General features: G+C 70.2%; 54 protein-coding genes and 1 riboswitch (1 of these 55 only partly in view). Of the genes, 39 read left to right on the top strand and 15 right to left on the bottom strand.

The annotated features are described in order from the left end of the window. Positions 1-544, bottom strand: the start of a protein-coding gene (locus V6V89_RS10605; protein ID WP_334618859.1) for an ABC transporter substrate-binding protein. It extends 731 nt beyond the left edge of the window; the window shows 544 of its 1,275 coding nt (coding positions 1-544); the start codon lies at positions 542-544; its stop codon lies beyond the left edge, outside the window. 259 nt (positions 545-803) lie between these two features. Here V6V89_RS10605 and V6V89_RS10610 point away from each other — a divergent pair, with 259 nt between their 5' ends. Together V6V89_RS10610 and V6V89_RS10615 are read left to right on the top strand one after the other, a co-directional pair. Further along, positions 804-1,619 carry a DeoR/GlpR family DNA-binding transcription regulator gene (locus V6V89_RS10610; RefSeq protein WP_334618860.1) on the top strand — a complete coding sequence of 272 codons (816 nt, stop codon included), beginning with the start codon at positions 804-806 and terminating at the stop codon, positions 1,617-1,619. 212 nt (positions 1,620-1,831) lie between these two features. Next, on the top strand, positions 1,832-2,560 hold the full coding sequence (locus tag V6V89_RS10615; RefSeq protein ID WP_334618861.1) for a YcnI family copper-binding membrane protein: 729 nt from the start codon (positions 1,832-1,834) through the stop codon (positions 2,558-2,560). Between the two features lie 292 nt (positions 2,561-2,852). On the opposite strand, the gene V6V89_RS10620 is transcribed toward V6V89_RS10615, so the two are convergent. After that, a complete protein-coding gene (locus V6V89_RS10620; RefSeq protein WP_334618862.1) occupies positions 2,853-2,975 on the bottom strand; it encodes a hypothetical protein in 123 nt (40 codons plus the stop codon). Between the two features lie 209 nt (positions 2,976-3,184). Here V6V89_RS10620 and V6V89_RS10625 point away from each other — a divergent pair, with 209 nt between their 5' ends. The 4 genes from V6V89_RS10625 (at position 3,185) to V6V89_RS10640 (ending at position 8,549) form a co-directional block, all read left to right on the top strand. After that, a complete protein-coding gene (locus V6V89_RS10625; protein WP_442935114.1) occupies positions 3,185-3,379 on the top strand; it encodes a response regulator transcription factor in 195 nt (64 codons plus the stop codon). A 72-nt stretch (positions 3,380-3,451) separates the two neighbouring features. Next, positions 3,452-3,667, top strand: a riboswitch (cobalamin riboswitch). 122 nt (positions 3,668-3,789) lie between these two features. Then, complete coding sequence (locus V6V89_RS10630; protein WP_334618864.1) at positions 3,790-6,138, top strand: ribonucleoside-diphosphate reductase subunit alpha; 2,349 nt, start codon at positions 3,790-3,792, stop codon at positions 6,136-6,138. Beyond that, positions 6,135-7,133, top strand: a complete 999-nt coding sequence (locus V6V89_RS10635; RefSeq protein ID WP_442935110.1) for a ribonucleotide-diphosphate reductase subunit beta — start codon at positions 6,135-6,137, stop codon at positions 7,131-7,133. The genes V6V89_RS10630 and V6V89_RS10635 overlap by 4 nt, the downstream gene beginning before the upstream one ends. Positions 7,134-7,202: 69 nt before the next feature. After that, positions 7,203-8,549, top strand: a complete 1,347-nt coding sequence (locus tag V6V89_RS10640) for a serine hydrolase domain-containing protein (protein WP_334618865.1) — start codon at positions 7,203-7,205, stop codon at positions 8,547-8,549. 5 nt (positions 8,550-8,554) lie between these two features. On the opposite strand, the gene V6V89_RS10645 is transcribed toward V6V89_RS10640, so the two are convergent. Beyond that, on the bottom strand, positions 8,555-11,875 hold the full coding sequence (locus V6V89_RS10645; RefSeq protein WP_334618866.1) for an AfsR/SARP family transcriptional regulator: 3,321 nt from the start codon (positions 11,873-11,875) through the stop codon (positions 8,555-8,557). A 277-nt stretch (positions 11,876-12,152) separates the two neighbouring features. On the opposite strand from V6V89_RS10645, the gene V6V89_RS10650 reads away from it, so the two are divergent. From V6V89_RS10650 to V6V89_RS10665, 4 genes are read left to right on the top strand one after another with little or no spacing between them, the layout of a single operon-like run. Beyond that, entirely contained in the window at positions 12,153-12,869 is a 717-nt protein-coding gene (locus tag V6V89_RS10650) for an energy-coupling factor ABC transporter permease (protein WP_334618867.1), read from the top strand. Continuing rightward, entirely contained in the window at positions 12,866-13,243 is a 378-nt protein-coding gene (locus V6V89_RS10655) for a PDGLE domain-containing protein (RefSeq protein ID WP_334618868.1), read from the top strand. The genes V6V89_RS10650 and V6V89_RS10655 overlap by 4 nt, the downstream gene beginning before the upstream one ends. Next, on the top strand, positions 13,243-14,004 hold the full coding sequence (cbiQ, locus tag V6V89_RS10660) for a cobalt ECF transporter T component CbiQ (protein WP_334618869.1): 762 nt from the start codon (positions 13,243-13,245) through the stop codon (positions 14,002-14,004). Before V6V89_RS10655 ends, cbiQ begins: the two co-directional genes overlap by 1 nt. Beyond that, a complete protein-coding gene (locus V6V89_RS10665; RefSeq protein WP_334618870.1) occupies positions 14,001-14,765 on the top strand; it encodes an energy-coupling factor ABC transporter ATP-binding protein in 765 nt (254 codons plus the stop codon). The genes cbiQ and V6V89_RS10665 overlap by 4 nt, the downstream gene beginning before the upstream one ends. Before the next feature lie 25 nt (positions 14,766-14,790). Here V6V89_RS10665 and V6V89_RS10670 read toward each other — a convergent pair whose 3' ends face one another. Both V6V89_RS10670 and V6V89_RS10675 read right to left on the bottom strand, forming a co-directional pair. Then, a complete protein-coding gene (locus tag V6V89_RS10670; RefSeq protein ID WP_334618871.1) occupies positions 14,791-15,282 on the bottom strand; it encodes a DUF1842 domain-containing protein in 492 nt (163 codons plus the stop codon). Between the two features lie 300 nt (positions 15,283-15,582). Then, positions 15,583-16,206 (bottom strand): TetR/AcrR family transcriptional regulator, encoded by a 624-nt coding sequence (locus V6V89_RS10675; protein ID WP_334618872.1) that lies wholly within the window; start codon positions 16,204-16,206, stop codon positions 15,583-15,585. 108 nt (positions 16,207-16,314) lie between these two features. Between V6V89_RS10675 and V6V89_RS10680 the strand changes: the two genes are divergently transcribed. Both V6V89_RS10680 and V6V89_RS10685 read left to right on the top strand, forming a co-directional pair. Beyond that, positions 16,315-16,848: a dihydrofolate reductase family protein gene (locus tag V6V89_RS10680; protein ID WP_334618873.1), complete on the top strand. Its 534-nt coding sequence runs from the start codon at positions 16,315-16,317 to the stop codon at positions 16,846-16,848. A gap of 143 nt (positions 16,849-16,991) precedes the next feature. Continuing rightward, a complete protein-coding gene (locus tag V6V89_RS10685; protein ID WP_334618875.1) occupies positions 16,992-17,261 on the top strand; it encodes a hypothetical protein in 270 nt (89 codons plus the stop codon). A 76-nt stretch (positions 17,262-17,337) separates the two neighbouring features. On the opposite strand, the gene V6V89_RS10690 is transcribed toward V6V89_RS10685, so the two are convergent. Continuing rightward, a complete protein-coding gene (locus V6V89_RS10690; RefSeq protein WP_334618876.1) occupies positions 17,338-17,937 on the bottom strand; it encodes an FAD-dependent oxidoreductase in 600 nt (199 codons plus the stop codon). Between V6V89_RS10690 and V6V89_RS10695 the strand changes: the two genes are divergently transcribed. Then, the gene (locus V6V89_RS10695; protein WP_334618877.1) at positions 17,873-18,115 is read left to right on the top strand and encodes an MmyB family transcriptional regulator; all 243 of its coding nucleotides are present in this window, start codon (positions 17,873-17,875) and stop codon (positions 18,113-18,115) included. The two genes, V6V89_RS10690 and V6V89_RS10695, sit on opposite strands and share 65 nt — an antisense overlap. Positions 18,116-18,375: 260 nt before the next feature. Here the strand turns inward: V6V89_RS10695 and V6V89_RS10700 are convergent, their stop codons facing one another. Beyond that, entirely contained in the window at positions 18,376-18,645 is a 270-nt protein-coding gene (locus tag V6V89_RS10700; protein ID WP_334618878.1) for a PspC domain-containing protein, read from the bottom strand. Between the two features lie 128 nt (positions 18,646-18,773). Continuing rightward, a complete protein-coding gene (locus V6V89_RS10705; RefSeq protein ID WP_334618879.1) occupies positions 18,774-19,535 on the bottom strand; it encodes a TetR/AcrR family transcriptional regulator in 762 nt (253 codons plus the stop codon). A 63-nt stretch (positions 19,536-19,598) separates the two neighbouring features. Between V6V89_RS10705 and V6V89_RS10710 the strand changes: the two genes are divergently transcribed. From V6V89_RS10710 to V6V89_RS10725, 4 genes are all read left to right on the top strand, one after another. Continuing rightward, on the top strand, positions 19,599-20,420 hold the full coding sequence (locus V6V89_RS10710) for an alpha/beta fold hydrolase (protein ID WP_334618880.1): 822 nt from the start codon (positions 19,599-19,601) through the stop codon (positions 20,418-20,420). 112 nt (positions 20,421-20,532) lie between these two features. Beyond that, positions 20,533-21,774 (top strand): alpha/beta fold hydrolase, encoded by a 1,242-nt coding sequence (locus tag V6V89_RS10715; protein ID WP_334618881.1) that lies wholly within the window; start codon positions 20,533-20,535, stop codon positions 21,772-21,774. A gap of 105 nt (positions 21,775-21,879) precedes the next feature. Beyond that, the gene (locus V6V89_RS10720; protein WP_334618882.1) at positions 21,880-22,236 is read left to right on the top strand and encodes an MmcQ/YjbR family DNA-binding protein; all 357 of its coding nucleotides are present in this window, start codon (positions 21,880-21,882) and stop codon (positions 22,234-22,236) included. Between the two features lie 24 nt (positions 22,237-22,260). Next, entirely contained in the window at positions 22,261-23,304 is a 1,044-nt protein-coding gene (locus tag V6V89_RS10725) for a LacI family DNA-binding transcriptional regulator (RefSeq protein ID WP_334618883.1), read from the top strand. A gap of 23 nt (positions 23,305-23,327) precedes the next feature. Here V6V89_RS10725 and V6V89_RS10730 read toward each other — a convergent pair whose 3' ends face one another. Beyond that, positions 23,328-25,835: an ABC transporter permease gene (locus tag V6V89_RS10730; RefSeq protein ID WP_334618884.1), complete on the bottom strand. Its 2,508-nt coding sequence runs from the start codon at positions 25,833-25,835 to the stop codon at positions 23,328-23,330. Between the two features lie 107 nt (positions 25,836-25,942). Here V6V89_RS10730 and V6V89_RS10735 point away from each other — a divergent pair, with 107 nt between their 5' ends. Next, positions 25,943-26,938: a DUF4034 domain-containing protein gene (locus tag V6V89_RS10735; RefSeq protein WP_334618885.1), complete on the top strand. Its 996-nt coding sequence runs from the start codon at positions 25,943-25,945 to the stop codon at positions 26,936-26,938. A 79-nt stretch (positions 26,939-27,017) separates the two neighbouring features. Here V6V89_RS10735 and V6V89_RS10740 read toward each other — a convergent pair whose 3' ends face one another. Then, on the bottom strand, positions 27,018-27,836 hold the full coding sequence (locus V6V89_RS10740; RefSeq protein ID WP_334618886.1) for a TIGR02452 family protein: 819 nt from the start codon (positions 27,834-27,836) through the stop codon (positions 27,018-27,020). After that, positions 27,833-28,381, bottom strand: a complete 549-nt coding sequence (locus V6V89_RS10745; protein ID WP_334618887.1) for an NADAR family protein — start codon at positions 28,379-28,381, stop codon at positions 27,833-27,835. The genes V6V89_RS10740 and V6V89_RS10745 overlap by 4 nt, the downstream gene beginning before the upstream one ends. 143 nt (positions 28,382-28,524) lie before the next feature. Between V6V89_RS10745 and V6V89_RS10750 the strand changes: the two genes are divergently transcribed. From V6V89_RS10750 to V6V89_RS10795, 10 genes are all read left to right on the top strand, one after another. Next, complete coding sequence (locus tag V6V89_RS10750) at positions 28,525-29,259, top strand: NUDIX hydrolase (protein ID WP_334618888.1); 735 nt, start codon at positions 28,525-28,527, stop codon at positions 29,257-29,259. A gap of 4 nt (positions 29,260-29,263) precedes the next feature. Continuing rightward, the gene (locus V6V89_RS10755; RefSeq protein WP_334618889.1) at positions 29,264-29,635 is read left to right on the top strand and encodes a MurR/RpiR family transcriptional regulator; all 372 of its coding nucleotides are present in this window, start codon (positions 29,264-29,266) and stop codon (positions 29,633-29,635) included. Between the two features lie 60 nt (positions 29,636-29,695). Continuing rightward, positions 29,696-30,778 carry an N-methyl-L-tryptophan oxidase gene (gene solA / locus V6V89_RS10760; RefSeq protein WP_334618890.1) on the top strand — a complete coding sequence of 361 codons (1,083 nt, stop codon included), beginning with the start codon at positions 29,696-29,698 and terminating at the stop codon, positions 30,776-30,778. Then, complete coding sequence (gene pepN / locus V6V89_RS10765; RefSeq protein ID WP_334618891.1) at positions 30,775-33,282, top strand: aminopeptidase N; 2,508 nt, start codon at positions 30,775-30,777, stop codon at positions 33,280-33,282. Before solA ends, pepN begins: the two co-directional genes overlap by 4 nt. Then, complete coding sequence (locus V6V89_RS10770) at positions 33,279-33,506, top strand: alpha/beta fold hydrolase (RefSeq protein ID WP_334618892.1); 228 nt, start codon at positions 33,279-33,281, stop codon at positions 33,504-33,506. The genes pepN and V6V89_RS10770 overlap by 4 nt, the downstream gene beginning before the upstream one ends. 146 nt (positions 33,507-33,652) lie before the next feature. Then, positions 33,653-34,441, top strand: a complete 789-nt coding sequence (locus tag V6V89_RS10775) for a hypothetical protein (RefSeq protein WP_334618893.1) — start codon at positions 33,653-33,655, stop codon at positions 34,439-34,441. Between the two features lie 268 nt (positions 34,442-34,709). Then, positions 34,710-34,883 (top strand): CsbD family protein, encoded by a 174-nt coding sequence (locus tag V6V89_RS10780; RefSeq protein ID WP_334618894.1) that lies wholly within the window; start codon positions 34,710-34,712, stop codon positions 34,881-34,883. Between the two features lie 98 nt (positions 34,884-34,981). Continuing rightward, on the top strand, positions 34,982-35,989 hold the full coding sequence (locus V6V89_RS10785; protein WP_334618895.1) for a diacylglycerol/lipid kinase family protein: 1,008 nt from the start codon (positions 34,982-34,984) through the stop codon (positions 35,987-35,989). Between the two features lie 55 nt (positions 35,990-36,044). Further along, positions 36,045-36,773, top strand: a complete 729-nt coding sequence (locus tag V6V89_RS10790) for a 50S ribosomal protein L11 methyltransferase (protein ID WP_334618896.1) — start codon at positions 36,045-36,047, stop codon at positions 36,771-36,773. Continuing rightward, the gene (locus tag V6V89_RS10795) at positions 36,757-36,978 is read left to right on the top strand and encodes a CDGSH iron-sulfur domain-containing protein (RefSeq protein ID WP_334618897.1); all 222 of its coding nucleotides are present in this window, start codon (positions 36,757-36,759) and stop codon (positions 36,976-36,978) included. The genes V6V89_RS10790 and V6V89_RS10795 overlap by 17 nt, the downstream gene beginning before the upstream one ends. Here V6V89_RS10795 and V6V89_RS10800 read toward each other — a convergent pair. Further along, complete coding sequence (locus V6V89_RS10800) at positions 36,970-37,938, bottom strand: iron-containing redox enzyme family protein (RefSeq protein WP_334618898.1); 969 nt, start codon at positions 37,936-37,938, stop codon at positions 36,970-36,972. The genes V6V89_RS10795 and V6V89_RS10800 overlap by 9 nt on opposite strands. Then, positions 37,931-39,079: a carboxylate-amine ligase gene (locus tag V6V89_RS10805; RefSeq protein ID WP_334618899.1), complete on the bottom strand. Its 1,149-nt coding sequence runs from the start codon at positions 39,077-39,079 to the stop codon at positions 37,931-37,933. Before V6V89_RS10805 ends, V6V89_RS10800 begins: the two co-directional genes overlap by 8 nt. Positions 39,080-39,156: 77 nt before the next feature. Between V6V89_RS10805 and V6V89_RS10810 the strand changes: the two genes are divergently transcribed. The 7 genes from V6V89_RS10810 to V6V89_RS10840 all read left to right on the top strand — a co-directional run bounded on the left by V6V89_RS10810 (position 39,157) and on the right by V6V89_RS10840 (position 46,916). Continuing rightward, the gene (locus V6V89_RS10810) at positions 39,157-39,420 is read left to right on the top strand and encodes a hypothetical protein (protein WP_334618900.1); all 264 of its coding nucleotides are present in this window, start codon (positions 39,157-39,159) and stop codon (positions 39,418-39,420) included. A 133-nt stretch (positions 39,421-39,553) separates the two neighbouring features. Beyond that, positions 39,554-41,947, top strand: a complete 2,394-nt coding sequence (locus V6V89_RS10815) for a phosphoketolase family protein (RefSeq protein ID WP_334618901.1) — start codon at positions 39,554-39,556, stop codon at positions 41,945-41,947. Between the two features lie 242 nt (positions 41,948-42,189). Continuing rightward, complete coding sequence (locus V6V89_RS10820) at positions 42,190-43,086, top strand: ABC transporter permease (RefSeq protein ID WP_334618902.1); 897 nt, start codon at positions 42,190-42,192, stop codon at positions 43,084-43,086. Then, positions 43,079-43,882 (top strand): ABC transporter ATP-binding protein, encoded by an 804-nt coding sequence (locus V6V89_RS10825; protein ID WP_334618903.1) that lies wholly within the window; start codon positions 43,079-43,081, stop codon positions 43,880-43,882. The genes V6V89_RS10820 and V6V89_RS10825 overlap by 8 nt, the downstream gene beginning before the upstream one ends. A 99-nt stretch (positions 43,883-43,981) precedes the next feature. Further along, positions 43,982-45,145 (top strand): Gfo/Idh/MocA family protein, encoded by a 1,164-nt coding sequence (locus V6V89_RS10830; RefSeq protein WP_334618904.1) that lies wholly within the window; start codon positions 43,982-43,984, stop codon positions 45,143-45,145. After that, positions 45,142-45,792, top strand: coding sequence for an acyltransferase (locus tag V6V89_RS10835; protein ID WP_334618905.1), 651 nt, complete (start codon positions 45,142-45,144; stop codon positions 45,790-45,792). The genes V6V89_RS10830 and V6V89_RS10835 overlap by 4 nt, the downstream gene beginning before the upstream one ends. Further along, positions 45,789-46,916: a DegT/DnrJ/EryC1/StrS family aminotransferase gene (locus V6V89_RS10840; RefSeq protein ID WP_334618906.1), complete on the top strand. Its 1,128-nt coding sequence runs from the start codon at positions 45,789-45,791 to the stop codon at positions 46,914-46,916. Before V6V89_RS10835 ends, V6V89_RS10840 begins: the two co-directional genes overlap by 4 nt. A gap of 3 nt (positions 46,917-46,919) precedes the next feature. Here V6V89_RS10840 and V6V89_RS10845 read toward each other — a convergent pair whose 3' ends face one another. Together V6V89_RS10845 and V6V89_RS10850 are read right to left on the bottom strand one after the other, a co-directional pair. Next, on the bottom strand, positions 46,920-49,070 hold the full coding sequence (locus V6V89_RS10845; protein ID WP_334618907.1) for a glycosyltransferase family 4 protein: 2,151 nt from the start codon (positions 49,068-49,070) through the stop codon (positions 46,920-46,922). Beyond that, positions 49,067-50,446 (bottom strand): glycosyltransferase, encoded by a 1,380-nt coding sequence (locus V6V89_RS10850; protein ID WP_334618909.1) that lies wholly within the window; start codon positions 50,444-50,446, stop codon positions 49,067-49,069. The genes V6V89_RS10845 and V6V89_RS10850 overlap by 4 nt, the downstream gene beginning before the upstream one ends. A 55-nt stretch (positions 50,447-50,501) precedes the next feature. Here V6V89_RS10850 and V6V89_RS10855 point away from each other — a divergent pair, with 55 nt between their 5' ends. The 4 genes from V6V89_RS10855 (at position 50,502) to V6V89_RS10870 (ending at position 56,845) form a co-directional block, all read left to right on the top strand. After that, complete coding sequence (locus tag V6V89_RS10855) at positions 50,502-52,121, top strand: glycosyltransferase (RefSeq protein ID WP_334618910.1); 1,620 nt, start codon at positions 50,502-50,504, stop codon at positions 52,119-52,121. 40 nt (positions 52,122-52,161) lie between these two features. Then, on the top strand, positions 52,162-53,610 hold the full coding sequence (locus tag V6V89_RS10860) for a hypothetical protein (RefSeq protein WP_334618911.1): 1,449 nt from the start codon (positions 52,162-52,164) through the stop codon (positions 53,608-53,610). Positions 53,611-53,759: 149 nt separating this feature from the next. After that, a complete protein-coding gene (locus V6V89_RS10865) occupies positions 53,760-55,196 on the top strand; it encodes a glycosyltransferase family 4 protein (protein ID WP_442935111.1) in 1,437 nt (478 codons plus the stop codon). 65 nt (positions 55,197-55,261) lie between these two features. Then, the gene (locus tag V6V89_RS10870) at positions 55,262-56,845 is read left to right on the top strand and encodes a glycosyltransferase family 2 protein (protein ID WP_334618950.1); all 1,584 of its coding nucleotides are present in this window, start codon (positions 55,262-55,264) and stop codon (positions 56,843-56,845) included. Positions 56,846-57,122 lie beyond the last annotated feature (277 nt).

Below are 57,122 nucleotides of genomic sequence, written 5' to 3' on the forward strand. Positions count from 1 at the left end.
CGGTGATCTTCTTCGCCGCGTCCAGGAACTCAGTACGCGTGCTCGGCGGCGTGGTGATACCGGCCTTCGAGAGCAGGTCGTTGTTGACGAACAGCGGGTACACGAAGTTCACCACGGGGATCATGTAGGTCTTCCCCTCGAGCTGGATCTGGCTCGCGAGCTGGCTCGAGTCGTACTTCGCGTCGCCCATGAGCGAGGTCAGGTCAGCGATCGCGCCCTGCTTGGCGAAGTCGTTCACCCACGCGCCGTCGAGGCCCACGACGTCAGGCAGCGTCTTGGACGCCGCGCCGGACACCAACTGCTGCTTGGTGGACGCATACGGCCCACTCAACAGCTTGACCTTGATATTCGGGTTCTGCGCCGTGAACTCGGTCATGAGCTTGTCGAACGATCCCGCCGGAAGCTCCGGCGCCCACCACTGCGCGAACTCGAGCGTGACGGTGCCGTCCGCGCTGGTCTCGTCAGAACCGCCGCACCCCACCACGGTGGTGCCGACCAACGCGGCCACCGCTATCACCCCGAATAGGTGCCTCCGTCGGGTCATGCCGAACTCCTTCTATGTCAAGGTGTTACCGCTCTATGCTGGTCTGCGCCACGTTAACAGCACGTTACATCACTCACAAGACCCACTACTGCAAGAACCGGCTAGAGAATGCAAAGTACTGCGGAGCAAATCGGAAAGTAGGGTGGAATGTGGCACTGGCCGCCACCGACCCATGCCGATGCCAGCACAACACTGCATGAAACGGGCAGTACGATGCTGTACCCTGCCGTTCTAAGCTCGTTCTGAGGCTGGAGGGCCAGTGACCGTGGACAAAGAGGATCGGCAGCGCCGCCTGCCCGCGGGGCGCAAGGCCCAGTTGGCGGCCTACGTCGCGGAGACCGGAGAGGTCACGGTCAACGCGCTCGCCGAGCGCTTCGGTGTCTCCATCGACACCATCCGGCGCGACCTCGACCAGCTCAGCGCCGACGGGGTACTGGTCCGCACCTACGGCGGGGCGGTCAGCCAGTCGACATTCTCCCGGGTCGACCGGACCGTCGACGCGCGGCTCAACATGGAGAAGCGCGAGAAGGAGAAGATCGCGGTACTCGCGGCGTCCCTGGTGGAGAACGGGTCCGTCATCATGCTCAACGGCGGGACCACCACGCTCGCCGTCGCCAAGAGCCTGCGCAACCACCGCGACCTCACCGTCGCGACGAACAGCCTGCTCGTACCCCCGGCGCTGTCACCGGCCGCCATCCGCGACGTGTACGTCTTCGGCGGCGCCGTCCGCACGCTCACGCTCGCGACCGCCGGGCCCGTCAGCTTCCGCACCGCCGGCGGCAGCGAGCTCGACATCAGCTGCGACCTGGCGCTGATCGGGGTCGGCGCCGTCTCGGCCGTCGCCGGATACACGACGAGCAACCTCGCCGAGGCCGCGATGATGCGGGAAATGATCTCTCGGGCGGCGCGTGTGGCGATCCTGGCCGACTCGTCGAAGTTCGGCCGCCGGCTCTTCGCCCAGGTATCCGAGCTCGGCGGCGCCGACTACCTCGTCACCGACTCCACCCCACCGCCCGACCTCCTGGACGCCCTCATGGAAAACGAGGTCGAGCTGGTGACACCGGAGACGGCCTAACCGGGCCGGCGTTCGCGCCGACGCCGGGCCTGCTGATCGGCGCCCAGACCGCACTCGGTGTCGGCGGTTCGATGGTGATGGCCGCCGCCGTGCCGGGCGGTCCGGCGTCGACGCCGATCCCGCGGGAACCAACCGGACATGATCCACGACTACCTCTCGGACGGTCCATGGATTCTCGCCGGGCGAGCCCGGCGGTTGGTGAAGGAGTGCAGATGCGCGTACGGATGGCAGCCGGGCTCGGGGTCGCGGTGCTGGCCGGTGCCGTGGCGGGCCTGGGCATTGGCGTGGGCCCGGCGTCCGCGCACGTGACGGTGAACCCGCGGGAGGCGACGCAGGGCGGCTACGCGAAGCTGGCGTTTCGGGTGCCGAACGAGCGCGACAACGCCTCGACGGTGAAGGTCGAGGTGACGATCCCGACGCAGACGGCGATCGCCTCGGTCTCGACCCGGCCGACACCCGGCTGGACCGCCACGGTCGAGCGCACGAAGCTAGCGACGCCGTTGAAGGTCCACGACAGCGAGGTCACCGAGGCGGTCTCGAAGATCACTTGGACGGCGGCCCCTGGCAATGAGGTCAAGCCGGGTCAGTTCCAGGAGTTCGAGGTCTCCGCCGGCCCGCTGCCCGAAGTGGACCGGATCACCTTCAAGGCCCTCCAGACGTACTCCAACGGCGAGGTCGTGCGCTGGATCGAGGAGCCCCAGGCGGGGCAGGAGGAGCCGGAGCACCCCGCGCCGATCCTCAAGCTGACCAAGGCAGCCGCGCAGCCGGCCGGTACCGGCGCGGCGGTCGTGAACGCGAACGCCGACCTGGCCGACACGAGCTCGGACGACGGCGCCTCCGGCTGGTACGCCGCGGCCGGCGTAGCCGGTCTGATCACGGGCCTCGCTGGCCTGGCGTTCGGGATGCTGGCCTGGCGGCGGTCGGGCACCCAGGCCAGCTGACGGCGTTACCTGTCGCCGGGTTCGTCCCGTCGATCACGGTTCCTGTCCTCGTTTCCGCTGAAGGGCGCGGCGGCGTCGGTGTCCGGCGCCGCCGTTCGGGCGCGCTGTTCGTCGCGGCCCTCGTCCCCGTCGGCACCGGACCGGCGCTGATCGGTGGCGGTGTCGCGATCGACTGGATGCCGTTTGCTACTCATGCGCCTGCCTGTACCCGCCGCTCGCCGGGAGAAAACGGATCTTCAGCCGGTGCGACGCGCCCGCGTCTCGTCGCCGCTCGACCACAAAAGCAGTCGCCCTAGCTGACCCGGCGCTGGATGCGCCACAGACCGACCGCCGCGAGCAGTGCGCCAAGCCCGAGATACAGCCCCAGTTCGATCCATTGGAACGGCCAGAATCGCTGGTTGGGCTGGTGTTCCACGTCGATGTGGAGGCCGAGTTCGCCGAGGCATACCGCGGTGTCACCGAACCTGCCGGTGGCGCCGGTCTTCGGGGCGTTGTCGAGGCACTGGTTGAAGGCGGCGTCGGAGAGTCGCCGGCCGTCAGCTGTCAGGAGCCCCGTCGATCACCGTACGGCTACTACGCCACCTGACCAGGCCCGGACGAGAACCCGACAGGACGCTACCGTCGCTGTCGGACCGCGAAATGGAGGTCGTCCGGGAGATCGCACGCGGCCGCACCAACCTGGAGATCGGCGCCGAACTGTTCATCTCCCTGAGTACGGTCAAAAGCCACGTGTCGACCATCCAGACGAAGCTCGGTCTGCGCAACCGCGTCGAGATCGCCGCCTGGGCCTGGGAGAACCGGGTCGTCGAAACCGCCTGACGGCGCGCTCCCGAGCCGAGCGACACACCCGACACACCATCTGGTGTTGTGATTTTGAGCTGACACCCATATATGGTGTTGCCTGCAGCTGGTTCGACCGTCCCGCCAGGACGGTCGAGGCAAGAGGGAACCCCGGTGTGAGTCCGGGACTGCCCCGCAGCGGTGAGTGGGAACGACCGCCGTCAACCAAGCACTGGGCCTTTGCCGGCCTGGGAAGCGACGGCCAGTAGATGACCATCCGTGGTCATGCCCGCGAGTCCGAAGACCTGCCAGCGCACCGCACGCCACCGGGCGTGCGGTGGTCGAAGGCCGCGCGGGACGGCCGACGCCATCAGCCGGTCCGCGCCACGGGCCGGTGGGGCGTCCCCCTGCGCACCGGCGACCTCGGCAGAAGCGGAGGGTAGGGGGACATGACAGTCATGCGGGTCCGCAAGCGCAACGGCGACAGCGAACCGGTAGACGTCAACAAGATCGTTAGAGCGGTCGAGCGGTGGGTGGACGACCTGGCCGAGGTTGACCCGCTGCGGGTCGCGACCAAGACCATCAGCGGGCTGTACGACGGGGCCACCACGGCCGAACTGGACCGGCTGTCGATCCAGACGGCGGCCGAGCTGATCGGTGAGGAGCCGCAGTACTCGAAGCTGGCGGCGCGGCTGCTGGCCGCGTTCGTGGACAAGGAGGTCCGCGGCCAGGGGGTGGCGAGCTTCAGCCAGTCGATCCGCCACGCGCACCAGCAGGGGCTGATCGGCGACGAGACCGCCGAGTTCGTGGCCCGCAACGCGCGCAAGCTCGACGACGCCGTCGATCCCGACGCGGACCTGCGGTTCGAGTACTTCGGGCTGCGCACGGTCGCCGACCGGTACCTGCTGCGCCATCCGCGGTCCCGGCTGGTGGTGGAGACGCCGCAGTACTGGTTGCTGCGCGTGGCCTGCGGCCTGTCCGAGACGCCGGCCGAGGCGATCGGCTTCTACCGGCTGATGTCCAGCCTGGCCTACCTGCCCAGCTCGCCGACGCTGTTCAATTCGGGCACCCGGCACACCCAGATGTCGTCCTGCTTCCTGGTCGACTCGCCGCGCGACGAGCTCGACTCGATCTACGAGCGCTATCACCAGGTCGCGAAGCTGTCGAAGTTCTCCGGCGGCATCGGCATCTCCTGGTCCCGCGTCCGCGGCCGGGGCGCGCTGATCCGCGGCACGAACGGCAAGTCCAACGGCATCGTGCCGTTCCTCAAGACCCTCGACGCCGGCGTGGCCGCGGTCAACCAGGGAGGCCGGCGCAAGGGCGCCGCCTGCGTCTATCTCGAACCCTGGCACCCGGACATCGAGGAGTTCCTCGAACTGCGCGACAACACCGGCGAGGACGCCCGCCGCACGCACAACCTGAACCTGGCCAACTGGATCCCGGACGAGTTCATGCGCCGCGTCGAGGCCGACGCCGACTGGTCCCTGATCGACCCGAGCGACGCGCCGGAGCTGCCCGACCTGTACGGCGAGGAGTTCGAGGAGGCCTACCGCGCGGCCGAGAAGAAGGCGGTCAAGACGGTCAAGGCCCGTGACCTGTACGGGCGGATGATGCGCACCCTGGCGCAGACCGGCAACGGGTGGATGACGTTCAAGGACGCGTCGAACCGGCTGTCCAACCAGACCGGCGCCCCGGGCAACACCATCCACCTGTCGAACCTGTGCACCGAGATCCTCGAGGTCAACGGCGACGACGAGACGGCGGTGTGCAACCTGGGCTCGATCAACCTGGGCGCGCACGTCACCGCCGACGGAGTCGACTGGAAGAAGCTGCGTGCGACGGTGCGCACCGCGGTCCTCTTCCTGGACCGGGTCATCGACATCAACTTCTACCCGTCCGCGCAGGCGGCGGCGTCGAACCCGCGGTGGCGGCCGGTTGGCCTCGGGCTGATGGGCCTGCAGGACGCGTTCTTCACGCTCCGGTTACCGTTCGACGCGGACGCCGCCCGGGAGCTGTCCACCCGGGTACAGGAGGAGATCTTCCTGTCCGCGCTGGAGACGTCCGCCGAGTTGGCCGAGCGGTTCGGCACGCATCCGGCGTACCCGGAAACCCGCGCCGCCCAGGGTGAGCTGCACCCGGACCTGTGGGGCGTCGAACCGTCGCAGACCGATCGGTGGGCGGCGCTGCGATCGAAGATCGCGGCGACCGGCCTGCGCAACTCGCTGGTGGTCGCGATCGCGCCGACGGCCACGATCGCCTCCATCGCCGGCTGCTACGAGTGCATCGAGCCGCAGGTGTCCAACCTGTTCAAGCGCGAGACCATGTCGGGCGAGTTCCTTCAGATCAACACCTATCTGGTACGCGAGCTGAAGGCGCGCGGGCTGTGGACGGCGCCGATCCGCGAGCAGATCAAGCGGGCCGAGGGGTCCGTGCAAGGCATCGCGGACCTGCCCGCCGACGTTCGCGAGCTGTTCCGCACCGCCTGGGAACTGCCGCAGCGCTCCCTGATCGACCTGGCCGCCGCCCGCGCGCCGTACATCGACCAGTCGCAGTCGCTGAACCTGTTCCTGAGCGCGCCCACCATCGGCAAGCTCTCATCGATGTACCTGTACGCCTGGAAAGCCGGACTGAAGACGACCTATTACCTGCGGTCGCGACCGGCGACCCGGATCCAGCAGGCCACCGTCGCCATCACCACCCAGGTAGCAGCAGTCACCGACGGCTCCAACGTCTCAGTCGTCTCCGACGACGTGGCCTGCTCCCTGGAGAACCCCGAGACCTGCGAGGCGTGCCAATGATGCTGCTCGACCCGGGCATGGACCTGACCCTGCGGCCCATGCGGTATCCGCACTTCTTCGACCGCTTCAAGGACGCCATCAAGAACACCTGGACGGTCGAGGAGGTGGACCTGCACTCCGACCTCGCCGACCTGTCGAAGCTCTCCCCCGCGGAGAAGCACCTGGTCAGCCGGCTGGTCGCGTTCTTCGCCACCGGCGACACCATCGTCGCCAACAACCTCGTGCTCAACCTCTACCAGCACGTCAACTCGCCCGAGGGACGGCTCTACCTGTCGCGGCAGCTGTTCGAAGAGGCGGTACACGTCCAGTTCTACCTGAACCTGCTCGACACGTACGTACCGGACGAGCAGGAGCGGTTCGAGGCGTTCGCCGCGGTGGAGAACATTCCCTCGATCGCCCGCAAGGCCGAGTTCTGCTTCAAGTGGATCGACTCGATCTTCGAGCTGCGCGAGCTGAAGACCCGGGACGACCGGCGGGCGTTCCTGCTCAACCTGATCTGCTTCGCCGCCTGCATCGAGGGCCTGTTCTTCTACGGCGCCTTCGCGTACGTCTACTACCTGCGCTCCCGTGGCCTGCTGCACGGCCTCGCCAGCGGCACCAACTGGGTGTTCCGCGACGAATCAATGCATATGGCATTCGCGTTCGACGTGGTGGACACCGTGCGCCAGGAGGAGCCGGACCTGTTCGACGCCGAGATGGAGCAGCAGGTCAGGGACATGCTCGCCGAGGCTGTCGAGTGCGAGGTGCAGTTCGCGGCCGATCTGCTCGAACAGGGCGTGTCCGGCATGTCGCTGGGCGACATGCGCGAGTACCTGCAGCACGTCGCCGACCGGCGGCTCGCCGTGCTGGGCATCGAGCCGATGTACGGCAGCAAGAACCCGTTCGCGTTCATGGAACTGCAGGACGTGCAGGAACTGTCGAACTTCTTCGAACGGCGGGTGTCCGCGTACCAGGTCGGGGTGAGCGGCACGGTCAGCTTCGACGACGACTTCTGACCGGACCGATCTGAGACCGTCGTACGACCCTCTCTTTCCTGCCCTCGTGCCCCATGGCACGATCACGCCGTGTCCATTTCGCGTCGTGGCGTCATCAGCGCCGGGCTGGCCGCGGTGGCGGCCGGCCTGGCCGGCTGCGCCAGCCAGTCGTCCCCGGTCTGGACGGACGGCCTGGACGCCTCCACCGGCCCGGAGGCCTCCGGCGCCGGCGCCGCCGGGATCAAGCCCGCGCCCACCGCCACCGCGACACCGTCCGCGGGAGCCGCCAAACCCCGACCCGTCGCCGCCTACGAGGCGAAACTGGCCGCCGAGCTGCGCCGGTTCCTCAAGCCCACTCCAGAGAACCCCAAACACCCCACCTACGCCGGCGCGACGGCACTCGTCATGATCAACGGACGGGTCGACTGTCACATCGCGGTCGGGCACGCGCTGCGCTACGGCGCCGGACCGGTCGAGCTGTCCGAGGCCAAGCGGGTGCCGATGTACCGGGACTCCATCTTCGACCTCGCCTCGCTCACCAAGGTGTACGCGTCCATCCTCGTTCTCCAGCAGGTCGAGAAGGGCAGGCTGGACCTGGCCGCACCGGTCGCCAGCTACCTGCCCGACTTCAGCGGCGCGGGCAAGGACAAGGTCACCGTCCAGATGCTGCTCACACACACCAGCGCCCTCCCCGTCGGCGCCAAGGTCGCCGGCCTGCCCAACCTGGCCGCCAAACGCAAGGCGGTACTGGCCACGCCGCTGATCAGCGGTGCCACGCCTGGTGACGCGTACCGGTACTCCAGCGTCGGTCTCATGGTCGCGGCCATGCTGGTCGAGAAGGTCACCGGCCAATCCCTCGACAAGGCGCTCAAGGACGGCATCACCGGTCCACTCGGCCTGCGCGACACCGGGTTCAAACCGCTCACCTGGCTCAACTCCCACGATCAAGCCCAGCGACTGGTCGCTACCGACGCCCGCTCGTCACGCGGCCTGCTACGCGGCGTCGTCCACGACGACGTCGCCAATCAGATGGGCGGCGTCGCGGGCAGTGCCGGCATCTTCGCCACCGCCAAGGACGTCGCCGCGATCGGGCAGGCCCTCCTGAACGGTGGCAAGGGCCTGCTCACCGCCGCGACCGTGCGGAAGATGCTCGCCAACCACAACCAGGGCCTGCCGGCGATCGACCCCGACCGCCCAGGACGCCCCTCGGACCACGGCCTCGGCCTCACCCTGCGCCAGCCGTGGTTCATGGGCCGGCTCTCCGCCGCGGCCACCTTCGGCCACACCGGCTTCACCGGCACCTCACTGCTGGTCGAACCTCGCCGCAAGCTCGTACTGGTCCTGCTGACCAACCGCGCCCACCCGAACTGGAGCTGGGCCAACCCCGACCCCATGCGCGCCGCTGTCGCCAACATCGTCGCCGCCGCCATCCCGTAGCGGTATCAACGCGGCACCTGGCGCCGGGCCTGTGCCACCTCGTCGAGCGCCTGCCGGGCATGGCGGCCGCCGAGCACGTACCCGGTGCCCTCGTGGACTTCGACGGCCTCCCGCGCGTGCCGCTCAGCGGCGTCCAGGTCGCCGCTGGCCAGCTCGGCGAAGGCCAGCGCGGTAAGGGCGACCCCGTGCTGGAGCCCGAGACCGTACTCCTGGGCGTCGGCCAGAGCCTGCCGAGCGAACACCGTGCCGGCGGCCGGGTCGCCCAGCTGGCGGCTCGTGTGCGCCAGGCCGATGCGGGCCTTGGTGGCGCTGCGACGCTGGCCGCCGTCGCCCACCAGGCGCAACGCCTCGCGGAACGACTCGGCGGCGGCCGAATACTCCTCCCGGACGAGGTGCACGCCGCCCCGCGCGACCAGGGTCTCCGCGGCGACGCGCGGCACGTCGAGGTCGCGCGCCTCGGCCACCGCCGCGTTCGCCGTTGCCAGCGCCTCGTCGAGGCGCCCGGCGTCGCGGTACACCGACGCCAGGTTCGCCATCGCCTCCGCGGTGTCCGCCGCGGAGCGTAGGTCGTCGAACGCGGCCTTGGCCTCGCCGAGCAGCGTGGCGGCCTCTTCCAGCCGGTACAGCACCCGGTACACCTGGCCGAGGTTGGCGCGGGCGACGGCGCCGGAGTGCGGGGAGTTGATGCGGTCGCAGAGATCACGCGCCCGCGCGCTGGCGTCCTCGGCCGCCGCCATGTCACCCATCTCCAGGTAGGTGCCGCCGAGGTTCACGAGGGCGTTCGCCGTGACGAACTCCTGGCCGCTGGCGCTGGGCAGGGCCAGAACCTCGCGGAAGAGTTCGGCGGCCTTGGCAAGGTGCCCCAGCTCCAGGCGAACCACACCCAGGTTGCTCAGTGCGGCGCCCTCGATGGCGGGCAGCCCGGCGGTGTGGCTCGCGATCCGGGCCTGCTCCATCTCGTCGAGCGCCTCCGGGTACCGGGACAGGTGCCAGAACAGGGTGCCCAGGCTCAGGTGCATGGCAGCCTGCGCAGGCAGGTGGCCGGCGCGGTCGGCCGCTCCGAGCCCGGCGCTGACCGCGGCCCGCCACTGCTCGGTGGTGCTATGCGAGTGGAAGTAGCCGCGCAGCGCGTCCGCCAGGTGCCACGCGTACGCCGGTAACGTGTCCTCGGCGGCCGCGATGACCGCTGCCAGGTTCTGCGCTTCGGTGTCCAGGTAGGACAGCGCGTCGGCGGCGGTCCGGAAGCGTATCCCGGTGGCCGCGTCGGGCACCGGCCGGCTGAGCCGGACCAGGTCCGGATACAGGGTCGCGCCGGCCGCGTCCACCGCCCGCAGGTAGTGGTCGAAGAGCCGGCCTAGCGCGGCCAGCCGTTCGGCGTCGGGCTCCTCGGCCGCGGCCCGCTCAGCCGCGTACATCCGCAACAGGTCGTGCAGCTGGTGCCGCCCGGCGCGGTGCTGCTGTACGAGGCTCCGCGCGGCCAGATGGTCCAGCAGGTCCTCGGCCTCCGGCGGCGCGACCCCGAGCAGCGCCGCCACCGTTTCCCGGGTGAAGTCCCCGCCCGGTACCACGCCGAGCAGGCGGAACAGGCGCTGGACCGGCGGCGGCAGCGCCTCGTACGAGAGCGCGAACGTGGCGCGTACCGCCGCCTGCGGATCGCCCGCGACGGCCAGGTAGCGCAGCCGGTCCCCGGCCCGCATCTGCCGCACGTAGTCCGCCACGTCGGCGCGTGGCCGCCGGATGAGGTTCGCGGCGGCCAGCCGCAGCGCCAGCGGCAGGTAGCCGCACAGCCGCGCCAGCTCGGCCATCAGGTCCGGTGACTCGCTCGCCACGTCGGGGACGAGCTCCGCGAGCAGCGTGTGCGCGTCCTGCGGGGGCAGCACGTCGAGCGTCACCATCCGGACGTCGTGCAGGGCGGCGAGGCCGCGCAGGTCCGCCCTGCTGGTCACGAGCACCACGGGTCCGGCCGTACCGGGTAGCAGTGGCCGGACCTGCGCCGCGTCGGCGGCATCGTCCAGGAGCAGCAGCACGCGGCGACCCGCGAGGCGGGACCGCAGGAGCGCCGCGCGAGCTTCCAGGAGGTCGGGAAGCGCAGCCGCGTCGAGACCGGAGACCTGCAGCAGCTCGGCGAGCACGTCCATCGGGTCGCGGCCGAGGCCGCCCGCGCCGGCCAGTCGCACGTACCACTGGCCATCCGGGAACCGGTCGCGAAGGTGATGAGCGATCCGCACGGCCAACGCGGTCTTGCCGGCACCCGGCGGTCCCCAGATGGCCATCATCGGCACCAAGCTGGCGTCACGGGGGTTCAGCTCGCGCTCCGCCCTCGCGATCACGTCCGCCCGCCCCACGTACATGCGGAGGTCGAGCGGCAGTGTGCACAGCGCGTTCCACCGTCCGGCGGGACGCGGCGTCGGCCGGCCGGCCGACGGCACCGGCTCCACCTGGCCGGTCAGCACCGCCTGGTGCAGCGCGCGCAGCTCCGTGCCGGGCTCGATACCCAGCTCGTGCCGCAGCTTCCGGTCGATGGCCCGGTACGCCTCCAGCGCGTCGGCCTGGCGCCCGCTGCGGGAGAGGGCGAGGACGAGCTGCTGCCAGAACCGCTCCCGCAGCGGATGCTCCGCGACCAGGCCGCGCAGCTCCGAGATCAGGTCGGCGTGCCTGCCACCCGCGAGTTCCGCCGCCACGCAGCGCTCGATGACCCGCAGACGCTCCTCTTCCAGCGCCTGTGCGGGCCCACGCAGCGCGTCGGACGGCACGTCGGCGAGGACTCGACCCCGCCAGAGCGCGAGCGCGGCGCGCAGGCACCCGGACTCCGCCACCGGGTCGGCGTCGAGCGCCGCCTTGTCGGCCTGCTCCAGCAGGGCCCGGAACTCGTGCAGGTCGAGCGCCACCGGAGGCACGTTGATCGCATACCCATCGCCGTGGGTGACGATCAGGTCGGGCCGGCCGAACGCGCGACGGAGCCGATGCACGTAGGTGTGCAAGGCACCGCGCGCGCCGGCAGGTGACGCCTCAGCCCACACGTACTCCAGCAGGTCGGCGACCGGCACGACCTGGTTGGCGCGCAGCAGCAGCGCACCGAGCAGCGCCCGGTGCTTGACGGCCGGCACGGGCACCGGCTGCCCGTCGACCACGGCCCGTAGCGGTCCGAGTACGCCGAACTCGACTCCCCCTCGCGACGCCAACACCCCCCTGTCATTGGCGATCACGATGGAGTGTGGCATACCACTACAAAACTGCACCTGATCTGTCGTCGACGCACCACACGCCTCGGTCAGCGGGATCGCCTTGGTCCGCTCGTCCGGCTGCCCGACGATCGGAGCCGCCACGAGACAACCGGCTCGTTGTGAGCTCACTTTCTTCCCCTCATCGGATCAACCAGCGCCACGACGCTAGACGCCGGCGCTTTCACCGTCCTTTCAGACGACAGATTGCGGCCCCAGCCCCTCGCCGCGGGTGATGCGACGTATCCGGACGGACCATCAGCGAGCCGCCACCGCGCTGCGTGCCCGACCACTCTTGCCACCTCTATGCAGCTGCCCATGTCACCCAATATGCTGGTCCGCGGCGCGCTGATGACGCTCGGCGACGTCCCGGGAGGGGATCATGGAGACAGTGGCGATGCACATCGCCAACGGCATCGTGAACGCGCAGGTGTCGGCGGTGTTCGCGCTGATCGCCGTGATCGCGCTGGCGATCTGCGTGGCGCGCGGCCGGGCCGATCTCGACGACCGGTTGGCGCCGATGGCCGGGCTGGTGGCGGCGTTCATATTCGCGGTGCAGATGCTCAACTTCCAGGTGCTGCCGGGCGTGTCCGGGCACCTTCTGGGCGGCACTCTCGCCGTGATACTGGTCGGGCCGTGGGTCGGTGCGCTGTGCGTGTCGACGGTGCTGATCATCCAGTGCCTGCTGTTCGCCGACGGCGGGCTGACGGCGCTCGGTCTCAACATCACCAACATGGCGATCCTCGGCACCGCTGCCGGATATCTGCTGGTCGCGGGCCTGCTGCGGGTGCTGCCGAAGACCGCGACCGGGCTGGCGGTCACCGGCTTCGTCGCCTCGGTGATCGGTGTCGTGATCGCCTCGCAGGGCTTCGTGTTGCAGTACTGGCTGGGCGGCACCACGGACCTGTCGCTGCCGACGATCATCGGCACGATGGCCGGCGTGCACACGCTGATCGGCATCGGCGAAGGCCTGATCACAGCCACCACGGTGGCGACGGTCGCGCGCGTCCGCCCCGACCTGGTGTACGCCCTGCGCCGATTCCGCAAGCAGGCCCGCCCGGCCGCGGGCGTGACGCCGGCGATGAGGAGTGCCTCATGACCAAGCGACGGACGTGGCTGTTCCTCGGAGCCGGGCTTCTCGTGGCGCTGCTGCTGGCCGGCGTGGTCAGTAACTTCGCCTCCTCCAGCCCCGACGGGCTCGACCACACCGCCCGCGAGGGGTGCACCACCAACGCCGAAGGCGAGATCACCGGCGGCACGTGCATGGCGCAGGAGGAAGAAGACCACCAGCTGGGCGACAGCCCGCTAGCCGACTACGGGATCAAGGGCATCGACAACGAGTACCTGTCGACCGGGCTGTCCGGCGCGCTCGGGGTGCTGATCACGTTCGGCCTCGGGGCCGGCGTGTTCTGGCTGGTCCGCCGCCGGGGCCAGGACCGGACGGAGAGCGGGACGGGCACCGGGAACGACTGATGGGTGCTGGTCACGCGCATCCGCTGCACCTGGCCCACGACAGCCTGGTGCACCGGCTGCCGCCACAGGTGAAGATCGTCGCCGTCCTGCTGTACACGATCATCGTGGTGATGACACCGCGCGACGAATTTGTCGCGTTCGCCGGCTATGCCTTGCTCATCGTGGTCGTGACCGCGCTCGCCCGCGTGCCGGCGGGCTGGCTCGCGAAGCGAGCCACCATCGAGCTGCCGTTCGTACTGCTGGCGGTCGCGCTGCCGTTCGCCGGGCACGGCGAGCGGGTCACCTGGCTGGGCATGTCGCTGTCGATCGACGGCCTGTACGGGGCGTGGAACATCTTCGCCAAGGGCACCCTCGGGGTGCTGGCCTCGCTGCTGCTGGCCGCGACCACCACCGCCCGCGACCTACTCCTGGGTCTGGACCGGCTGCGCTGCCCGCGCGTGTTCACCCAGATCGCGACGTTCATGCTGAGGTACATGGACATCCTCGCCGAAGACGCCCGGCGCATGCGCATCGCCCGGCTCTCCCGCGGTTACGACCCGCGGTTCCTGTGGCAGGTCAAGGCGTTCGCGGTCAGCGTCGGCGCGCTGTTCCTGCGAGCCTTCGAACGCGGCGAGCGGGTCTACCTGGCGATGCTGTCGCGCGGCTACTCCGGCCGGCTGCCGGCGCCGGAGGGCGGCGGCGCCACGACCGCCCAGTGGGTGGCCTCCGCCGCGCTGCCGGCCGCGGCGGCGTGCATCGGCGTGGCGGCGATACTGCGATGACCCTGTCCCTCGACCTGCGCGGCGTGCACTACAGCTACCCCGACGGCTCCGCCGCGCTGCACGGCGTCGACCTGCGGGTCGCGGCCGGCGAGCGGGTGGCCCTGCTCGGCCCCAACGGCGCGGGCAAGACCACCCTCGTGCTGCACCTCAACGGCATCCTGCACGGCGGCGCCGGCGAGGTGGCGGTCGGCGGGCTGGCCGTCGACCCCGCTGACCGCGCCCGGCTGATGGAGATCCGCCGCCGGGTCGGCATCGTCTTCCAAGACCCCGACGACCAGCTGTTCATGCCGACCGTCGCCGAAGACGTCGCCTTCGGCCCGGCCAACCTCGGCATGCGCGGCGACGAGCTGCAACAGCGCGTCGACGAGGCGCTGGCCGCGGTGAAGATGTCCGAGCACCGCGGCCAGACACCGCACCACCTGTCGTTCGGGCAGCGGCGGCGGGTCGCGGTCGCCACCGTACTGGCGATGCGGCCGGAGATCCTCGTCCTCGACGAGCCGTCCTCCAACCTCGACCCCGCCGCCCGGCGCGAGCTGTCCGAGATCCTGCGCGACCTGCCGGTCACCCTGCTAATGGTCACTCACGATCTGCCCTACGCCTTGGAGCTGTGCACACGCGCGGTCATCCTGGACGCCGGACGGATCGTCGCCGACGGCGACACCGTCGACCTACTCGCCGACACCGACCTGCTGCGCCGGCACCGGCTGGAGCTGCCGTTCGGCTTCGACCCGCGCCTCGCGGCCGCGCAGCTCGGCATCTGACCCCTTCGGAGTCACGCGTTCGGTGTCAAAGCTGACCGGCGACGTCGACGTTGGAGAGCATCTGGGCCTGGGCCGACTCGACCCGCTGCCAGGTGCCGTCCGCATCGAGGTACTCGAAGTTCGCGGTGCCGCTCTGCCAGTCGGCCTCCAGCACCATCCGCAGCCGCAGATTCGGCATCAGGACCGGCCCGACCCCGCCGTTGGACGGCCACCACAGCACCGGGTACCCGGTCAGAGTGATCAGGATGTGGCTGGTGTTTGGCATCACCGTCAGGTATGTGTAGTCGCCGTCCAGCCGGCTGCTCTGATGCATCGGGGGCGAGGTGGGCTGGGCCAGCTGACCGATCCCGCTGACGGCACCGCTCGGCGCGTCGAAGGTGAGGTGCACCGTCAGCAGCGGTGCCCCGATCAGCCTGGAGCCGATCTCCCAGCTGCCGATGAACAGGCCCGACCGGGCCTCGGTCTTCGGGGTGGCGGACGGCGCCTTGCCCTTCGCCCTGGTCGCCGATGTGCTCATGGTGATACTCCGTTCTGAGGTGGGTCCGGTGCACGGCCACGCGTTCCGCGGCGAGGGCCGGAACCGGCGTCGTCCATCAGTTTGGGAGACCAGCTCCGGGCGCCACGAGAGAACAGGAGTTCCGCTCCGACATCCGCCGCAGCGTGGTACGGCGGCCGCGGCTACGGTCCGGACATGAACCGCAGCGGTCCCAGGACATCGAGGTGCGCGCGAGAGTCCATAGTGGGCATCGCCGCGATTCTGCGAGCCGCTGTCGGCACCGGCTGGGACGAGACGGTGCCGGCTCTGTGTGGGCGCCGGTCAGCGGTAGGCGGCGAGGAAGACGCGCACCGCCTCGTCCGCGAACCGGTCCAGCTCGGCTTGGGTGAAGGACTCACCCGAGCCGCAGAACATCACCCGGTTGACCGGGATGGAGGTGATCAGCCATGTGAAGTGGTTGGCCGCGAGAATCGGGTCGTCGAGGACCAGGAGCTTGCGGTCGGCGAGGGCGGAAAAGGCCGCCGCCAGTAGGGCGTGGACGTGCTCCGGGCCGCGTTCGTAGTAGGAGCGCCCGAGTTCGGGAAAGCGGTCGGCCTCGGCGATGACCAGGCGGCGCAACTGCAGCAGGCGCGGCTGGGTCAGGTTGGCCACGAACTGCCGGGCGAGGGCGATGAGATCCCGCTCCAGATCCTCGGTGACGGCGAGGGAGCCGGTCACGTCGCGGAACAGGTCGTCGATGCGATCCAGGCCACGATGGATGATCTCGGTGAACAGCGATCGCTTGTCGGTGAAGTTCTTGTACACCGTCTGCTTGGACACCGCTGCCACGGCCGCGACCTCGTCCATGCTGGTGCCCTTGTAGCCCTTTTCCAGGAACACCGCGGTGGCCGCGTCCAGGATCGCCTGCCGGGCCCGGGCCGAACGCCCTTGCGTACTCGTCTCCATGTCTCTCCTCTTTGCGTATTTCCGCAGAGTACTAGACGGACTAGTACCCGTCTGGGTACTGTACCGTCTAGTTCCGATATGGAGCTTGGCTCAACGGGAGGAAAGACAATGCGAAAGATCGTGGCTGGGTTCTTCATCTCGCTCGACGGCGTCGTGGAGGCCCCCGAGACGTGGCACTTTCCGTACTTCAACGACGAGATGGGCGGCGCCGTCCAGGCCATGATGGGCGAGGCCATGCTGCTGGGCCGCCGGACCTACGAGGGGTTCGCGGAGTACTGGCCGAACTCGACCGACGACTTCGCGGAACACATGAACAGCACCCCGAAGTACGTCGTGTCCCAGACGCTGACCTCGGCCGACTGGCAGAACTCCACACTCATCAGTGGCGACGTCGTCAAGGAACTGACCCGCCTGAAGGAGGAGCCCGGCGGCACGATCAGCACCACCGGCAGCGGCACGCTCGTCGTCTCGCTGCTGCGCGAAGGACTCATCGACGAGCTGCACCTGCTGCTACACCCGATCGTGGTCGGCTCCGGCAAGCGGCTCTTCGACGACGGCGAGCAGGTGCCGCTGCGCCTGATCGACTCGAAAACCTTCAGCACCGGCGTCCTGCACCTGATCTACGAGCGCGCCGACTCCTGACCTGCCGGCGCGAGGACGACGACGTGATGCGGTCCATCGACCAAGACGACTTCGATGGCGGTGACGGCGACGAGCCCGGCACCGCCGGCGGGGCGGGCCGGTCGACGGTTTGACGGCACAGTCCAAACGGGTACCCCGATCGCATGGCGGAACCGCATGTCACGCTCAACCAGCCCGACCTCGACCCCGTGCCGGAGAAGCTGCGCGAGCCGTTGGAGGAGCAGCTCAGCTCGGCCCTGCAACGGGCCACCGAGGTCGTGTCCGCCGACTATCACGGCGAGGGAATCGACGAGGTGGCCGCCCGACTGATCGGCGAGACCCACGCCGGCCTGCACCCGGACATCGCCACGGCGTTCCAGCCGGACACGGCGCGGATCCATCAGGTCGCCGCGGCCATCGTGCACGGTCACTGACCGGCACTCCGGCCGATTTCCGCGTATCGCGCTGGAGCGCCTCCAGCCACCGCCCGCCTTACGCCGCCTCCTTATCTCAGGCGGCGGTAGGGCCGAACTGCTCGATGAAGCGGGCGGTGAACATGTCCGCACCCTTGTACTCGGAGACCGTCGCCGCCGGGACGGCGATCGGCCCCTCGGGCGTGGGGAACTGTCCGACGCCGCCGCGCGGTCCGAGTGGCAGCAGCACCATGGGGGTCGACGACGGTTCGTAGGTGGCCGTCGGCCGCTCCCCGCGCAGCTGGGCCGTGATGTTCCGCACCACGACCTCGGCGTGCTGCATGGCATGCGCGGCCATCTTGGTCTCCGCGATGTCCGTGATGTCGCCGAGGGCGTACACATGCTCGTGCCCGTGAACGGTGAGCGTCTCGGTGACGCGGACCTGTCCCTGCGCGGTGCGGGTCGTGAGCCGGCCATCGGCGAGGTAGTCGCTGTTGGCCCTCACGCCGTGCGCGCGGAACCAGATGTCGGCGGTGATCTCGGCGCCGTCCGTGGTGGTGACCGTGAAGGTCGCGGTCCGGCCGGCCTCGGTCGCCGGAGCTGCCGTCAGTCCCGTACCGAGCCGCAGCTGGATGTCGCGTTCGCCGAGTTGGCGGTGCAGGTCGTCGCGCACCTCCGGCAGGAACCCGGGCAGCATCACGCGCCTCGCCCACCCCGAGGCGGGCATGCTTCGGCTCGCGTACGAGATACTCGACCTCGCCGCCGACGACGACCAGCGCCTGATCGTCCACCTGCCCGCCGACCCGGCGACCTCGGCCGCGCTCGACCGCCTCACCAGCCACCCGCACCGCCCCCTCCACCTGGTTGCCAGCTAACGCCCCTCCCCTGGATCGGCGGCAAGCGACGCGTGAAGCGGGCTCCTGCGATCGGGGCAGCACCGCCACGTGCGCGGTCCGAGGATCGAGTGGTCGCTACCCAGCGCCTGCCCGACGACCAGTCCGGTGTCGGCGGGCGTCGGCCGCTCGGGGACGCGATCCCCGAGCAGGACTCTGGACCATGCGGAAAACTCCGCACGCGGTGGCGCAGCGAGGCCCGGGGATTGGACATGTCCCGGGCCTCGCTTTACACGTCTGGGTCAGATGGCGGGCGCTGGCGGGATGGGCGAGGTCGGGGGCGCGACGGGCGCGGTCGACTCGGCCTCGGACGGCATGAGGATCCAGAGGATCGGGTAGAGCAGGATCTGACTGCCGGGGATCGTCATCAGGATCAACACGAACAGCAGGCGGGCCGGCCACGGGTCGATGCCGAAGCGCTGCCCCAGCCCGGCGCAGACGCCGCCGAGGACGCGCCCCCGCCGCGGCCGGACGAGTCCTTGGGTCCGGAACGAGTCGTGCACGGTCTCCATGATCTTTCCGTTGCTAGCGGTCGCTGTGACCCTTCTAGCGTCGCCCCGCCAGCCGGCGCCGGCATCGGGGACGCGCCCTGGCCCATCCCCGATCTCCGGCGATCCAATCTCCTACGGGACCAGCGCGCTCAGCCAAGCCGAGGGCCAGCCGCCGCACCGGCTGAGCCGAGTGCCGCCGCGAGGAGCTCGACGGCGCCGGCAAGGCCAGCGCGGGGGGCGTCCTGCCAGCGCGGGGTGACAGGTTCGAGGCGGGTCGACATCGGGTACCGCTGGCACAGGTCAGGGATCAGCTTCATGGTCGCCTCGGCGCGCTCGCGCCACTCGGCCATACCCTGCTGGTTCATCCGCTGGTACGCGGCGGCGGTGCCGGCGGTCGCGCGGACCGTGGCGTACAGCATCGTGACGGTCGACGGGCGGGCGCTGGGCGGGACGGCCCACGCGTCGAGGATGCGCAGAAGCCGTTCGAGCCAGTCCTGCTCGTTCGGTCCTTGGCTGGCCTGCGACCACGGCCGGTCCGTCAGCCACGGATGGGCCAGGTAGACATCGAACAGCGCCTCTGCCCAGGCGTGGAGCGCGTCGGCGAGGCTCGCCCCCGGGTCGTCCCAGGAGGGCATGGCCGAGGCGTGGTCCTGCATCAGGGCGAGCAGGTTCTCCTTGGTCCCGACGTACGGGTAGATGACCATGCTGCTCTTGTCGAACCTCGCCGCGATCGCCCGGGTGGACACCGCCGCAAGCCCCTCGGCATCCGCGATAGCGATGCCGGTCTGAAGGATCTCGTCGAGGTCGAGCTGCTGCCGTGGGCCGCGGCGCGGGGTGGGCACGGTGGTGCCGCGGTGCCGCCAGAGTCGTCGGACGTGCGCGTTCACGTCCCGGTTCGGTTCAACCGCCATAGTCCTTGCAGTGTATAGTGTTTTTACTTCTTGCAGTGCATAGAGTTAATGGAGGAACCAGACATGACCACGGCACCCCTGCCCGTGACGACACTGGGCGACGGACCAGCGGTCCTGCTGCCTGTCAGCACGACCGTGATCGACGGCGAGGCCGCCGAGCAGATGCGCGCCTGGGGCGCCGACCCCGGCCTCGGCCACACCCTCGCGACCGGCCTCGCCGGCGCCGGATTCCGGGTGATCGCCGCCCACTACGAGGGCCACCTCAACCAGCACCCAAGGCCCCGCACCCTCAACGCCGACACGGTCGCGGCCGACCTGCTCGCCGTCGCCGACGCGGCCGGCGTCGACCGGTTCGCCTACTACGGGTACTCCTGGCTCGCTCTCGCCGGCCTCCAGCTCGCGATCCGTACGGACCGGCTCACCGCGTTGGCCATGGGTGGTTTCCCGCCCTTGGGCGGCCCTTATGGGCCGATGCTGGCCGTCACCAACACCGCGCACCGCATGGCCCTTGCCAACCTGGACAAGCAGCCCGAGCCCGCCACCGAGATGGTGCCGGGCGACTGGGACTCGGTCGAGTTCACCCAGACTCCCGACCAGACCCAGCAGTACGTGACCCTCTACGAATCACTCCAGGGCTTCGACGAGCGCGCCGCGCTGGAGCGGCTCAGCATCCCGCGGCTGGCCTTCGCCGGCGCCAACGACAACATCACCTACGGCCCGAAGTGGGACAACGCCTACGTGCCCATCGCCGACGGGTTGCGGGAAAACCGCGACGAGCTGGTCGAGCGAGGCTGGACCGTCGAGCTCATCCCGGACGCCGACCACATGAGCGCGATGCAGGCGAAAAACGTGCTCCCTCTCCTGATCCGCTGGCTGAAGGTCTGACCGGCGGCCGGGACATCCGGACTGACCGACGCCGCGTCGCCCATCGGGACATTCATTGATGGCGATTCGGACCGTGTCCGCTGGCCGGAGATCACGCGCCCCTCTCGAAAGGGTGTCGCTTCCCACCACATTGGATGACCACAGTGGACTATTTCACATCGGTAGATTCAACAAGCCAGTAATCAACTGGCTTTACTTCCATGATATAGAGACCACGGGTGGCCACATGAGACACTTGGCAAGGATATCGCGAGCGCTGGTGACGGCGGCACTGATAACGACGACGGTCGTTGCAATCGACCAGCAGGCCGCGTTCGCCGCCGACCCGGCCCCGCCACACACGACCTGCTCGCAGCACACCGTTGCGGTGACTCTGTCCGCCAGCGATCCCACTCCATACACCATGGCCGGCCAGCTGTGCCTCGAGCCGGACGCGCTGCGCGGCGGCCGGGCCGTCATGTTGATGATCTCTGGGCTGACATACGACCGAAGTTACTTCAATAGCCCATACGCGCCATATTCATACTCGTGGGTGTATTCCGCGACGCAACATGGATACTCGACATTCAACATCGACCGGATGGGAGTTGGGCAAAGCAGCCGACCGCCCGCGGACAAGCTGACCGTCTACAACCAGGCGTACGTCATCGAGCAGATCGTCCGCAAGCTGCGCGCAGGCGCGATCGGCGGACGGGCCTTCCCCATCGTGGTCGGCGTCGGCCACTCGCTGGGCGCCGGCATCCTCCAGTACCTGGCCGGAACCGTCACCGACAAGACGGGTGTGCCCGACTACCTGGTGTTCTCGGCCTGGCTGCATCAGGGCTACCTCCCCGCGGTCACCTATCTCGGCAACTCACTGCACCCCGCCAGCAGCGATCCTGTCCTCGCCCCCAAGGGCTATCCCAGCGGATACCTGACGACCAAGCCGGGCACCCGGGGGCCGAACTTCTACCACGCCGCGGGTGCGGACAGCGCCGTGATCGCGCATGACGAATCGACCAAGATGACGGGCACACTGAGCGAGCGCCAGACACTCGGGGCGGTGCGCACATCGAATGTCACCGCCAGCATCACGGTCCCCGTCGCGCTCTCCGTCGGTGAGTTCGACACGCTGCAGTGCGATGCGGCCACCCCCGGTCTGAGCTGCGACACCGCCGCGGCCATCAAGGCCCGGGAGGTGCCGTACTACGGGCCAAAAGCCTGCCTGATCGCGTTCTCGGTCGACAACACCGGCCACTCGGTCACCATGCATCACAAGGGGCTTGACTCGTTCAACTTCGTGCACAACTGGCTTGACGACAATCTGATCACCAAGGCGCACCTCAAGGACGCCAACGGCTGCATACCCGCCTGACACAATGATCAACGCGTCCCTCAAGTCGTTTGGAACGGCTTGAGGGACGCGCGGTCGCGGCGTCGGCCACGTCCTATCCTGTTGCCATGGCTGAAGGTGTGATCGGTGGCTGACGCGAACGACGTCCGGCGTCTGGCGCTCGCCCTCCCCCATGTGGTCGAGATCGACAGCGACGGCTTCGACTTCCGGGTCGGAGACAAGGGATTCGTCTGGTCCTATCCGGAGCGCAATCCCGGCCAGCGTCGCGTCATCCGCACCGACATCGCCGTGCTGTACGTCGGTGACGAGGCCGAGAAGCAGGCGCTGCTGCTCGGCGAGCCCGACCTCTTCTTCACCACGCCCGCCTACGACGGCCTGCCCCTGGTCATGCTCCGGCTGGAGCGGGTCGACATCGCACGCCTCGAGGAGCTCGTCACCGACGCCTGGCGCATGCGCGCCCCGCAGGGGCTGCTGTCGTCCTGATCCTGCCTGGCATACACTGCCGCCGTGACGGGGAAGCACCCGGTTGGCAGTCGGAGCGGCAAGCGCCGGGGCGAACCGACGATGGCCGCGATCGCCCGTCTCGCCGGGGTCTCGAAACCGACGGTGTCGCGAGTGCTCAACGGCCGCTCCGGCGTGGCGTCGGAGACCCGACGGCAGGTGGAGGCGCTGCTTCGCAAGCACGGCTACCGCAGGCCGAACGCGGTGGCCCCGGCGGCGAGCGTGGAGGTCGTGTTCTTCAGGCTGGAAAGCCACCTGGCCGTCTCGATCATGCGCGGCGTGGAGAGCGTCGTCCGCCAGCAGGAGCTCGCGGTGGGCTTCACCGACGTGTCGATGCGAGCGTCGACCGAGCGCCCGTGGGCCGAGCAGCTTCTGAGACGGCGTCCGGTCGGCGTCATCGCGGCGCACTCGTACTTCACGCCTGAGGAGTACGCGCTGCTCGCGGCCAGCGGCATCCCGATGGTGGCGCTCGACCCGTACGGAATGCCACCCGACGCCGTTCCGTCGGTGGGCGCGGCGAACTGGAACGGCGGGATCGCGGCCGCTCGTCATCTGCTGGAGCTGGGCCACCGACGCATCGCGTTCATCGGCGGGCCGGTCAGTTCATTGATCGCTCGCGCTCGGCTGGAAGCCTGTCGCGCGGCGATGGACGCCGCGGGCGTGCCGGTGGACGAGCGTTTGGTCCGCAGCGGCGGTTTCTACTTCGAGGATGGCCTCGCGTTCGGGCAGGAGCTGCTCGGCCTGGCGGACCCGCCGACCGCGATCATCTGTGGTAACGATCTTCAGGCCCTCGGCGTCTACGAGGCGGCCCGCCTGGCCCGTCTGTTCGTCCCCGACGACCTGAGCGTGGTCGGATTCGACGATCTGGATTGCACCCACTGGTGCGGTCCGCCCTTGACGACCGTGCGACAGCCTTTCGACGAGATGGGCGCCGCGGCCGCCCGGCTGGTCCTGGCGTTCGCCGCCGGCGACGCACCAAGCCAGATCCGGGTCGAGTTGCCCACCACGCTCATGGTGCGGGGCAGCACCGCTCCACCTGCCCATGATTGAGCTGGCGATGCCTGCCGGCCGCGTCACTCGGCCTGGATGGCTCCCAGTACGTCGAGTTTCGCGGCCCGCCGGGCCGGCCAGAGCGCGGCGATCACGCCGACCAGCGCGGCCGCCGCGAGGGTGAGCGTCAGGCGGCCCCAGGGCAGCACGAGCGTCCAGGTGGTGATGCCCAGGACGGTGACCAGCTCACCGACCGCCCAGCCGAAGAACACCCCGAGCCCGACACCGAGCAGCCCGCCAAACAGCGATATGACGATGGACTCCAGCCGGATCATCCTCTTGACGGCGGAGCGATCCAGGCCGATCGCACGCAGCATGCCGATCTCCCGCGCGCGTTCGTGTACCGACATCGCGAGGGTGTTGACCACGCCGAGCACCGCGATGACGACGGCGATCGCGAGCATCCCGTACAGGAGATTCAGGACGATGCCCACCGTGCCGGTGATGTCGTCGACCAGATCCCGCCTGTCCTGAATCCGGATCGCCGGACTGTTACCCAGTGCCTGCTGGAGGGCCTGCTTGGTCGCCTCACTCGCGCCGCCTTCGGTCTTCACGAAGACCGTCGTGTCGGCGACCCGGTCCAGATGCGGGTCCATTGTGGAGATGTCGGTCTTCACTCCGTCGTCGAAGCTGCTGTCGTAGAGCCCGGTGATCGTCAGGTGGCTGCGGACGCCGTCCGGCCACGTGACCTCGACGCTGTCGCCCAGGCCCCAACCCTCGGCGGTGGCGGTGGGCGCATCGACGATGGCGGTCTGCCCCGCGGTGAAGGCGCCTGCGACGAAGCCCAGGTCGAGCAGCTCGTCGACGTCTTCGGCCTTGAGGCCGACCACGGTCTGGTTCGTACCTTCGACGCGGGCCTGGACCTCGCGCCTCGGCGAGGACGCCACCACGGCGTCCAACCCGCTCAGTTTCCGCTCCGTGTCCGCCGCCAGAGGGCCGGCGTTGGCCATGCTGACGACGTAGTCGGCGCGCAGGTTGGCGGTGGTGAGGGCGTCCGTGGTCCGGTACGCGCTGGCGCCGATGACGGTCAGGCCGGTTATCAGGGTAAGGCCGATGGTCAGCGCGGACGCGGTCGCGGCGGTGCGGCGCGGGTTGCGGAGGGCGTTCTGGCCGGCGAGCGTTCCGGAGACGCCGAACCGGCGCAACACCGGGCCCGCGGCGGCGATCACGGGTCGGGACAGCAGCGGAGTGAGGACGAAGACGCCGGTCAGCAGGAGCATGGCGCCCAGGCCGAGCCAGGCCTTGCCGTCGACCATCGTCGTGGCGGTGACGACCAGGACGAATCCGCTGATGGCCAGTACCGAGCCGATGGCGTTGCGTACGACCAGACTGCGGGAGGTGGCCGGCGCGTACACACTGCTCATCGCGGCGACCGGTGGGATTCTCGCGGCGTGCCGGGCCGGCACCCACGCCGCGAGGACGGTGACGCCGACACCGATGGCCAGGGCGGCGACGACGGTGGCGGCGCCGACGACCAGCGGGCCGTCGGGAAGCGTGCTGTCCATCGTGGACAGGACGGCGCGCACCCCGGCGCCGACGCCGATGCCGATGGCCAGACCGGCCGTGGAGGCGACCAGGCCGACCGTGGCCGCCTCTGCCAGTACCGAGAGAGTCACCTGCCGGCGGCTGGCACCGACCGCGCGCAGCAGTGCCAACTCCTTGGTGCGCTGGGCGACCATCATGGTGAACGTGTTGACGATCAGAAAGGCGGCGACGAACAGCGCTATACCGGCGCAGGCGAGCAGCACCTGGGCGAGCATCCGGACGCTCCCGGCGTTGACGTCCGCCTGTTCGGCGGAGAGCTCGGCGGCGGTGACCGCCTCGGTTCCGTTTGGCAGTACCGTCTCTGCCTGTTGCCGCAGCAGTTCCGGGGACGTGCCGGGTGCGGCCTTGAGGTCGATCTGGTTGTACTGGCCGGGCCTCGCGAAGAGATTCTGGGCGGTGGCGGTGTCGAAGAGGGTGAGAGTGCCGCCGGCGGCGACGTTCCCGTCGTCGGTGGCGAAGATGCCGCTGACTCTCTGCTCGATGACCGGTCCACCGACTGACATGCGCACGCTGTCGCCGACCCCGTAGCCGGTGCGTTCGGCGGTCCGGTGGTCGATAGCGATCTCGCCCTCGGCGCGCGGCTCCCGACCAGTGGCGATCGGGTAGCGGGCGCCGCCATGCTCCGGGTAGTTGGCCCCCTGGGTCGACCAGCCCTCGCCGACCAATGCGCCGTCAGGGCCGGCGAGCGCGGCGAACCCGGCGACGATACCCGTGGCCGCGCCCACTCCGGACAGGCCGCGGGCCCGGTCGAGCAGTTCCAGGTCGAGCAGCCGGCCGGAGCCGGGCTCGCCGAAGCCGGCAACGGGCCGGATCCGGACGTCGAGATGCTCGAAGCTCTTCCGGGAACCATCGGCGTACGCGCTGGTGATGCTGTTGGCGAAGACCATGGTGCCGGAGACGAATGCGACACCGAGCGTGACGGCGAGCAGGGTCATCAGCAGGCGGGCCTTGTGCGCGAACACATTGCGCAGAGCGGCGCGAGTCATGTTGCCAGCCTCTCGGACGACGCGGCCCAGGGCATTCGCGGACGGTGGAGTCTTCGGGGTATACCTAGCACTACCGGGTCGATCACTGCCGGGTACAGTGCTTCGCCGTGGGACTGTTCCGGAGGAAGAACGAACCGACGCCACCGCCACCGCCCACCGGGCCGGCGATCGACAGCTGTCAGGGTGATCAGGCCGCACGTTTCCTGCGGGCGGCGATGGAGCGGCGGGACTGGCCGACGGCCCGCGACTTCCTCTCCTCGATCACCGATCGTGACGACCACGCGTTCTATCTGTCCATCTGCGCCGACGTGCCCGGCGTCCAGGACTGGATCCGGCAGTGGGTGGAGGCCGAGCCACAGTCGACGCTTCCCCGGCTGGTGCAGGGCGTGCACGCGGTCTACTGGGCCTGGGAGGCGCGCGGCGCGGACTACGCCGACCGTACCCCGCAGGCGCAGCTCGAGCTGTTCTTCAATCGCGTCGTCTTCGCCGACAACTGCCTCCACGAGGTGGCCGAACGCGACCCCTACGACACGACCGCACGAGCGTTTCTGCTCAACTCCGGGATAGGCCGCCAGGTCGACCTCACCGAGCAGGGGCGGCGCTTCACCGAGGTGCTCAAGCGCCATCCACAGCACAAGTGGGCGCACGGCGCGATGCTGCAGTACCTGTGCGAGAAGTGGCATGGCAGCCACGACCAGATGTTCGCGTTCGCGCGGCACACCTCGCACAACGCGCCGCCCGGCAGCCCGCTGCACGGTGCGATCGCCGAGGCGCACATCGAGAAGTACCTGGACCTGGGTCGGACTGGCGCCGCCGCCGGCTACCTGGAGCAGCCCGAGGTGGGCGCCGAGTTGCTGGCCGCCGCCGAACGTTCGGTCTTCCATCCGGCTTACCAGCGTCGCCCGGGCTGGCCGCGTCTGCACAACTCGTTCGCGTTCGTGCTGCACCGGGCCGACCAGTACCAGGCGGCGTACCGGCTCTACAAGGAAATCGGCGACGACTACATCACCGAGCACCCGTGGGACTACTACAACACCGAACAGCCGCTGGACTTCTTCCTGCTGAACCGCCAGACCCTCTACACGTGGATCGAACAGCAGTAGGCACGCGGCCGTAGCGGATCCCGCAACGGCACGGCTCGAGCAACCGTTACTTCCCGATGAACCGCACCAAGGTCGCCCGCTAACGGATCTCCCAGGCCCGGATGAACGCCTCGTGGGTGGGCGTTCCGGGGGCGCGGTCCAGGACCGCGAACACGACGTGGTCGAAGGGTCCGACACGGCGCAGCGCGTCGCCGAAGGCCCGCGCCACCACCGTGGGGTCGTTGCCGAAGACGCCGCAGCCCCACGCCCCGAGGACGAGGCGACGGTGTCCGTACGCCGCGGCGACCTTGAGCACCCGAGCGGCGCGGTGACCTATCGCGGCGGGAATGGTGTCGACCAGCTCAGGCTGGTTCTGGGCCACGGCCCGCAGGTTGGGCGCGGCGGCGGTGATCAGCGCGGTCCGGTAGGGCTGGTCGAGCAGGGCGCCGTGATCGTCGCGGAACACGGGAACGCCGGGTGAGTAGATGATCCGGTCGCTGTAGCGCAGGTCGGAATGGCGCCGATGGTGGTGGTAGAAGTCGGGAACGGTTTCGAGGCAGGGGTGCAGGGCGGATGCTCGGGCGATGTCCTCCTCCTGGGCACGAGCGCCGGTGAGGAAGCCGCCGCCCGGGTTGCGGGCGGAGGCGAAGACCAGCGCGGCGGTGTCGGGGCCGAGCCGCCGGGCCGCCGCGAGGGTGGTTTCGTTGGTGACCTCGACCCGCGGCGCTTTCCGGGGTACGCCGCTGGCGGTCAGCGCCTCGTCCGGCAGGTGCAGGCGGGTGTCCGCGACGGCCTGGTGGACGGCGTCGCGAATGTCGACCCAGGCTCCGCCCGGGGCACGGTAGCCGCCCTCGTGAATGATCGTCATGGTCTCGGCGGCGACGGCCCGCAGCCGCTGCCTGGCGGCCGCGCTGTTCAAAGCCGCTCCCGCACGTCCATGAGCGCGAAACCGAGCAGGTTCAGTCCGCGCCAGGCGGATGGACGTTGCACGTCGGGGTGGGTGGGTGCCATCCCGATGCCCCAGATCCGGTCGTACGGGCTGGCCTCCACCAGGACGCGGTCGCCGGTCGCGACGAGGAACTCGCGCAAGTTGGGGTGCTGGCCGAACTTGGCCAGGTTGCCGGCCACGACCAGGTCGTAGCGCGCGTCGGTCCAGCGCTGCTCGTCGAAGCCGCGGACCTTGCGGCCGGCGGCTTTCGCCGCGCCCGGGCTCTTGGCCGCGAGGACAGCGGCCACGCCGTCGTCGTCGGCGAACAGGCGGGCCTTGCCGGCCATCATCCAGTGCTCCGCGGTCGGATAGGCCAGCCCGTCGACCGTGAACGCCGCCGGCCACCACTGGCTCAGGCACCCAGCGCCGATCGCGCCGCTGGGCGTGGGCTTGTGTCCCCAGAACGGCATGATCTTGAGCGGCCGCCTGGCCAGCTGGGCGGCGCACAGGTCGACAAGACGCTGTTGCGGTGTCATCGCGCTCCCGTCGAAGTCGTCAGCAGATCGTCGATTCTGGTGGTGGCCGCTGCGAGCCGCGCGGACCGGTCCCCACCACGACACGCTTCGCATCATGACTCACATTGAGTCTCGAAGCAACTCCCTTTGAGTACCATGGTCGGGTGCCCGACGATGAGCATGACTTCCTCGACAGCTACGACCCGCGTGGCTTCCCGCCGGTCGCGGTCGCTGTCGACCTGGTGATCCTGACCGTTCGCCAGGGAGACCTGTGTGTCCTGCTGGTGCGCCGCGGCGCCCCGCCGCAACGCGGGCGCTGGGCACTGCCCGGCGGCTTCATCCGTCCAGATGAGACGCTCGACCAGGCCGCCCGTCGCGAACTGGCCGAGGAGACCGGCCTCCAGGCGGGCAGCCACCTCGAACAGCTCGCCAGCTACGGCGACCCGGACCGCGACCCTCGCATGCGCGTCGTCTCGGTCGCCTACCTGGCCATGATCCCGGATCTGCCCCAGCCGACCGCCGGCACCGACGCCAGCGACGCCCGGTACTGGCCGATCACCGACCTGGACCGCGACGATGAGGCGGCGCTGGCCTTCGACCATGACCGCATCCTCACCGACGCCGTCGAGCGCGTCCGCGCCAAGCTCGAGTACACGGGACTGGCCACCGCATTCCTCGACGAACCGTTCACCATCGCCGACCTGCGCCGGACCTACGAGGCCATCTGGGGCGTCCCGCTACATCCCGCCAACTTCCGCCGCAAGGTCCTCTCCACACCCGGGTACGTCGTACCCACCCATGAGAAGGTCGCCACCGGCCGCGGCTGGGCCGAGCTGTACACGCGCGGCGCCATCACTCAGCTACACCCGCCAATCCTGCGCCCCCGCGACACCGCTTGAGCGGATGTCCCTCGCGCACTACGCCGCGCGTTTCCCGTCCCTCATGCTCTTCGTGGGGGTGGGCGACGGCCAAGGGCCGGCGCTGCACCACCCGGCCTTCCTGACGATCGAGCTGGCCACGGCGGCAGCGGGGGCGGGGGCATCGGTGGTGCTGCTGACCGACCAGTACCTGTCCCCCATCGCCGACATCGCCGAGGCGGTGCTGCCGGCGCGGGTCGACGCGCCGAGCCCGTTCGACAGCCTGGTGCCGGCGATGGCGCTGGTGGAGAGCCTGGTCGCGGGCGTGAGCGACAAGCTGGGCGACGCGGCGCGCAAGCGGTTTCGGCAGCTGGAGGACCTGCGGCCCGACCCGGATGAATCAATCACTTCATCTTGAAACCGGTTACCCTCCGGCCTGTAACGTTCGCCTCAAAAAGGAAGCGCGGGAGGAGGCGACGTGCAGGACGTCATCGTCGTCGGTGGCGGCGCGATGGGCTCCGCGACCGCGTGGGCGCTGACCCGGGCCGGCCGCGAGGTGCACCTGCTGGAACAGTTCGAGCCCGGCCACACGCGTGGCGGCTCGCACGGCGCCAGCCGGATCTTCCGCCTCGTCTACTCAGAGGCCGACTACGTGGCCCTGGCCCGCCGCGCCCTGCGCGAGTGGCGCGATCTGGAGGCAGAGTCCGGCACCGCACTGCTGACCGCCACCGGCGCCATCGATCACGGGCTCGCCGGGGCGGTGCTGGCCGGCGTCACCGGCGTGCTGGCCGACCAGGGCGTGCCGTTCGAGATCATCGACCCCACGGCGGCACGGCGCCGCTGGACCGGCATGGCGTTCGGCTCCCCCGTCCTGTACCAGCCGGACGGCGGGCGCCTGCGCTCCGACGCGGCAGTGGAGGTGCTCCAGAAGCTGGCCGCCGCCGCCGGCGCCCGGATCGAGCACGGCACGGCCGCGACCGGCGTCACGGTGCGCGGCGACGACGAGGTCGAGGTACGCACCGAAGCCGGCGTGCTGCGCGCCCGGCACGCCGTCGTGGCCGCCGGATCGTGGGCGCCCACGCTGCTGCGCGGCATGCTCGCCCTGCCGCCGATCACCGTGACCCAGGAGCAGCCGGCACACTTCGCGCCGGTGCTCGCGGACGCGCAGTGGCCCAGCTTCATCCACTGGCGACCGGAGCACGACGCGTACGGCCTGCTCACCCCGGGCGAGGGCGTCAAGGTGGGCTTCCACGGCGCCGGCCCGACCGTCGACCCCGACCGGCGGGACTTCACCGCCACCGAGGAGGGTAACCAGATGCTGCGCGGCTACGTCGAACGCTGGCTGCCAGGGCTCGACCCGGACACCGCCGCGCCGGTCACCTGCCTGTACGACAACACGACCGAGGGCGACTTCGTCATCGACCGGGTCGGGCCGCTCACGGTGGCCACCGGCTTCTCGGGGCACGGGTTCAAGTTCGTGCCGGTGATCGGGCGCATCGTGGCCGACCTGGTCACCGGGGCGGCTCCCGCGCCGGCGCGGTTCCGCCTGGCACACGCATGACCACCTGGCTGACGCGGGACGAGGCGCGCGAGCGGGCCGCGCTGCTGCGGGTGACCGGGTACGACGTGGCACTGACCGTCGACGGGGATGGCGAGAGGTTCGCCTCCCGGACCACCGTCACGTTCGAGTGCGCGGAGCCCGGCGCGGACTCCTTTGTGGACGTCGCCGCCGCCGTCCTTCGTTCGGCTTCCCTGAACGGCGTGCCGCTTGGCGCCCTCTCCGGTACGCGCATCGCGCTGCCGGGCCTGGCCGCGCGCAACGTGCTCATCGTCGAGGGCGATTTCGCCTACAGCACGTCGGGCGAGGGCCTGCAGCGGATCGTCGACCCGGTCGACGGGGCCGTCTACCTGTACTCGATGACGTTCCTGGCCGAGGCGAAGCGGATGTTCGCCTGCTTCGACCAGCCGGACCTCAAGGCGCCGTTCACCTTCCACGTCACCGCACCCGAAGACTGGGTGGTGGTCTCCAACGGCGCGGTCGCCTCCCGCGAGGGCGGCACCGTCCACTTCGCGCCGACCAAGCCGATCCCCACCTACGTGACCGCGGTCGCCGCCGGCCCCTACCACCGGGCCACCGACCGGGTCGACGGGCCGGACGGCCCCATAGGGCTCGGTCTGTACTGCCGTGCCTCGCTCGCGCCGTACCTCGACGCGGACGACATCTTCGCCGTCACCAAGGCCGGCTTCGACTTCTTCCACGAGGCGTTCGACTACCCGTACCCGTTCGGCAAGTACGACCAGATCTTCGCGCCGGAGTTCTACGCCGGCGGCATGGAGAACGCCGGCGCGGTGATCTACCGTGACGAGTTCCTGTACCGGTCCCGGGTCACCGACACCGAGCGCCTGGAACGGGCCGAGACGCTGCTGCACGAGCTGTCGCACATGTGGTTCGGCGATCTGGTGACCACCCGCTGGTGGGACGACACGTGGCTCAACGAGGCGTTCGCCACGTTCGCCGCGCACCTGTCGCTGGCCGAGGCGACCCGGTTCACGCAGTCGTGGACCGTGTTCGCCCAGCAGACCAAGGAGCACGCGTACGAGCAGGACCAGCTGCCCAGCACGCATCCCATCTCGGCGGACGTGCCGGACCAGCAGGCCGCCCTGGTCAACTTCGACGACATCACGTACGCCAAGGGCGCCTCCGTGCTCAAGCAGCTCGTCGCGTACGTGGGCCGGGACGCGTTCCTGCGGGCTCTGCGCGACTACTTCCGCCGGCACGAGTACGCCAACACGTCGCTGACGGACCTGCTGGCGGCGCTCGAACACACCAGCGGGCGGGACCTGCGGGCATGGTCGGCACAGTGGCTGACGACCTCGCAGGTCAACACGCTGCGGCCCGAGTACACCGTGGACGGTTCCGGGCGGTTCGCGTCGTTCGCGATCCGGCAGGGCGCCCCGGCCGAGCACCCGACGTTGCGGGCGCACCGGCTCGCGATCGGCCTCTACAGCGGCGCCGACCGGCTCGAACTGATCCACCGCGTCGAGGTCGACGTCACCGGCGAGCGCACCGAGGTGCCCGCCCTGGTCGGCGTGGCCCGCCCCGATTTAGTACTGGTAAACGACGACGACCTGACGTACGCGAAGGTACGCTTCGACCCGGCGTCGCTGGCCACCGTCACCGGCCGCATCCCCGACCTGGCCACGTCACTGCCTCGGGCACTGTGCTGGGCCGCCCTGTGGGACATGACCCGCGACGGCGAGCTGCCCGCCAGCGAGTACACCGGCCTGGTGCTGGCCGGCATCGACGCCGAGACCGAGTTCAGCGTCTTCCACGCACTCCTGTCCAACGTGGACGTCGCGCTCCGGCGGTACACGGCGAACCCGGGGACGGGCTGGGCGGCGCTCGCCGCGAAGGCGTGGACCGCGCTGGAGCCGGCCGAACCCGGCGGCGACCGGCAGCTCGCCTGGCTGGGCGCGTTCGCCGGGTCGGCGGGCGGCACCGACCGCGCCGGCACGCTGCGCGCACTCTACGACGACGACGTCAAGGTCGAAGGGCTCGCGCTCGACCTGGACGCGCGCTGGAGGATCCTGCACGGCCTGGTGCCGTACGGGCTGGCCGGCGACGCCGACATCGAGGTCGAGCTGGCGCGCGACCGCAACTCCACCGCCGCCCTGCACGCCGCCACCGCCCGCGCGCTGCGCCCTGACTCCGGCGCCAAGGAACGCACCTGGGGGTTGCTGACCGGCGGCAGCCCGCTGACCGGTCAGACCTTCGTGGCGTACGCGGGCGGCTTCTGGCACCACGCCCAGGCCGAGTCCCTGGCGGCGTACGTGCCGCGCTACTTCGACGCGCTCGAAGACCTGTGGCGCCGCCACGAGGCCGGGCTGATCGCCAAGGAACTGACGGCACACCTGTTCCCCACGATCGCCGGACCGTCCACCATCGACGCGGCCGACGCGTGGCTGGCGCTCGACGACACCCCAGCGGTGCAGCGCCGCCTGGTGCTGGAAAAGCGCGACGAGGCCGCCCGCGCCATCCGAAACCGCGCCCGGGATGCCCAGTGACGACCGGCACCGTCGCTTACCGGGGCCACGAAACGTGGTACCAGGTCACCGGTGACCTCCGCGCGGACCGCGCCCCACTGGTCGTGCTGCACGGCGGACCCGGCGCCGGCCACGACTACTGCCTGCCGATGCGCGCCCTCGCGGGCGACGGCCGGGCGGTGGTCCTCTACGACCAGCTCGGCTGCGGCAACAGCACCCACCTGCCGGACGCCGACCCGGGGTGAGGGACCCCACCTGCTCCCCTACGGGCTACCCGACCTCAAAGATTGGTCGTGGAACTCAAAGCCGGTGAAGCCGCCGTTCCAGCCACGACCCGCGACGGATGATGGAATGCTAGGCCACAAAACGGGCGAAAGAGAGCATGATCGACGTGGGCGATTGGTTCCGCCGCACGATCGTGGAGACCGGCCGGCTGCCGCTCTTCTGCTTCTTTGTGGGCATGGTGGTCGGTTTCGGGTTCATCCGCACCTCGGTGCGCATGATCAGGGCACAGGTGCGCTGGTGGCCGGGGAACCTCCAACCGGGCGGCCTGCACATCCACCACGTGGTATTCGGCGTGGTGTTCATGCTGGTTGCCGGCGTAGCGGCGCTCGCGATGAGCGACACCACCGGACCCGGGATCGCGGTGGCGGCGACCGTCTTCGGCGTCGGCGCCGCACTCACGCTCGACGAGTTCGCGCTGATCCTGCGCTTGGAGGACGTCTACTGGTCTGAGCAGGGGCGCACCTCCGTCGACGCCGTTTTCGTCGCGGTCTCGCTCACCGGCCTGCTGCTGTTGGGAGTCCGGCCGATCGGCCTGGACGACTTCCGGGCCGCGCGGGTGGAGGGTGGCGGTGCGGCGTTGTGGTGGACCGCATTCGTCAGCGCGGTGATCAACTTCAGCTTCGCGGCGATCACACTGCTCAAAGGCAAGATCTGGACCGGCATCATCGGCCTCTTCCTGCCGATCCTCATCCTCGTCGGTGCGATCCGGCTCGCGCGTCCGCACTCGCCATGGTCTCGCTGGCGCTATCACCGCCCGGGCGCCCGCGCGGCGCGCAAGCTGGCCCGAGCTGAGCGTCGGGAGGACAAGGTACGCGCGCCACTGGCGCGGGCCGGGGCACGCCTGCAGGACCTTGTCGCGGGCCAGCCCAGCTCCCCCGATCGCCGCCTCCGCTAAGGGCCTGCTGCCGGGCCTTGAAGACGACGCGCTGGAGTCGTACAAGGTCCGCGAGGACCTTGGCCGCAACCGGCCACAGGAATTCGGCGCGCGCACGGTGGAACTGCGGGAGAAGGCACCCCCGCAAGCCGAGCCAGCCGGGAGCGCTCAAGAAGACCATCGACGCCGTACTGCACTAGGGCGGCGCGTGCCTGAGGGTTCGGACGCGCCGGGCTGGGTAACCACTGCACGACTGCCGCATTGGCCGTCGACGTAGCAGGAGGTTTCCATGGGCCTGGATGACAAGGTCGATAACAAGGCTGAAGAGTTGGGTGGCAAGGCCAAGGAGCGTGTCGGTGAGGCCACCAACGACAAGGATCTAGAGGCCGAGGGCAAGGGCGACCAGGCTGGCGCCAACCTGAAGCAGGCCGGTGAAAAGGTCAAGGACGCCTTCAAGGACTGAGTACACCGAATGCCACAACGATGCGGCGGCCCGCGACCCCAGGTCGTGGGCCGTCACATCTGTCTGCACACGCGTCCGGCGGAAGGTGAGCCGAACTGATGGATGCGGCCGAGAGTCTGGCCGGCGGCCGGGCGGTCCGGTCAGCGGTCGTCGTCAACCCCGCCAAGGTCGACGACCTCGATGGGTTCCGCGCGAGCGTCGACGGTGTGCTGACCGCAGCGGGGTGGCCGGCGCCGCATTGGTACCAGACCACGCGCGAGGACCCGGGACGCGCCCAGACGGCGGCGGCGGTCGAAGCTGGCGCCGAGATCGTCTTCGTTGCCGGCGGCGATGGCACCATCCTGTCCGCGGTCTCCGCGCTCGTGGGCACGGACACCGCGATGGCGGTCCTGCCCTCGGGCACCGGCAACCTGCTCGCCGCGAACCTCGGCCTCTCCACCGACGTGGCGGCCGGGCTCGAGGTGGCACTGGAGGGCGGCCTGCGCCGGCTGGACGTGGGAGAGGTCGACGGGCACCACTTCACCGTCATGGCCGGGATGGGATTTGACGCCCGCATGCTCGACGCGACCTCGGACAACGCGAAGGCGCGCATCGGCTGGCCCGCGTACGTGCTCGGCGCCTTGCGGCATATCACCGACCGGCGGATGGATGTCACGGTCCGCATCGACGGCGGCAGGCCGATCCGGCGCCGGGCACAGACCGTGCTCGTGGCCAACGTCGGGCGCCTACAGGGAGGCGTGCGCCTGCTGACCGAGGCCAAGCCGGACGACGGCCTGCTGGACGTGGCGATCCTGACCCCCCGCCACCTGCGGCACTGGCTGGCGCTGGGCTGGGCGGTGCTGCGGCGCAGGAAACGGGTGCCCTCGATGGAGGTGTTCCGCGGGACCCGCGTGGAGGTGGCCTGCGACCGGGTTCAGCCCCGGCAGCTGGATGGCGACCTCATCGAGCCGAGCCGGCTGCTGAACGTACAGGTGCTCCCGAAGGTCCTCTGGCTGTGTGTGCCGCAGCCGGCCGGCCACCCGGACCTGGCTAAGGACGCCGACGCGGCCGCCGAGCGCGCCCACCGCCGCGGCGAGGGCAGATCGCCCGGCGATCAGCGGGTTTGATACGCCGCGGTCAGGGAACATTTGCCGCATATCTTGGCCTGATCTTGGGGGTTACATGACGGCATCCACGGTCAGGACCCGCTCGCCAGGCGCTGACCTCCGCTTCGGGCTGCTGCGGTTCCCGGGCGTGTATCGCCCGCAGGCGGACACGGCGCTACTGGCCGCCGCCACGGCTGCCGCGCCAATCCCGCTCGGCGCGCGGGTGCTCGATGTGTGTACGGGCAGCGGGGCGCTTGCGGTGACGGCGGCCCGGCTCGGAGCGGCCGAGGTGACCGCGGTGGACGTGTCCCGGCGAGCCGTGATGTGTGTGCGGCTCAACGCGTGGACGCGCGGGTTGCCGGTACGCGCGCGGCGCGGCTCGCTCGCCGACCTCCTGGCGGCGCCGCCGTGGCGAGGCGACGAGCCAGCGGGCGGCCCCTACGACGTGGTGCTCGCCAACCCGCCTTACGTACCCTGCCCATCCACGACGGCGCCGACCGGGCGCGAGCGCGCCTGGGACGCCGGGCCAGACGGTCGCGCCGTCCTGGACCCGTTCTGCGCGGCGGCGCCCGGACTGCTGTCCGCCGCGGGTTTCGTACTGCTGGTGCACTCACACGTGTCCGATGTGGAACGGTCGCTCGCCCTGCTGCGACAGGGCGGCCTCCAGACTGCGGTGGTGGCGCGGCAACGGGTGCCGTTCGGCCCCGTCATGTGGGCGCGCGCCGCGTACCTGGAAGAAACCGGGCTGGTGAGACGCGGCCAGCGTCACGAGGACCTGGTGGTGATCCGTGCCTCCCGCCGCTGAGCCGCGCCGGGTCGTCGTGGTGCCCGGCGGGCCGGTGCTGGTGGAAGGGCCGGTGGAGCTGGTGCTGCCGGACGGCACGTCGGTCCGCTCGGAACGGTTCATGGTGGCGGTGTGCGCGTGCCGCCGCAGCAAGCGATATCCGTTCTGCGACACCAGCCACCGCCGCCGCGTGCGCGTGGAGGCGGAGGCGCGGGAGTCAGAGTAGGGCCGACCGCCCTGCTCGCCAGCTGCCGAGCAGGTGCTCGCCGAGCTGGTCTTCCAGCAACTCGGTCGCCTGGATGCCGAAGACCACGTCCGCCGCGAGGTCCGGCTCCTGTTCGAGTAGGTCGCCAAGGACGTCGTGCCGCATGACCTGCTCGTGTACAGCGTCCGCCTCGACGTGTTCGGTGTAGAAGAGCCGGCAGGCGGGGTCGGCGCCCAGCCGGGCCAGCGCCTCGTCCATCCGCTGCGCGCTCGGCCCGGTGGTGATCTCGGCGGCGGTGAAGTGGCCGGCCAGCGCGCCCCGCCAGCGCCGGTGCAGGCCGAACAGCGACATCATGTTCACAGTGGCGAGGGCACAGGCGGGCGCCCGGTCCAGGTAGTGCAGGTACGCCGGTGACAGCCCGGCGGCGGCGAGCAGGTCCGCGAAGAGGCGGGAGTGCATCCGCTCCGCCCGGCCAGCGCCGAACTCGTCGTACTCCACCGCGACCAGAGCGGCCTTGGCGCGCCCGTCGAGGCGGGGAATGACCCAGGCGTGCGGCTCGGCCTCCTTGTGGTGATAGATGGAGCGCACGGCGAAGTACTCCCGCATCTGCCACCATTCGCCCTCGTCGCGCAGGAAGTGGCTGACGCCGGTGCCGGGCACCGGCTCGACCAGCAGCGCGTCCACGACGTCCGCCACGTTGGTGCCGCCCGCCACTTGCTCGGTCATGCCGGCCAGGAACACCGCCTCCAGCTCAGCGCGCAGGCGCAGCAGGTCGGCGTCCCACTCCCACTCGGGATCGACGCCAGCGAAGCCGCGGTAGTGCAGCTCGTAGCACAGGTGCAGGGCAAGCTGGAGGTCGTCGCCGAACGGGTCGGCGCCGCGGGCGGCGGCGCTGGGTGCGACCCCGCCGGTCAGGGCCGCCACGACCGCCGCCGAGAGCGGGCCGCGGGCGGCGGGCAGCGTGAGGGTCGCACTAACCATGTGGTACCTCCGGAGGTAGGGCCGCTCCCGAGTACCCCAAACCGGCAGGTTCATCCCCCACTGTCAGCGCCGTCACGACAGCCCCGAGGCCGCTCGCCGCAGCGACCCGGCGCTGGCGATCCGCGCCGGTGCCGCCGGACCGCAGTTGGTCGAGCAGCGCGCGCACCTCCGGTAGGTCACCGGCCTCGGTGAGGGCGATCCGGACGTGGTCGAGCAGCGCCGCCACAAGGTCCACGGCCGGTACCCGCCGATACAGTCCAAGGTGGACAGCGGGACCGACCAACCCGTAGCGGGCGGCGTTCCACACCGCGGCGGCGGCCACCTGCGCCGGAACCGGCTCCGCCTCTCGCCCGCGGGCGAGGTCGGTGAGGGCGGTGCGAACCAGGGCGCGGGTCAACAGCGCCTGGAGCACCGCCTCCTCCACCGTGGACGCCGTGTCCGCGACGCGCACCTCCACAGTGGGCAATCGAGGTGAAGGCCGGGCGAGCCAGAACGTCTGCGCCTCATCGGCCACCACGCCGCACTCCACGAGCCGACCCACCTCGGCCTGGAACGCGGCGTGATCCGGGAAGTACGGCGCCAGCCCGGAGCCGGGAAAGCGGGACTGCTGAACGATCCGCCAGCTACCGTAGCCGGTGTCCCGCTCCCGGCGGAAAGGCGAGTTGACGGACAGCGCCAGCAGGGTGGGTAGCCAGCGGGCCAGATGGTTGACCACGGCGACTGCGGTGTCCCGGTCGGCGACGCCGATGTGCACATGGCAGCCGCAGGCCTCATAGTCGCGGGTCACCTCGCCGTACATGTCGTCGATGGCGGCGAACCGCGCCAGGCTCGACGGCACCGCGCCGCCGGAGCCGCGTACCGGCGAACCGCTCGCTACCACTACCGCGCCGTGATCCCTCGCGGCGGTGGCCACCGCTCGACGACCGGCGGCAAGATGCGCACGCAGGTCAGCGGCGTCGCCGCAGACGCCGGTGGCCGCCTCGACCTGGGTGTCCCGCAGCTCCCGCTGGACCGTCGCGCCCACGGGCAGGTCGGCTGCCGAGGCCCGGGCGACGACCTTCTCAGCCAGGGGGGCGGTCGCCCCGGAAGCTGGGTCGACGAGCAGGAACTCCTCCTCGACGCCCATGGTCTCGGCGCTCATGACGAAACGTGATACCCGACCGAGATCCGGACAAAACGCGGAGTTTTGGCTGGTTGGCGGGTGGGTAGCTGACGGCTATGACAACCAGCAGCGAGGTGTTCCTGATCGGCGGGCCGCGCGACGGCGACGTGGTGAAGGCCGGCGACCCCGGCCTGGTGGAGATCGAGGCTGATGGCATGGTCCACCGCTACATCCCGACGAAGCAGACGCGTCCCGTTGACGGCGCCGACCTACCGGCCTACAACTACGACGGCATGGTGAACCCGGCGGGCGCCCAGGACGGCGTGGAAGACGCCGAGAAGCGGATGGCGTCTCCCCTCGCCGAGGAGGAAGACCGCTAGCTACCCTTCGCCGTCCCCGGACGCGGACTCAGTCAGATGAGGCGCCGCGCGAGTCGCCCCGATCCCTGGCCTGTCTCAGGCTGGGGATCGGCGTTTTGGAGCGACCTTCGCGGACCTGGGAGAGGCTGACCGTATGGAAACGACGTTGGACACCGCCGCACCGCTGACCGGTGAGGAACTGGCCCGCCTGGACGCCTACTGGCGGGCGGCGAACTATCTCACTGTCGGGCAGATCTACCTGCTGGACAACCCGCTGCTGCGCGAGCCGCTGACGCCCGACCATGTCAAGCCGCGACTGCTCGGGCATTGGGGCACCAGCCCAGGGCTCAACCTGATCTACGTCCACCTCAACCGCGCCATCGTGGCGCGCGACCTGTCGACGATCTACGTGACCGGGCCGGGGCACGGCGGGCCGGCGCTGGTGGCCAACACCTGGCTGGAGGGCACCTACAGCGAGCTGTACCCGTCGGTGAGCCGCGACGAGGCCGGCATGGCCCGACTGTTTCGCCAGTTCTCTTTCCCCGGCGGCATTCCCAGCCACGTCGCGCCCGAGGTGCCCGGCTCGATCCACGAGGGCGGCGAGCTCGGATATTCGCTGATGCACGCCTACGGCGCCGCGTTCGACAACCCGGACCTGCTCGTCGCCTGCGTGATCGGCGACGGCGAGGCCGAGACCGGCCCGCTCGCCGCCAGCTGGCTGTCCAACGTGTACCTGAATCCGGCCCGGGACGGTGCCGTGCTGCCGATCCTGCACCTCAACGGGTACAAGATCGCCAACCCGACGGCGCTGGACCGGATCCCAGCCGAAGACCTGCTCGCCATGATGCGCGGCTTCGGCTACGAGCCGTACGTAATCTCTGGGGACGACCCCGCCACCGTGCACCAGCAGTTCGCCGGCACCCTGGACCGGGCCCTGGACGAGATCGCCGCCATTCAGCGGCACGCCCGCACGACCGGCGACGGCTCCCGGCCCCGCTGGCCGATGATCATCCTGCGCACCCCCAAGGGCTGGACCGGCCCGCACGAGGTGGACGGCAAGCTGGTGGAAGGCACGTTCCGGGCGCACCAGGTGCCGCTGTCGGGGGTCCGCGACAACCCCGACCACCTGCGGCAACTCGAGGCCTGGCTGCGCTCGTACCGGCCGGAGGAACTGTTCGACGCCACCGGTGCCCCAGTCGACGAACTGGCCGCGCTGCCGCCGTCCGGCGACCGGCGGATGAGCGCGAACCCGCACGCCAACGGCGGCGTGGTACTGCGCGACCTGGTCCTGCCGGACTTCCGCGAGTACGCCGTCGACGTATCCCAACCCGGCGAGCCGGTCGCCGAGGCCACCCGGGTGCTGGGCACCTGGCTGCGCGACGTTATCCGGGCGAATCCCGACCGGTTCAGGCTGCTGGGCCCCGACGAGGTCGCCTCCAACCGCCTCGACGCGGCCCTGGAGGTCACCGACCGCGCGTTCACCGCCGAGGTCCGCGACGGCGACGATCACCTCTCCCCCGAAGGTCGGGTCATGGAGGTGCTATCCGAGCACCTGTGCCAGGGTTGGCTAGAGGGATATCTGCTCACCGGACGGCACGGCCTGTTCACCAGCTACGAGGCGTTCATCCACGTGGTCGACTCGATGGTCAACCAGCACGCCAAATGGCTCAAGGTGACCCGCAACATCCCCTGGCGCCGGCCCCTGGCCTCGCTGAACTACCTGCTCTCCTCGCACGTATGGCGCCAGGACCACAACGGCTTCTCCCACCAGGACCCCGGCTTCATCGACCACGTCGTCAACAAGAAGGCCGAAGTCGTACGCGTCTACCTGCCACCGGACGCCAACACCCTGCTGTCCACCATGGACCACTGCCTACGCAGCCGCCACTACATCAACGTGGTCGTCGCCGGAAAGCAGCCGGCGCCGAGCTGGCTGACCATGGACGAGGCCATCCTGCACTGCCGGCGCGGCCTCGGCATCTGGAACTGGGCCAGCACCGACGACGGCGCCGAACCCGACATCGTGCTCGCCTGCGCCGGCGACGTACCCACCCTGGAAACCCTCGCCGCCGCCGACCTGCTACGCCAGCACCTACCCGACCTCAAGGTACGCCTCGTCAACGTCGTCGACCTGATGCGCCTGCAACCCGACAGCGAACACCCGCACGGCCTGCCGGACACCCAGTTCGACACCGTCTTCACCACCGACAAGCCCATCATCTTCGCCTACCACGGCTATCCCTGGCTCATCCACCGCCTCACCTACCGGCGCACCAACCACACCAACCTGCACGTGCGCGGGTACAAAGAGGAAGGCACCACCACCACACCCTTCGACATGGTCATGCTCAACGACCTCGACCGGTACCACCTCGCCATCGACGTCATCGACCGCGTGCCCGGCCTGCGCACCCGGGCCGCTCACCTACGCCAAGCCATGGTCGACGCCCGCCAGCAGTGCCGCGACCACACCCGCCAACACGGCGAAGACGCACCCCAGGTCACCGAATGGCGCTGGATCCGCGAGGAGGCCGAAACCACGCCCTGATCCCGGGCACGCGCGGGGTCCCCCCGACGGCGTCTCGCGCACCGTCTCCGCCGGCGTTCGGCGTGCGGCGCGCCGCCGGCACGGTGAACACCCTGATCGAGCGTCGCCGGCGCGCGCCCAGGCCTGAGGAGCAGATTTCGGCTGTGACACGTACGGTGACGTGATCCGCCGCAATCCGCGACGCCTGCTAGCCTCTCCGTGGCGCCGGTGAGGCAGGACGACGACACATGGAGCTAGCGGCAATGACCGATTCCGCGGTCACGGAGCACCACTCCACGTCGCCTCTGCGCCAATTGGCGACCACACACGGCCTCAGGGTGGCCGGCGCCCGCCCAAGCCTGCTGGCCTACGCGCGCCAGCTCTGGGGCTACCGGCATTTCATCGGTGCATACGCCAACGCGAAGCTGGTCGCCTCCTTCAGCACCGCCCGCCTGGGCCAGCTATGGCAGATTCTCACGCCGCTGACCAACGCGGCGGTTTACTACCTGATCTTCGGCGTCATCCTCAACACCCGAGGCCAGGTCGACAACTTCATCGCCTACCTGTGCACCGGTCTGTTCGTCTTCACGTTCACGCAAGGGGTCGTGCAGCAGGGCACCCAGTCGATCAGCGGCAGCCTCGGGCTCATCAGGGCGCTCCATTTCCCCCGCGCGTGCCTGCCGATCGCGGTGATGCTCACCCAGTTCCAGACACTGGTGGCGGCCATCGTCGTGCTGATCGGGATCGTGCTGGTATCCGGCGAGCCGATCACCGTGGAGTGGCTGCTACTCGTGCCGACCCTGTTCCTCCAGTCCGTGTTCAACACCGGACTGGCACTCGCCATGGCCCGGCTCGGCGCCAAGCTCACCGACGTCAAACAGGTCATCCCGTTCGTCATGCGCACCTGGATGTACGGCTCCGGCGTGCTGTACAGCGTCGAGAACTTCGAGAAGCACCTGCCGGCCGGCGTGGCCGTGCTGGTGGAGGCCAATCCACTGCTCATTTACATCGAGCTGGCGCGGCATTCACTGATGGAGTCCGCGCCCCTCGCCTCGCCCGTGCCACAACTCTGGCTGCTGGCGGTCGGCTGGGCACTGCTCGTCGGCTTCGCGGGTTTCCTGTTCTTCTGGCGCGGAGAGCGGGAGTACGGCCGTGGCTGAATCCGCACCGCACCATGCGTGTCCTCCCGCAAGCACCTGCGTCCCGACTGTCATCGTCGACGACGTCCACGTGGTTTATCGGGTGCACGGCAGCGGCGGTGGCGCCACGAGCCCGGTCGCGGCCCTACGCCGAATACTCACCGGCACCAGGGCGCCGACGATCCGCGAGGTGCACGCCGTCAAGGGCGTCAGTTTCGTGGCCCACGAGGGCGAGGCGATCGGCATCATCGGCAGCAACGGCTCCGGCAAGTCGACACTGCTACGCACCATCGCCGGCCTCCTGCCGCCCAACCGGGGCGCCGTGTACACCAAGGGCCAGCCGTCGCTGCTCGGCGTGAACGCCGCGCTGCTCAGTGACCTGTCGGGCGAGCGCAATGCCTTGTTGGGCTGCCTGGCGATGGGCATGAGCCGCGCGGAGGCGCGCCGGCTCGTGCCCGAGATCATCGAGTACTCGGGCATCAATGAGCGCGGCGACTTCGGGTCGTTGCCGATGCGTACGTACTCGTCCGGCATGGCCGCCCGGCTGCGCTTCGCCATCGCGTCCGCCAAGAGTCACGAGGTGCTGCTCATCGATGAGGCGTTGGCGACCGGCGACGCGAAATTCCGCAGGCGTAGCGAGGAGCGCATCAGGAAGATGCGCGAAGCGGCCGGCACGGTATTTCTCGTGAGTCACCAGAACAGCACGATCCGTGACACCTGCGAACGCACCATCTGGCTCGAGGCGGGCCTGATCCGGATGGATGGATCAACTGACGAGGTCGTCGGCGCCTACGAACAATTCACCCGTGGCGGTTGATCGCACGGGGATTTGCACTATGCCCCCACAATAAGCATCGCGGCGGGTACTCTTCGACGAGCAAACCGACCGCGAAGAGCAATCCCGCGTCGCTCAATCATGATCGCGGTCCGTGCCGCCACAGACCGTTCGGCGCGTCGCCGTACGGTTCTTCATCCCGCCAAAGATCTTCAAGGCATCGATTGTCCGACGACGCTCGCGACGATTTGGAGAGGAAGCATGGGGGTAATAGCACAAATAGGATATGGATACTGGGGACCTAATCTGGCGCGAAACCTCCAGTCCGAAGCCGGTGGTGACTGGCGCTATCTGATCGAAAAGTCGCCCGAACGCAGGGCCGTCGCGGCGGCGACGTATCCGCATATACGCGTGGTGGACGAGCTTGACGCCGTCCTCTCGGATCCGGACGTAACGTCGGTGATCGTCGCGACGCCGGCTGTCACACATGCCGCCCTCGCGCGACGCGCGCTTCTCGCCGACAAGCACGTGCTCGTGGAGAAGCCGCTGGCACTCACCACCGCCGACGCGGTCGATCTCGCGAGCACGGCCGACCGCCGCGGGCTCGTCCTCATGGTCGGGCACACATTCGAGTTCGTGCCGGCTGTACGCGCCATGCGGGAGATCATTCTTTCCGGTGCGATCGGCAGTCCGCTCTATCTGCATTCCCAGCGACTCAACCTGGGCCGAATTCAAAACGACGTCAACGCGTTCTGGTCCATCGGGCCGCATGACGTGTCCATCGCCAACTTCCTTTTCGGCACCGCACCGGAGTGGGTCTCCGCACAGGGTGCCCGCTATCTCAACGCCGACGTCGAAGACGTGGTGATCGTGACGCTGGGCTATCCCGGCGGCGTCCTGGCCAGCCTGCACGTGAGCTGGCTCGACCCGCTCAAGACCCGACGTGTCACCGTCGTGGGCAGCCAGCGGATGCTCGTGTACGACGACCTCGACGCCGAGGCCCGCCTGAAGATCTTCGACAAGGGCGCCGACCGCTACGGACCCACGGCTTACGGCGCGTGGCAGTACCGGTTGCGGGACGGCTCGATCGAGGTGCCGCGACTCGACCTGACGGAGCCACTTGCCGCTGAGATCGGCCACTTCCTGGAGTGCGTCCGGATCGGTAAGCGGCCGGACACCGATGGCTGGAACGGCGCGCGCGTCGTCGCGGTGTGCGAGGCGATCGATCAATCACTCGCCGCGGAGGGCATGCGGACGCCGGTGAGCGCCCCGACCGCGCCCGAAGGCCCCGTGACGCGCGCATGACCACCGACATCAGTCCGCTCTCCGTGGTCGCCGAGGGCGTCGAACTCGGCGAAGGCGCGGTCATCGAGGATCTGTGCGTCATCGGCCGGCACGGTCCGACGGCGAAGACCGTCATCGGCGTCGGGGCGACGGTACGCAGCCACACCGTCATCTACGCCGGCAACACCATCGGCGCCAACTTCGCCACCGGGCACCACGTGCTGCTGCGCGAGGCCAACACCGTCGGCGACGACGTCTCCATCGGCTCCTCCACCGTGATCGAGCACCACGTCACGATCGGTCACGGCGTGCGGATCCACTCGCAGTGCTTCATTCCCGAATACTCGGTGCTGGAGCCGGGGGCGTGGATCGGTCCTCGCGTGACCCTCACCAACGCCCCGTTCCCGCGGTGCCCTGACGTCGCGCGCTGCCTCACCGGCGTCACGGTCGGGCGGGACGCGCGGGTCGGCGCGAACGCCACCATCGTGCCCGGGGTGCGGATCGGCGCGCGGGCGCTGATCGGTGCCGGCGCGGTCGTCACCAGGGACGTGCCGGAGGGCGCCGTGGTGGTCGGAGTGGCCGCCCGGCCCGTCAAGTCGATCGACGACCTGCTGTGCCCCGCTGGGCTCGACCACCGCCCCTACGACACGATCGGGGCGGCGGAATGAGCCCACGGATCCCACTGGTGGACCTGAAGGCCGCGTACGCACGCCGGCGGGCGGACATCGACGCGGCTATGCGCGAGGTCATCGAGAACACGCGGTTCATCCAGGGCCAGGAGGTCGCCGAGCTGGAGCGGGACTTCGCCCGGTTCTGCGGCACCAGCCACGCGATCGGCGTCGGCTCCGGCACCGCCGCCCTCCACCTCGTCCTCGCCGCACTCGGCGTCGGCCCCGGCGACACGGTGGCGGTGCCCGCGCACACGTTCGCGGCCACCGCCGAACCGGTGACCTGGCTGGGCGCGCGGCCGCGCTTCGTCGACGTCGACCCGGAGACCGGCTGCCTGGACCCCATCGCACTGAAGTCGGCCATCGACGGCGTCAAGGCCGTCATACCCGTGCACCTGTACGGGCGCCCCGCCGACATGGCGGCGATCTCGGCCATAGCGGCGGACGCTGGCGTACCTGTCATCGAAGACGCGGCGCAGGCCCACGGCGCCGAGCTGGACGGTCCAGAGCAGACCCGACGGGCCGGTGCGTTGGGCCGCGCAGGGTGCTTCTCCTGCTACCCGGGCAAGAACCTCGGCGCCTTCGGCGACGCCGGCCTCGTGACGACCGACGACGGGCGGATCGCCGCCGCTGTGCGCAGCCTGCGCGATCACGGTCGCACCAGCAAGTACGAGCACCAGGTGGTCGGCTACGCGCATCGCCTGGACACGCTCCAGGCGGCTGTGCTCCTGGTGAAGCTGCGCACCCTGGACGCCGACAACGAACGGCGGCGCGTCCTCGCCGCCGCGTACTCCGCGCAGCTGGCCGGTGTCGGCGACCTGGTCACACCGGCTGAGACTCCCGGTCGGCGCGGCGTGTACCACCTGTACGTGCTGCGGACCGCACACCGCGACGCGCTGCTGGCCCACCTCAACGCGGCGGGCGTCGGCGCCGGCGTTCACTACCCGATCCCGCTGCACCGGCAGCCGGCGTTCGCGTCAATCGGATACGGCGACGGCGACCTGCCGGCCACGGAGGCGTGGGCGCGGGAGTGCCTGTCGCTGCCGCTCTTTCCGGAGCTCACCGCCGAGCAGCAGGAGCGCGTCGTGGCCGCCGTCCGCGACTACTTCGAGACGGTCTCGTAGCGACTACTCGCCAGCCGGCACCGACATCGAGGTGGTGACGGTCAGGTCCGGGTGCCGGCGGGCGAGCCGCCAGCCGATGGCGACCCCGCTGGCACCGGATATGACCACCCGGCTGGCGCCCGCCAGCTCCAGCTGGGGCAGCACCTCGCGCCGCGCGATCCGCCACAGGATGAACGGGCGTACGACGTTGTAGCCGCGCCGAAACACCCTGGCGTGGAAGTAGCCGGCCGCTCGACGGTAGCCCCGCCGCAGGCGCAGCACCGCCAGCTCCGGTCCGATGGCCGGCTGGCGCCTGGCCAGCGCCGCGGCGGTGGCCAGGAGCTTACCCGGTGCCTTGTAGACCAGGAACCGCTCGGCGCGCAGCACCAGCAGGCGGCGTTCGGCCGCTTCGACGGAGAAGACCCGCACCCGCTCGCCACCGGCCACCCGGCTCTCCAGGGCCCCATCGGCGGTGAGCACGTCGACCGCGTATCCGCGACCTGTCACCGCCCGGGTGAAGTCTCTAATGGCGCCCGGGCTGGAGGGGTTCATCGCGATCAGGACGAGTCGCCCGGCAGTGACGCGCGCCCCTTGGCGGTCTCCCGCGCGCGACTCCTGCCCCGCCAGGTCCGGCCGGTAGGCGTCGAGCAGGTCCGCCCGCACGGTCTCCCGGCCGTACCGGCCGACCAGGCTCTCCCGCGCCTTAGCAAGATCGAGTGTGGACAGCCGCTCGCGCAGGTCGCGGTATCCGTCGACGATCGCGGCCGGATCGTCGCCCGGCTCGAACATGAGACCGGCGACGCCATCGAGGCCGGCGAGGGTCTCAGCCGGACCCTGGCTGCGGGCGACCAGCACCGGCGTACCCGTGGCGACGGCCTCGACGACCGTGAGGCCGAACGTCTCGGCCGGGCTGGCGTGCACCAGCACGTCGTGGTGGCGCATCAGCTCGCCCACCTGTGCCGGCGGCACCGGCGGGCGCAGCTCGACGCGCCCGCGCAGGTCAGGCTCGCCGATACGGCGCTGGATCGACTCGTCCAGCTCGCCCGAGCCGACGAGTGTGAGCGTGGCCCGCGACTGCTCGCGCGCGACGCGGGCGAACGCGTCGATCAGCAGGGGTACGCCCTTCTGCGCCAGCATCCGTCCGACGTAGAGCCAGCGGAGCAGGTCGCTCGGCGGCTCGGGACGGACGGCGAAGTGGTCGAAGTCGACCACGTTGGGCACGATCCGCAGCTTCTCCCGGTGCTGCGGGAACTGCGCGCTGACGAGGTCGAGCAGGTGCCGGCTCACACACATCAGGACGTCTACGCGGGCGAGCATCCGCTCGTATCGCTGCCGCGAAGCCCGATCGCCGAACACCTTGGGCAGAAAGCTGGCGTGCTCGGTGACCACGATGCGCGCGTCCGGTCGGCCCAGCTCGGCCGCGAGCACGCCGCCGTAGATGCCGGTGTGCGCGTGGATCAGCGGCGCCTCGATGCGCCCGGTGGGCAGCGCCGCGCCGAGCATCCTGACATGGCTGTCGACCCGCCTGGCGTAGTTGACCCCGCTCGTGACCACGGGCACGCAGACGCGGGTGAGCTCACCCTCCGGCCGGTCTTCGAGGGTGGCGTTCCCCCACCGCGCCGCCAAGCGATCCGCGATCAGGCCGAGCCGGTCGGCCGCGCCGGGCGTGTCCTTCGGGAACCCCCATTCCTGCGTGTGCAGGATGGCGACGCGCTCGAAGGTCCCGTCGACCGCCCGGGCGGCCGCCTGGACGAAGGAGCCCGAGAACGGGTCGTTCGGCGACGGGTACCAGGGCGTGACGACCGCCAGGTCAGCGGCGGCCGGCCGGCGGCCCGGATCGGTGCCCGGCTCGAACCGCACCGTCAGCTCGCGGTGTCGCCGGTGGGCCGCCCAGGCGACCGGCAGCGCCTGAAGGTCTCCCGCGATCATCAGGTTGGCGGTGGGCAACGCGTGCTTGCGGCCGGCTGCCAGGCGGGTCGCGGCCACGATGGCCGACTGGGGCGTGGCGGCGTCGACGCGGTGCACGGTGACTCCGGGCGCGACCTCGAGATCAGCGGTGTCGGGGCGGTCCGCGACGATCAGGTGGACCTCCGCGCCGTCCGCCGCGAGCCGGGCGGTGTGGTGCACCGCCGCGGGCAACCGGTGCGGACCGAGCGCGACGTACGTGGCGATCAACGGGCCACCTCCACCATTGCGCGCAGCCGCGCCTCCCACGGCGCCAGGGCGGCGTCGCGGGTGAACCGCTCCGCGTGCCGCTGCGCCGCTTCGTGCTCCGCGGGCCCGGCCTCGCGCGCCGCCCTCGCGGCGGCGATCAGCGCCTCGGCCGCGTGGTCGGCGTCCAGCCGGGCAGCGGCGGACCACAGCGGGTAGCCCCGTAGGACCTCCTCGGCCGCGATGCCCGGCGCGTGCACCGAAGCGATCGGCTTGCCGGTGGCCATGTATTCGAAGATCTTGGCGGAGGTCACGTACCGGGTGCCGCCGGGGCAGAACACCAGCGCGTCCGTCTGTCCATAGATCTTGGCGGCCTCGGTCTTGCTGAACGCGCCGTGGTAGCGCACGCCCGCGTCTTGCTCCCGTTGGAGCCGTGATCGCAGCGGTCCGGCACTGTGCGGAAAGAAGCCCAGGTGCCCGTAAACGTTGAGTTCGGCGCCGGCGAGCAGCGGGTGGCCGCGCGCGCGGCGCCAACCCTCGAACAGCACGTCGAGCGGGAGCGCGCCGGTGACCGTACCCAGGTAGCCGAAGCGCAGCGGGCGGTCCGGATCGGCCGGAGCGTGCGGGACCTGGCCAAGGACGTCAGGGTCCCAGCCGTTGCGCACGACGGTCATCCGGTCCACGGCGAACGGATACCGGTCGGCGGCCCACTGCCGCATCACGTCGTTGACGAAGACGATCTCCGCAGCGTCGCGGACGATGCGCGACTCCCACCGCATGACCTTGCCGTCCTCGGGAAAGAGCAGCTCGTCCGTGAACTGGTTGTAGGTCCACGAGTCCCGATAGTCGACGACGTAAGGGATCTTGAGGCGGCGCCCGAGCCAGCGCGCCAGCGCGAAGGAGACGAACGGGTTTCCGGTCGCGATGACCAGGTCAAAGTGGCGCTCTCGGTGTAGCGCGAGGGATTTCCGGATCACACCGGGCGCCCAGCCCAGATAGTACTCAGGAAAGATCCAATTCTGCACGCGCCGGTAGAGCTTGTCGGAGAGCGTGGGAAAGGTACCGCGAAACACGCCGAAGCGCCGGACGTCTCTTTCCCAGTGATATGTGATCATTTTCGGACGGACGACATTCACCCGCGAGTCGACGGTCGCCTCAAGCGATTCGTCGCTGGCGCCGTCGAGGTAGTAGCCGAAGAAGTCCCGGGGAGCGGTGACGACCGTGACGTCCCAGCCTGCCTGAGCCAGGTGGTTCGCGGTCGCCCGGCCGCGAAACACGCCGCTCGCACGGCTCGGCGGAAAGAAGAACGATAGATATAGGACTCGAGGCAGCGGTGCCTTCGTCGCGGCTCGGTCCGTCGCGATGGTCGCGCTCCCCGCCTGCCCGTTGACCTTGAGCAAATCAGCCCACCCTGAGCAACCTAGCGATTCTACGATCGGATCCGGAATGGCCGGCGTGTCGTATGGTATCCGCGCCGAGCCGCACCGCGACGATCCGACCCGGAAAGAAAACGACATGCTCACACCCGCGCCACGCCGCGCGTGGGTCGCCACGAAGCGCCGCCTCCGTACGGTGGCCCCGCCGGGCACGGCACGCCACCGCGCGGGCACCGCGGTGCGGCGATACGCGCTGCACCTCGCCTCCGGCTGGCGGGCCGACGCGCGCCTGCTGTTGGCGGCGGCTGGCGCGGACCTCGCGGCCGGTCAGTTGCCGAGGCGCCTTCCCGAGGCTGTTCGCGCCGCCACGGAACGCGCTGATACCCGCCTGCGCGGCGGAGACGCGCCGGGCGCGGCCGTCTGGCTGGCCCGTGCGGGTTCGATGGCGTTTCACCGGGTCGTCCACTTCGACCGGTTGTCGTCGCCGCTCGCGGAGAGCCCGACGGAGTTCCTCGCGCCGCTCCACGACAGCGACGCCGTACGCGTCCTGAACGCCCGGGCGCGGCGGGAGCCAGCCGCCCCCGCCCCGAGCGGCCGGCCGCTTCGCCTGCTCATCGCGACCAGGGGAAACGCGAACTTCCTCTCCGAGATCCGGCGCCACTACGAGGCGCACGGCCGGGTCGACGTGCGCTATCTCGACCTCGCCGCCGATCCGGCGCGCGCGCACCTCACGCGAGACAGTACGCGGATGATCGCGCACATCCTCGCCGGCGACTCGGCCTACGGGCGAGCCGTGGAGGACTGGCTCCGGCCGCACCTGGACTGGGCGGACACCGTGTTCGTCGACTGGTGCGCCGCACCGGCCGTCATGTTCACCATGATCGACCCGGGTCCGACCCGGATCGTCGTACGCCTGCACAGCTTCGAGCTGTTTACGATCTGGCCCCAGCTGGTCGGGTTCGCGCGGGTGGACGACCTGGTGTTCGTGTCGGAGCACATGCGCAGCCTGGCCGTGGCGGCCCTGCCTCAGTTGAGCGCCGCCACCGCACCACGCACCTGCGTCATCCCGAACGCGATGCGCCTGCGCGGCTTCGCCCGCCCGAAGCCGCCCGAGGCCCGGTTCACGCTCGGCCTCGTCGGATATGACGCCGTCGCCAAGGACGCCCGGTGGGCGGTCGAGGTGCTGCGCCTGCTCCGCTCCCGAGACGACCGGTACCGGCTGCGGATCGTCGGCGGCGCGCCGGACCTCGGCCTCAGCGCCGCCGCCCGCGCCTACCACCAGCGGCTGGGGCACGACCTGGTCGAACTCGAACGGCAGGGGGCCGTGTCCCGGACGGGGCGAACGGAGGATGTGCCCGCCGCGCTCACCGGCATCGGCGTGATCGTGAGCTCGTCGGTGCGGGAGAGCTTCCACTGTGCCCTGGTCGAGGGGGCCGCGAGCGGGGCCGTCCCGGTCGTGCGCGACTGGCCGTTCTTCGCCGGTCATGGCGGCGGCGCTCGGGCCCTGTTCCCCAGCGACTGGGTCGTGAACAGCCCGGCGGAGGCCGCCGAACTGATCATCGAGCAGACCGCCACCGAGGAGCGGTGGCGTCGGGCCGGCGCGGCGGCGTCCAGCCACGCGATCGCGACCTGGGACTGGCCAGTGACGCGGTCCCTCCTGGACGACCTGCTCATCGGTGCGGCAACGGCGGACGGATAGCTCCCCGGCGACCGCCATCGGCCTGGCATCATCTGGTGCCATGCCGACGCCTTCATCTCCCGGCGTGTCGTTCCCGGGCGCCTCGCCGTCAGACGGCGACTCGGTTCCTCCCCATGACCGGGCCGCTGGGTCGCGCCGGCGCCGCTGGCCGATCTTCGCCATGGCAGGCACCGCCGCCGCACTCCTCGGATGGTTCGCCTACGGTCAGATCCGGCCTCCCATCCCGTTCGGGTTCTTCTCCCATCCGCCGCTGTACGGGATCTGGGCTCCGACGATCGACCCGCTCGCCCTGCTCGTCGTACCAGCGGCGCTGCTGCTCGCGTCGGTGGGCTGGCTGACCACGGCGTCCCGGCGCGTGCCGACATGGCTCACGCTGGTCCTGGTCATCGCCGCTGGCCTGTGCGTCGCCGCGATGGGAGAGCTGGTCCGGGGCGACTGGCATCACCTGACACGTGACCTCTCGACCTCGAACGCGTCGCCGCACTATGCCGCTGATCTGAACTTCGTCGAGGAGTACGGCGTACGCGGCTTCGCGGAACGCCGCCCGGACCTCACCGACGATTTCCGCTCGTACCATTCGAAGACGCATCCGGCGGGTGCCCTCATCCTGCTCCATGCTCTGTTCAAGCTTTTCGGCGCCGGACACCCGCTGCGGATCGCCACCGTCGTGGCGGGCATCGGGCTCCTCGCCGCCGTCGCGGCGTGGTCCATGGGCGCCGCCCTCGGCGGCGAGCGCGCCGGACGCATCGCGGCCGTCCTGTTCGTCGCGGCGCCGGGACCGCTGATGCTCGCGTACACGAGCATGGATGTGGTCTTCGCGACCGTGCTGGCGGGCGCGGGCGCACTATTCATGATCGCGATTCACCGATCGTCGGCCGCCATGGCCGCGGCCGGGGGCGTGGTCTTGGCGCTCGGCACGCTCCTGACGTTCGCCACCGCGTTCCTCGCGCTGGCCGCGGCGATCACGATCGCGATCCAGGCACCCGACGGGCGCAGCCGGCTCCGACTGCTCGGCGCGGCGACCGCTGGAGGGCTCGCCACGCTGGCTCTGGCGTGGGTGGCACTCGGCTTGGACGTGGTCTCCGCCTGGCTCTCCGCGCCGCAGTCCGGGCACCCGTACGACCCTTACTGGATCATCGCGAACCCCGCCGCCGTGTTGATCTACGCCGGGCTTCCGATAGCGGCACTCGGCATCGCGGGGCTGGTCCGGCGTCCGTCGCAATCTCGACGACCGGTCCTCATCCTGGTCCTATGTGTCGTCATGCTGGTCTGGGGGTCACTCCCCTCCGAGGTCACCGACCTGCGACCGGGCGAGGTCGAGCGCACGTGGGCATTCCTGTACCCGATGCTCGCGGCCGTGGCCGGTGTGGTCGTCGACCGCTGGACCCGCGACGCGGGACGCTGGCGCGGCCCGACCGTCGCCGCCCTGGTCATTCTGGCCGTGGCGCAGACGGTGCTGCTGCACTCGCTATGGGACAACCTCGCGTAGCCCGAGACCTCTCCCCCGAGTCTTCGCACATATAGCCCCTCCGCGTTTTCGGAAACGCTGGTGTTTCCTCAGGGTTTCGAAAAAACAACAGTCCGTGACGTACACTCTGCGCGTTTGCGTCGTACGACGAAGAGGCGACGATCCTGGCCATGGCAGAAGATCGCGCGACCGAGGCGGCCGCCCACCGGGGACACGTCGTCATGCTCGTCGACAATGGCGTTCACGGCGACTCTCGGGTGCAGAAGGTGGCGTGGTCGGCGGCGGACGCCGGCTGGCGCGTCACGCTGCTCGGCCGATCGCCCGGCGGCCCGCGGAGCTGGCAGCTCGGCGGCGCGGAGGTGCGGCTGCTGCCCATGCCCGATCCGCTGGCCCGCGCGTCCACCCTCCGCCGCGCCGCCCTGCGGTGGCTCCGCCCGCGCCCAGCGCCGGCCGGTTCCGCAGCACCGGCTGCCACGGGCAGCGCCGCCCGGACGCCCGGCGCCAAGGCGACACTGCTGACGCTCGCGCGCCGCGCGTACCGACCCTGGGATCACGCCCGCACCTGGTTCTGGCTCCGCGTCGAGGGCGACGCCGCCTGGCGCCGGCTCGACCCCGAACTGCTGGACTTCGAAGCGGCGTACGGCCCCGTCGTCGACGAGCTGGCGCCCGACCTCATCCACGCGCACGACTTCCGGATGCTCGGCGTCGGTGCACGGGCCAAGATGCGGGCCGCCGCGGCCGGGCGGCGAGTCCGCCTCGTCTGGGACGCGCACGAGTTCCTACCCGGCATGAGGCCCTGGCGCGACAACAGCCGCTGGCTGCCCGCGCAACGGGCGCACGAACGCGCGCACGCGCCATACGCGGACGCCGTCATCACGGTGTCCGACACGCTCGCGGACCTGCTGCGCGCCGAGCACGGCCTCATCGACCGGCCGGCGGTCGTGCTGAACGCACCCACGAACGGCCACGGCCCGGACGACGGCGCGGCAGTCCCGGACCTGCGCACCGCTTGCGGCGTCGACGCCCAGACGCCGCTACTCGTGTACAGCGGGGTGGCGCTGCCGCAGCGCGGCCTGCCCGTGATGGTCGAGGCGCTGCCCCGGCTGCCGGGCGTTCACGTGGCCCTGGTCGTCGACGACCGCGGCCTGCCGTACGTCCGCGCGGAGCTCCTGGCGCGAGCCAAGCGGTTGGGGGTGGCCGATCGCGTGCACCTGGCGCCGTACGTGCCGCATTGGCAGGTAGCGCGGTACCTGTCCAGTGCGGACGCCGGAGTAATTCCCGTCCAGCGGTATCTCAACTACGAGATCGCCCTGGTCACCAAGTTCTTCGAGTACTCGCACGCGCGGCTGCCGTTGGTCGTCTCCGACGTACGGACGATGGCCGACACGGTGCGCGCCACGGGGCAGGGCGAGGTCTTCCGTGCGGGCGAGGTCGCGGATTACGTCCGGGCCGTCACCGCCGTGCTCGCGGCGCCCGGGCGCTACCAGGCGGCCTATGACAAGCCAGGACTGCTCGCCGGTTGGACGTGGGACGCGCAGGCGGAGGTCGTCGAGCGCGTGTACGCCCGATTGGCCGCGGATCACACATCGACGAGGACGAGACCTTGAGTGACGTCGACAAGCGGATCGAGTCCACCGCCGTCCCGGGCATGCGGGAGCCGGTCGCTTCGGGCGTGGGCACGCCTGACGTGAGCGTGGTGGTGCCCGTCTACAACACGATGCCGTACCTCACCCGATGCCTGAGATCCCTCGCCAAGCAGAGCATCGGCGCCGGCCGGATGGAGATCATCGCCATCGACGACGGCTCCACCGATGGCAGCCAGCGCCAGCTCGACCGGTTCGCCCGCCGATACCCGAACGTCGTCCGGGTCGTCCACCAGCAGAACTCCGGCGGGCCGGCCGGGCCGTGCAACCGGGCGCTGTCGCTTGCCAGGGGGCGGTACGTCTACTTCGTCGGAGCCGACGACTACCTCGGCCGCGAAACGCTGGAACGCCTGGTCGACGCCGCCGACCGGTACGGGTCGGACGTCGTGCTCGGACGCGCGGTCGGTGTCAACAACCGGTACATCCACCAGCAGGTGTACGCACGGACCGAGCCGGCGATCGACCTCTTCGACGCCGACTCGGGTCTGCGATGGTCACTGGCCAACTACAAGCTCTTCCGTCGCGAACTGGTGGAGCGGCACGGGTTGCGCTTTCCCGAGGACATGCCGGTGGCCAGCGACCAGCCGTTCACGATAGAGGCCATCTGCAGGGCGAACAGGGTCACGGTGCTCGCCGACTACGACTACTACTACGCGGTGCGGCGGCTCGACGCCGGCAACATCACGTACAGCAGTCGTCACCTTGAGCGCCTCGCCGCGGCCGGCCGGATCATGGACTTCGTCGCCGATCTCGTCGAGCCGGGCACGCGCCGCGACACGCTGCTGTTCCGGCACTTCACCTGGGAACTGGGCAAGCTGCTCGGCGACGACTTCCTCCGCCTGGACCGGCGCACGCAGGAGCTCGTCTGCCTCGGCGCCGCCGACCTGGTCGACCGGCACCTCACCGACGAGATACGCGATCAGTTGGACATCGAGACGCGGATCCGGCTTTCGGCCGCGGCGCACGGCACGGTCGACGACCTGATCACGGTCATCCGGCACGACGCGCGGCACGGCGTACCTCCGATGGTGCGTAGCGGCGGCCGCCGCTACGCGGGCTACCCACTGGCGGACGGCGAACCGGACGCACCGCGACCCGAGTGGCAGGACATCACCTCCGCGTCAGCCGCCTGGATCGCCAAGCTCGACGCCGTCTCCGCCACCGTCTGCTCATCCGGGGGCGGGGGGCCGACCATCGAGATCACGGCGCGGAGCCCGCACCCCGGCCTCGACGCGCTCGTCACCTCGCCGGTCCGCGTCGTGGCTGAGCATCTGGCGGCGGACACCGTATCGCTGGCACCGGACGGCGAGGGCACCCTGGTGCGCGCCCATTTCCGGATCGACACCCTGGTGGCGTCGAGCGCGCCCTTGGGTCACCGCTGGAACCTTCGCGTCCACATCGACGCGTTCGGCGGCACCGGATCGGCGGCGCTGCGCGGCGCGCGCCTGACGTCGTCGGCCCGGCGGATACGCCGGCACGATCGCCGCGTCTTCCTGGTCAACGTCGTGAAGGACCCCAGCGGGCACATCCTGATCGCGGTCACCCCGCTGACCCCACGCCGGATCATCAGCAGGCTCCGCAAGGCTGTCGGCCGCGCCGCTGGCTTCCGCTGAAGCCCGGTCAGCGACCGGACGCGGCCGGGTGGCGGCCTAGAAGTCCGGGAGGCGGTGTCTTGCCGGGACTCGAACGGTTGTGGGACGGCCAGCCGATCCGCGAATCCACAAGGGACGTGCTGGCCTGCTGCTGGGGGCGGTCCGCGCCAGCATCCTGCGGTCCGCTCCGGCCGGCGCCACGATGGGCCGCTGTGGCCGCCACGGCCGGCTGCTCCGCGGCCACCGCGAGCTACCACCGCGCCAAGCTGGAAGCAGGGCGGACTGATCGTCCGGCGCC

The organism is Micromonospora sp. CPCC 206061 (assembly GCF_036906915.1).
Taxonomy (GTDB): domain Bacteria; phylum Actinomycetota; class Actinomycetes; order Mycobacteriales; family Micromonosporaceae; genus Phytohabitans.

Coding starts and splice junctions, on each gene's coding strand:
- V6V89_RS10615 (WP_334618861.1), top strand. CDS start 1,832: ATGCGCGTACGGATGGCAGCCGGGCTCGGGGTCGCGGTGCTGGCCGGT.
- V6V89_RS10630 (WP_334618864.1), top strand. CDS start 3,790: ATGACAGTCATGCGGGTCCGCAAGCGCAACGGCGACAGCGAACCGGTA.
- V6V89_RS10635 (WP_442935110.1), top strand. CDS start 6,135: ATGATGCTGCTCGACCCGGGCATGGACCTGACCCTGCGGCCCATGCGG.
- V6V89_RS10650 (WP_334618867.1), top strand. CDS start 12,153: ATGGAGACAGTGGCGATGCACATCGCCAACGGCATCGTGAACGCGCAG.
- V6V89_RS10655 (WP_334618868.1), top strand. CDS start 12,866: ATGACCAAGCGACGGACGTGGCTGTTCCTCGGAGCCGGGCTTCTCGTG.
- cbiQ (WP_334618869.1), top strand. CDS start 13,243: ATGGGTGCTGGTCACGCGCATCCGCTGCACCTGGCCCACGACAGCCTG.
- V6V89_RS10665 (WP_334618870.1), top strand. CDS start 14,001: ATGACCCTGTCCCTCGACCTGCGCGGCGTGCACTACAGCTACCCCGAC.
- V6V89_RS10670 (WP_334618871.1), bottom strand. CDS start 15,282: ATGAGCACATCGGCGACCAGGGCGAAGGGCAAGGCGCCGTCCGCCACC.
- V6V89_RS10675 (WP_334618872.1), bottom strand. CDS start 16,206: ATGGAGACGAGTACGCAAGGGCGTTCGGCCCGGGCCCGGCAGGCGATC.
- V6V89_RS10680 (WP_334618873.1), top strand. CDS start 16,315: ATGCGAAAGATCGTGGCTGGGTTCTTCATCTCGCTCGACGGCGTCGTG.
- V6V89_RS10685 (WP_334618875.1), top strand. CDS start 16,992: ATGGCGGAACCGCATGTCACGCTCAACCAGCCCGACCTCGACCCCGTG.
- V6V89_RS10695 (WP_334618877.1), top strand. CDS start 17,873: ATGTCGCGTTCGCCGAGTTGGCGGTGCAGGTCGTCGCGCACCTCCGGC.
- V6V89_RS10690 (WP_334618876.1), bottom strand. CDS start 17,937: ATGCTGCCCGGGTTCCTGCCGGAGGTGCGCGACGACCTGCACCGCCAA.
- V6V89_RS10700 (WP_334618878.1), bottom strand. CDS start 18,645: ATGGAGACCGTGCACGACTCGTTCCGGACCCAAGGACTCGTCCGGCCG.
- V6V89_RS10705 (WP_334618879.1), bottom strand. CDS start 19,535: ATGGCGGTTGAACCGAACCGGGACGTGAACGCGCACGTCCGACGACTC.
- V6V89_RS10710 (WP_334618880.1), top strand. CDS start 19,599: ATGACCACGGCACCCCTGCCCGTGACGACACTGGGCGACGGACCAGCG.
- V6V89_RS10730 (WP_334618884.1), bottom strand. CDS start 25,835: ATGACTCGCGCCGCTCTGCGCAATGTGTTCGCGCACAAGGCCCGCCTG.
- V6V89_RS10745 (WP_334618887.1), bottom strand. CDS start 28,381: ATGACACCGCAACAGCGTCTTGTCGACCTGTGCGCCGCCCAGCTGGCC.
- V6V89_RS10755 (WP_334618889.1), top strand. CDS start 29,264: ATGTCCCTCGCGCACTACGCCGCGCGTTTCCCGTCCCTCATGCTCTTC.
- pepN (WP_334618891.1), top strand. CDS start 30,775: ATGACCACCTGGCTGACGCGGGACGAGGCGCGCGAGCGGGCCGCGCTG.
- V6V89_RS10780 (WP_334618894.1), top strand. CDS start 34,710: ATGGGCCTGGATGACAAGGTCGATAACAAGGCTGAAGAGTTGGGTGGC.
- V6V89_RS10785 (WP_334618895.1), top strand. CDS start 34,982: ATGGATGCGGCCGAGAGTCTGGCCGGCGGCCGGGCGGTCCGGTCAGCG.
- V6V89_RS10790 (WP_334618896.1), top strand. CDS start 36,045: ATGACGGCATCCACGGTCAGGACCCGCTCGCCAGGCGCTGACCTCCGC.
- V6V89_RS10800 (WP_334618898.1), bottom strand. CDS start 37,938: ATGGTTAGTGCGACCCTCACGCTGCCCGCCGCCCGCGGCCCGCTCTCG.
- V6V89_RS10805 (WP_334618899.1), bottom strand. CDS start 39,079: ATGAGCGCCGAGACCATGGGCGTCGAGGAGGAGTTCCTGCTCGTCGAC.
- V6V89_RS10810 (WP_334618900.1), top strand. CDS start 39,157: ATGACAACCAGCAGCGAGGTGTTCCTGATCGGCGGGCCGCGCGACGGC.
- V6V89_RS10815 (WP_334618901.1), top strand. CDS start 39,554: ATGGAAACGACGTTGGACACCGCCGCACCGCTGACCGGTGAGGAACTG.
- V6V89_RS10820 (WP_334618902.1), top strand. CDS start 42,190: ATGACCGATTCCGCGGTCACGGAGCACCACTCCACGTCGCCTCTGCGC.
- V6V89_RS10830 (WP_334618904.1), top strand. CDS start 43,982: ATGATCGCGGTCCGTGCCGCCACAGACCGTTCGGCGCGTCGCCGTACG.
- V6V89_RS10835 (WP_334618905.1), top strand. CDS start 45,142: ATGACCACCGACATCAGTCCGCTCTCCGTGGTCGCCGAGGGCGTCGAA.
- V6V89_RS10840 (WP_334618906.1), top strand. CDS start 45,789: ATGAGCCCACGGATCCCACTGGTGGACCTGAAGGCCGCGTACGCACGC.
- V6V89_RS10860 (WP_334618911.1), top strand. CDS start 52,162: ATGCCGACGCCTTCATCTCCCGGCGTGTCGTTCCCGGGCGCCTCGCCG.
- V6V89_RS10865 (WP_442935111.1), top strand. CDS start 53,760: ATGGCAGAAGATCGCGCGACCGAGGCGGCCGCCCACCGGGGACACGTC.